General features: G+C 43.6%; 47 protein-coding genes and 2 pseudogenes (2 of these 49 cut by a window edge). 26 read left to right on the top strand and 23 right to left on the bottom strand.

The genetic code is table 11. The features are described from left to right. Window positions 1–1,127, top strand: partial view of an acyl-CoA dehydrogenase family protein gene (locus tag HY064_02485; GenBank protein MBI3509501.1) — the 3' portion only. It extends 52 nt beyond the left edge of the window; the window shows 1,127 of its 1,179 coding nt (coding positions 53–1,179); its start codon lies off the left edge, out of view; its stop codon occupies window positions 1,125–1,127. Window positions 1,128–1,261: 134 nt separating this feature from the next. On the opposite strand, the gene HY064_02480 is transcribed toward HY064_02485, so the two are convergent. Both HY064_02480 and HY064_02475 read right to left on the bottom strand, forming a co-directional pair. Beyond that, window positions 1,262–1,897, bottom strand: a complete 636-nt coding sequence (locus HY064_02480) for a hypothetical protein (protein MBI3509500.1) — start codon at window positions 1,895–1,897, stop codon at window positions 1,262–1,264. A gap of 174 nt (window positions 1,898–2,071) precedes the next feature. Beyond that, complete coding sequence (locus HY064_02475) at window positions 2,072–2,908, bottom strand: hypothetical protein (GenBank protein MBI3509499.1); 837 nt, start codon at window positions 2,906–2,908, stop codon at window positions 2,072–2,074. 337 nt (window positions 2,909–3,245) lie between these two features. On the opposite strand from HY064_02475, the gene HY064_02470 reads away from it, so the two are divergent. From HY064_02470 to HY064_02460, 3 genes are all read left to right on the top strand, one after another. Further along, window positions 3,246–3,686 (top strand): hypothetical protein, encoded by a 441-nt coding sequence (locus HY064_02470; GenBank protein ID MBI3509498.1) that lies wholly within the window; start codon window positions 3,246–3,248, stop codon window positions 3,684–3,686. Further along, a complete protein-coding gene (locus HY064_02465) occupies window positions 3,676–4,128 on the top strand; it encodes a helix-turn-helix transcriptional regulator (protein ID MBI3509497.1) in 453 nt (150 codons plus the stop codon). Before HY064_02470 ends, HY064_02465 begins: the two co-directional genes overlap by 11 nt. A 71-nt stretch (window positions 4,129–4,199) precedes the next feature. Further along, the gene (locus HY064_02460) at window positions 4,200–4,613 is read left to right on the top strand and encodes a hypothetical protein (protein MBI3509496.1); all 414 of its coding nucleotides are present in this window, start codon (window positions 4,200–4,202) and stop codon (window positions 4,611–4,613) included. A 143-nt stretch (window positions 4,614–4,756) separates the two neighbouring features. Here HY064_02460 and HY064_02455 read toward each other — a convergent pair whose 3' ends face one another. From HY064_02455 to HY064_02445, 3 genes are read right to left on the bottom strand one after another with little or no spacing between them, the layout of a single operon-like run. Continuing rightward, the gene (locus tag HY064_02455; protein ID MBI3509495.1) at window positions 4,757–5,188 is read right to left on the bottom strand and encodes a hypothetical protein; all 432 of its coding nucleotides are present in this window, start codon (window positions 5,186–5,188) and stop codon (window positions 4,757–4,759) included. Between the two features lie 4 nt (window positions 5,189–5,192). Further along, on the bottom strand, window positions 5,193–8,048 hold the full coding sequence (locus HY064_02450) for a hypothetical protein (protein MBI3509494.1): 2,856 nt from the start codon (window positions 8,046–8,048) through the stop codon (window positions 5,193–5,195). Further along, window positions 8,045–10,048 (bottom strand): fibronectin type III domain-containing protein, encoded by a 2,004-nt coding sequence (locus HY064_02445; GenBank protein MBI3509493.1) that lies wholly within the window; start codon window positions 10,046–10,048, stop codon window positions 8,045–8,047. Before HY064_02445 ends, HY064_02450 begins: the two co-directional genes overlap by 4 nt. Before the next feature lie 758 nt (window positions 10,049–10,806). Here HY064_02445 and HY064_02440 point away from each other — a divergent pair. From HY064_02440 to HY064_02405, 8 genes are all read left to right on the top strand, one after another. After that, the gene (locus HY064_02440; protein ID MBI3509492.1) at window positions 10,807–11,709 is read left to right on the top strand and encodes a T9SS type A sorting domain-containing protein; all 903 of its coding nucleotides are present in this window, start codon (window positions 10,807–10,809) and stop codon (window positions 11,707–11,709) included. 170 nt (window positions 11,710–11,879) lie between these two features. After that, on the top strand, window positions 11,880–12,224 hold the full coding sequence (locus HY064_02435) for a hypothetical protein (protein ID MBI3509491.1): 345 nt from the start codon (window positions 11,880–11,882) through the stop codon (window positions 12,222–12,224). Between the two features lie 159 nt (window positions 12,225–12,383). After that, window positions 12,384–12,971 (top strand): sigma-70 family RNA polymerase sigma factor, encoded by a 588-nt coding sequence (locus HY064_02430; GenBank protein MBI3509490.1) that lies wholly within the window; start codon window positions 12,384–12,386, stop codon window positions 12,969–12,971. Window positions 12,972–12,976: 5 nt separating this feature from the next. Beyond that, entirely contained in the window at window positions 12,977–14,557 is a 1,581-nt protein-coding gene (locus HY064_02425) for a hypothetical protein (GenBank protein ID MBI3509489.1), read from the top strand. A gap of 142 nt (window positions 14,558–14,699) precedes the next feature. Next, entirely contained in the window at window positions 14,700–15,410 is a 711-nt protein-coding gene (locus HY064_02420) for a hypothetical protein (protein ID MBI3509488.1), read from the top strand. Window positions 15,411–15,570: 160 nt separating this feature from the next. Then, a complete protein-coding gene (locus HY064_02415; protein MBI3509487.1) occupies window positions 15,571–16,110 on the top strand; it encodes an ORF6N domain-containing protein in 540 nt (179 codons plus the stop codon). A 121-nt stretch (window positions 16,111–16,231) separates the two neighbouring features. Further along, window positions 16,232–17,974, top strand: coding sequence for a single-stranded-DNA-specific exonuclease RecJ (gene recJ, locus HY064_02410; GenBank protein ID MBI3509486.1), 1,743 nt, complete (start codon window positions 16,232–16,234; stop codon window positions 17,972–17,974). Between the two features lie 390 nt (window positions 17,975–18,364). After that, window positions 18,365–18,949, top strand: a complete 585-nt coding sequence (locus tag HY064_02405) for a hypothetical protein (GenBank protein ID MBI3509485.1) — start codon at window positions 18,365–18,367, stop codon at window positions 18,947–18,949. A gap of 90 nt (window positions 18,950–19,039) precedes the next feature. Here HY064_02405 and frr read toward each other — a convergent pair whose 3' ends face one another. The 12 genes from frr to kbl form a co-directional block, all read right to left on the bottom strand. Then, window positions 19,040–19,603 (bottom strand): ribosome recycling factor, encoded by a 564-nt coding sequence (gene frr, locus HY064_02400; protein ID MBI3509484.1) that lies wholly within the window; start codon window positions 19,601–19,603, stop codon window positions 19,040–19,042. Between the two features lie 58 nt (window positions 19,604–19,661). Continuing rightward, window positions 19,662–20,369: a UMP kinase gene (locus HY064_02395; protein ID MBI3509483.1), complete on the bottom strand. Its 708-nt coding sequence runs from the start codon at window positions 20,367–20,369 to the stop codon at window positions 19,662–19,664. 57 nt (window positions 20,370–20,426) lie between these two features. Next, a complete protein-coding gene (locus HY064_02390) occupies window positions 20,427–21,248 on the bottom strand; it encodes an elongation factor Ts (protein MBI3509482.1) in 822 nt (273 codons plus the stop codon). 32 nt (window positions 21,249–21,280) lie between these two features. Next, window positions 21,281–22,171 (bottom strand): 30S ribosomal protein S2, encoded by an 891-nt coding sequence (gene rpsB / locus HY064_02385; GenBank protein MBI3509481.1) that lies wholly within the window; start codon window positions 22,169–22,171, stop codon window positions 21,281–21,283. A gap of 34 nt (window positions 22,172–22,205) precedes the next feature. Continuing rightward, entirely contained in the window at window positions 22,206–22,592 is a 387-nt protein-coding gene (gene rpsI, locus HY064_02380) for a 30S ribosomal protein S9 (protein ID MBI3509480.1), read from the bottom strand. Beyond that, window positions 22,592–23,056, bottom strand: a complete 465-nt coding sequence (rplM, locus tag HY064_02375) for a 50S ribosomal protein L13 (protein MBI3509479.1) — start codon at window positions 23,054–23,056, stop codon at window positions 22,592–22,594. Before rplM ends, rpsI begins: the two co-directional genes overlap by 1 nt. A 154-nt stretch (window positions 23,057–23,210) precedes the next feature. Further along, window positions 23,211–25,151: a tetratricopeptide repeat protein gene (locus HY064_02370; protein ID MBI3509478.1), complete on the bottom strand. Its 1,941-nt coding sequence runs from the start codon at window positions 25,149–25,151 to the stop codon at window positions 23,211–23,213. A 40-nt stretch (window positions 25,152–25,191) separates the two neighbouring features. After that, entirely contained in the window at window positions 25,192–27,516 is a 2,325-nt protein-coding gene (locus tag HY064_02365; protein MBI3509477.1) for a tetratricopeptide repeat protein, read from the bottom strand. Between the two features lie 23 nt (window positions 27,517–27,539). Continuing rightward, window positions 27,540–28,979 carry a tetratricopeptide repeat protein gene (locus HY064_02360; GenBank protein MBI3509476.1) on the bottom strand — a complete coding sequence of 480 codons (1,440 nt, stop codon included), beginning with the start codon at window positions 28,977–28,979 and terminating at the stop codon, window positions 27,540–27,542. Between the two features lie 7 nt (window positions 28,980–28,986). Further along, a complete protein-coding gene (locus tag HY064_02355; GenBank protein MBI3509475.1) occupies window positions 28,987–30,216 on the bottom strand; it encodes a tetratricopeptide repeat protein in 1,230 nt (409 codons plus the stop codon). 37 nt (window positions 30,217–30,253) lie between these two features. Continuing rightward, window positions 30,254–32,347: a SpoIIE family protein phosphatase gene (locus HY064_02350; GenBank protein MBI3509474.1), complete on the bottom strand. Its 2,094-nt coding sequence runs from the start codon at window positions 32,345–32,347 to the stop codon at window positions 30,254–30,256. Between the two features lie 7 nt (window positions 32,348–32,354). Next, entirely contained in the window at window positions 32,355–33,554 is a 1,200-nt protein-coding gene (kbl, locus tag HY064_02345; protein MBI3509473.1) for a glycine C-acetyltransferase, read from the bottom strand. A 423-nt stretch (window positions 33,555–33,977) separates the two neighbouring features. Here kbl and HY064_02340 point away from each other — a divergent pair, with 423 nt between their 5' ends. From HY064_02340 to HY064_02330, 3 genes are all read left to right on the top strand, one after another. Further along, window positions 33,978–36,632 carry a T9SS type A sorting domain-containing protein gene (locus tag HY064_02340; protein MBI3509472.1) on the top strand — a complete coding sequence of 885 codons (2,655 nt, stop codon included), beginning with the start codon at window positions 33,978–33,980 and terminating at the stop codon, window positions 36,630–36,632. A gap of 133 nt (window positions 36,633–36,765) precedes the next feature. Further along, window positions 36,766–37,947, top strand: coding sequence for a formate-dependent phosphoribosylglycinamide formyltransferase (gene purT / locus HY064_02335; protein MBI3509471.1), 1,182 nt, complete (start codon window positions 36,766–36,768; stop codon window positions 37,945–37,947). A 160-nt stretch (window positions 37,948–38,107) separates the two neighbouring features. Then, window positions 38,108–38,704 carry a hypothetical protein gene (locus HY064_02330; GenBank protein ID MBI3509470.1) on the top strand — a complete coding sequence of 199 codons (597 nt, stop codon included), beginning with the start codon at window positions 38,108–38,110 and terminating at the stop codon, window positions 38,702–38,704. A gap of 63 nt (window positions 38,705–38,767) precedes the next feature. On the opposite strand, the gene dprA is transcribed toward HY064_02330, so the two are convergent. Beyond that, complete coding sequence (dprA, locus tag HY064_02325; GenBank protein MBI3509469.1) at window positions 38,768–39,880, bottom strand: DNA-protecting protein DprA; 1,113 nt, start codon at window positions 39,878–39,880, stop codon at window positions 38,768–38,770. Window positions 39,881–39,949: 69 nt separating this feature from the next. On the opposite strand from dprA, the gene HY064_02320 reads away from it, so the two are divergent. Next, a complete protein-coding gene (locus HY064_02320; protein MBI3509468.1) occupies window positions 39,950–42,358 on the top strand; it encodes a TonB-dependent receptor in 2,409 nt (802 codons plus the stop codon). A 205-nt stretch (window positions 42,359–42,563) separates the two neighbouring features. Here HY064_02320 and HY064_02315 read toward each other — a convergent pair whose 3' ends face one another. Continuing rightward, window positions 42,564–42,722 carry a hypothetical protein gene (locus tag HY064_02315; protein ID MBI3509467.1) on the bottom strand — a complete coding sequence of 53 codons (159 nt, stop codon included), beginning with the start codon at window positions 42,720–42,722 and terminating at the stop codon, window positions 42,564–42,566. Between HY064_02315 and HY064_02310 the strand changes: the two genes are divergently transcribed. Together HY064_02310 and HY064_02305 are read left to right on the top strand one after the other, a co-directional pair. Next, window positions 42,721–42,891, top strand: a complete 171-nt coding sequence (locus HY064_02310) for a hypothetical protein (GenBank protein ID MBI3509466.1) — start codon at window positions 42,721–42,723, stop codon at window positions 42,889–42,891. The genes HY064_02315 and HY064_02310 overlap by 2 nt on opposite strands. Window positions 42,892–43,010: 119 nt before the next feature. Then, complete coding sequence (locus tag HY064_02305; protein MBI3509465.1) at window positions 43,011–43,238, top strand: hypothetical protein; 228 nt, start codon at window positions 43,011–43,013, stop codon at window positions 43,236–43,238. A 39-nt stretch (window positions 43,239–43,277) separates the two neighbouring features. On the opposite strand, the gene truB is transcribed toward HY064_02305, so the two are convergent. From truB to HY064_02285, 4 genes are all read right to left on the bottom strand, one after another. Continuing rightward, window positions 43,278–44,006 (bottom strand): tRNA pseudouridine(55) synthase TruB, encoded by a 729-nt coding sequence (gene truB, locus HY064_02300; GenBank protein ID MBI3509464.1) that lies wholly within the window; start codon window positions 44,004–44,006, stop codon window positions 43,278–43,280. After that, window positions 44,006–44,809, bottom strand: coding sequence for an undecaprenyl-diphosphate phosphatase (locus HY064_02295; protein MBI3509463.1), 804 nt, complete (start codon window positions 44,807–44,809; stop codon window positions 44,006–44,008). The genes truB and HY064_02295 overlap by 1 nt, the downstream gene beginning before the upstream one ends. 123 nt (window positions 44,810–44,932) lie before the next feature. Next, window positions 44,933–45,244 carry a DUF3098 domain-containing protein gene (locus HY064_02290; protein ID MBI3509462.1) on the bottom strand — a complete coding sequence of 104 codons (312 nt, stop codon included), beginning with the start codon at window positions 45,242–45,244 and terminating at the stop codon, window positions 44,933–44,935. Between the two features lie 12 nt (window positions 45,245–45,256). Next, window positions 45,257–46,135, bottom strand: coding sequence for a cell division protein FtsX (locus HY064_02285; protein ID MBI3509461.1), 879 nt, complete (start codon window positions 46,133–46,135; stop codon window positions 45,257–45,259). A 285-nt stretch (window positions 46,136–46,420) separates the two neighbouring features. On the opposite strand from HY064_02285, the pseudogene HY064_02280 reads away from it, so the two are divergent. The 8 genes and pseudogenes from HY064_02280 to HY064_02245 all read left to right on the top strand — a co-directional run. After that, a pseudogene (locus HY064_02280) lies at window positions 46,421–48,043 on the top strand (leucine--tRNA ligase). Window positions 48,044–48,571: 528 nt separating this feature from the next. After that, window positions 48,572–48,847: pseudogene (locus HY064_02275) on the top strand (hypothetical protein). Beyond that, window positions 48,824–49,975: a class I tRNA ligase family protein gene (locus tag HY064_02270; protein ID MBI3509460.1), complete on the top strand. Its 1,152-nt coding sequence runs from the start codon at window positions 48,824–48,826 to the stop codon at window positions 49,973–49,975. Before HY064_02275 ends, HY064_02270 begins: the two are co-directional and overlap by 24 nt. A 215-nt stretch (window positions 49,976–50,190) precedes the next feature. Further along, a complete protein-coding gene (locus tag HY064_02265) occupies window positions 50,191–51,660 on the top strand; it encodes a T9SS type A sorting domain-containing protein (protein ID MBI3509459.1) in 1,470 nt (489 codons plus the stop codon). 12 nt (window positions 51,661–51,672) lie between these two features. Then, a complete protein-coding gene (locus tag HY064_02260; protein ID MBI3509458.1) occupies window positions 51,673–53,178 on the top strand; it encodes a T9SS type A sorting domain-containing protein in 1,506 nt (501 codons plus the stop codon). A gap of 50 nt (window positions 53,179–53,228) precedes the next feature. Then, complete coding sequence (locus HY064_02255) at window positions 53,229–54,014, top strand: DUF3108 domain-containing protein (protein ID MBI3509457.1); 786 nt, start codon at window positions 53,229–53,231, stop codon at window positions 54,012–54,014. A gap of 180 nt (window positions 54,015–54,194) precedes the next feature. Then, window positions 54,195–55,118 (top strand): tryptophan 2,3-dioxygenase, encoded by a 924-nt coding sequence (locus HY064_02250; protein ID MBI3509456.1) that lies wholly within the window; start codon window positions 54,195–54,197, stop codon window positions 55,116–55,118. A gap of 132 nt (window positions 55,119–55,250) precedes the next feature. Then, a protein-coding gene (locus HY064_02245) for a carboxypeptidase-like regulatory domain-containing protein (protein ID MBI3509455.1) crosses the window boundary here: on the top strand, window positions 55,251–57,671 show its 5' portion. It continues 72 nt past the right edge of the window; 2,421 of the gene's 2,493 nt are visible here — the first part of the coding sequence; it begins with the start codon at window positions 55,251–55,253; its stop codon lies off the right edge, out of view.

Here is a 57,671-nt window from a genome sequence, read left to right as displayed (position 1 = left end):
TTTCCGATGAACACAAACTCGTGCGCGACACCACGCGTGCGTGGGTGAAAAAAGAAATTTCTCCCATCATCGAAGAGTATGCGCAGAAAGCAGAATTTCCAAAACAGATTTTAAAAGGACTCGGCGAGATCGGTGCATTCGGTCCTTACATTCCTGCAGAATACGGCGGACCTGGTCTCGATCAGATCTCCTACGGACTCATCATGCAGGAACTTGAGCGCGGCGATTCCGGAATTCGTTCTACTGCTTCTGTGCAGAGTTCATTGGTTATGTATCCCATTTTTGCTTACGGAAGCGAAGAGCAGAAAAGAAAATATTTACCCAAACTCGCAACAGGAGAACTCGTAGGATGTTTTGGATTAACAGAACCCGATTATGGAAGCAATCCTTCGGGCATGATCACGAATTACAAAACAAAAGGCGATCACGTTATTCTCAACGGTGCAAAAATGTGGATCTCGAATTCTCCATTCGCAGATATTGCTGTGGTGTGGGCGAAAGATGATGCGGGAGAAATTCACGGACTGATCGTGGAAAGAGGAATGTCCGGATTCACCACGCCCGAAACGCATGGCAAGTGGAGTTTGCGTGCGAGTGCAACCGGCGAATTGGTTTTTGATAATGTAAAAGTTCCGAATGAAAATATTTTTCCGAATGTAAAAGGATTGAAAGGCCCGCTCGGATGTTTGAATTCCGCGCGTTACGGAATTTCCTGGGGAGCGATCGGTGCAGCAATGGATTGCTACGATACAGCACTGCGGTATTCTAAAGAAAGAATTCAATTCGGAAAACCCATTGGAGGATTTCAGTTGCAGCAAAAAAAATTAGCGGAGATGATCACCGAGATCACGAAAGCGCAACTCATGTGCTGGCGACTCGGCGTTTTAAAAAATGAGAACCGCGCAACACCGGCGCAGATTTCCATGGCAAAAAGAAATTCTGTTTATACCGCGGTCACCATCGCGCGCGAAGCACGACAAATGCTTGGCGGAATGGGAATCACCGGCGAATACCCGATCATGCGCCACATGATGAACCTCGAGAGCGTACTCACGTACGAGGGCACACACGATATTCATTTGCTGATTACCGGAATGGATGTGACGGGATTGAATGCGTTTGAATAGGGGGGGCAGATATTCGGATTACGAATTAAATACGGATCTTAAAATCTGCTGCGGAACGTGGCGGATTTTTTTTTGTGATTCAATAAATAAAAAAAACGCCGGCGATCAACCAGCGCTTTTTTTTCGAAACGGCTTTATTTGCAATTCGCGTATTCATTAGCAATGCGAAGCATAATTTCCAGCTTCATATCTTTCGTGGTCATCATCCCCATCTTATAACCTTTTTCCTCATTGCGGATTTTATCGCTTGGCGCAGAACAATCGGAAACAGCATCTCCCATTTTTTCTTTGAAGGGTTTCATTTTAATATCATCGATCGATTCGGGTTTCGTTTTTCCGGGGATCACGTACATGATAGAGAAAAATCCCTGGAGTTTTCCGCCGACGATTGTTCCGCCAGAATCAAATCGCCGGTATATTTTCATCGCATTGTTTCCGTAGTTCATTAACTGATAAAATAAAGTATCAGAAGGTTCATCTTTGCGATTGAATTCGCCGACACTTTCATATTTGCGGCCACTCTTCAAAAAGAATGCATTTACTTTTCCGGCTTTAAATAATTCACCTTTGCGCGTTGCCGCCGTTTTAAAAAACCAAATTTTGGAATCGGCGCTTGGAACATAATCAATGATACCCGTTAGCGTATCGCCATTGCGCATAAACACCACACCGGAATCTTTAATTTCTATTTCTTCATAGTCGTGCGCATCGGGCACCTGCGCGTGAGCAAAAAGAGGGAAGAATAAAAGGAGAGAGAATAATTTTTTCATAATATTTTAGTTTTAAAAGTTTCCGCGAATGTGCAAATCACAAAACACACGACTCGGTTTTAAGCATTTGAAAACGAAAGGAGTTGCTAACATCATGAGGAGTGGAAATAAAAAACCCGCTGGTGAGGCGGGCGTTTTCCATCGCTGGAAGTTTTAACACAGCGATAATATTTTTTAAAAGGATCTGAACTTAATCGCTTCTTTTATTCCAACATCAAATGACAGATCCCTTGCGTTTTTTGAATCTGTATAGGTCCTGACATAAAAAACAGAATCATTTATCTGAAATGAAAAAACGGTGCTGAATCCATTAAAGAACGGCTTGACCTTCGAGGTAACCGGCACCGTGTAATCATTAAAAATGGAATTGAAATTAGAATGACTGTTATCGGAGATGAGAATATAATTATACATGATACCGCACATGAAATTTGCGTCCAGGCCTTTCGAGCTGTGATATTGCCAGCGATATTTCAGCCCTGCATTCCAATTGAAAATGCCCAGTTTATAATTGACAGAATCCTTACTGATCGATTTATTCTGAAGAGATCCATCAAAGCCAATAATAAGTCCGTGATTCGGATCTTTCGCCGTTTTATTTTTATACGCCAGATAAGAATTAAAAACATCCCATTCTAAACTACCAGCTGCGGCCGCATTTGAAACGTCGGGGAAATATAATTCGCTAATGCTAACAGAATCGGCATTTTTCGTTTCAAGTCTCGTTCCTACATTAACTGAACTGGCAAAAAATACATTGGGCCTGAAACGAAAGCCAACTGAAATTGCACCAGCAGCGGAAAACTTTTTAAAATCCAGAGCATCTGTTCCTCCAACACCATAAATAAGAACTTTGTCTTCGCTGTTTGATTCTGTATTACTGGAGTCAGTTAAAGAACTTGCTTCAGCCGTTTTTACCGGAGCTTTAGGTACAATCGGAATTATCTGTTGCGCGGAAACAAATAAAGTTGCTGATAAACTAAGCACGGTGGTCAATATTTCTTTTTTCATAATTGAGAGATTAGAATTGGTTTCGTCAAACGTAACCACTCTGCCTTCAATTAGCCGGTATTAAGGGTTTGTAAATGGATTTTGTTGATGGCAGGATTTTTTCCTGCTTTTTATAAGATGGAGGTAAAAACATCGAAGAAATAGTCGAAGCAATTGATGCAGGCGATGTTGCGGGAGGGGTTTGAGGGGGAGAAATAGCTTCTTACCAGTTTATCCGTTTACAACCGGCTATCCATTATTTCCTTCGTAGAATTGAGCGGGAAAACCCAAAATTATGCCCTTGCCTGTCAGTTATTTAGGGAAAATTAAATATATTTAAGTTATAGCTTAAAACTCAATGGCTACATTTAGCGTTGAACAGATAGAGGAGTTTGATAATACCAAACAGAAAGTATTCAAACTGTTCCGGAATGGTAAATGTCTTTATACCGAATTCACTGCAGAAATTTCAAAGGACGACAACCTGGAACCTGAACTCGATGAGTTATTTGCCAATATTGAAGATGTGGCAAACAACGAGCTCCTACCGAAAAACAAATACAGGAAGTTGCATATAAGTAGTAAACTGCAGTACACACCTTATGAAGCTAAAACTCACCACCTGCGTGCATACATGTTTCATGATAGCGAGACGGGTCAGGTAATAGTTTGCGGAGGAACGAAAGGTGAGCAGGATGAAGACCTTGAACGGGTTGAAAAAATAATAAAAGAATACAGCGCCTGGAAACTCGAATTGAAAAGAGAGAACAGAAAAAAAAGAAGAAGTCATGAGAAGTAAAGAGCAATTACTCAAACGGCCAAACTATCTGCTGGCGAGATATCAGAATGAGATCTACCGTCAGCTGGCAGATTACATGGAGAAAAACAATCTCTCTCAGCGTGATGTAGCAAAAGCGCTTGAGGTGAGTGATGCATACATCAGCCAGGTGTTGAATGGTGAATTCAATTTCACTTTGAAAAAACTTATCGAGCTTGCACTTCTCATTGATAAAGTTCCTCTTCTTGATTTTGTTGACAAGCATGAATATTGGCTTATTCGCGAGACTGGAATGAAAGGGCAAAGACGCGTAAGTTTTACACTTGATTTCTGTGTAGAAAAAGTAGAATACACAGGCAAAAAACTAAAGCGCATTGCGAATGCCGGAGGTAAGGCGAATACAGTAACATCAGTAAGTGATCAAACCGCACAAGTCAATCCTTCTGAATTATGTCTGCAGTAAAAACAAAACCCAAATCAAAAACGGCGGCAACTCCGGCGAAGCCCGTGCAGGTTACCATTGGCATTTCTGAGGTGAAATTTATTTCATTTGTGGAAGCCGAAGGTGGAATAAATCTCAAGCACACGCCTACCGCTGATCAATACGAATTCAGATTTGAAGTTGCATCTGCTATTTCTGATAAAGAAAAGAAGATGACCGTTATTATGACAACAACCGTTCTTTTAAAAACGGGCGAAAAAGCCCGCGTGGAATTAGGTCAGCTTAAAGCGCTTGTAGTTTTCAACGTTGTAAATCTGGATGAGATCACAATTGAAATTGGAGGTAAAAAAGGTGTTCCGGAGCATCTGTATATTCTCACCTATGGAATAACACTTTCAACATCACGAGGAATGCTGGCTATTCAAGTTGAAAAAACAAAATTCAATAATGCAATAATTCCGGTGATCGATCCAAAGATTCTGGTTGATGGCATCAATAAGATTTGATGGATAATATGGATTCTCTAAGGGAAGACTGGATGCTGTTCAGTATCCAAATGCTCACCACATGTTTCGGAGAAAGAGAGCAGAATTACGATGATGTTGAGTTGCTGAAAACCAACGAAGAATTTATTGGTAAAATGTAAAATTCAAAACTCTATCTCCTCCACTTCCTTCATCCCTTCCGGAAAAGGAAAACCGTATCCTGAAGGTTTTCGCTCTTCCCACATTTTTTGGATTTCTTCGCGCGGAACTTCTATGTCGTACCAGCCGCGATCAACCATATTCAAGTGAAGAGTTTTGTAAGCGTTCTCATCAGCGGTACTTAGACGATATTTCCCGTTTTGAAAACGGTCAACTTCAAAATTAAAATTCTTGTAAATTGCTTTTGTATTTAAAAAAAATGAATTTGTAATTTTTGATTTTTCTATCGGCAATACGAAAACACCGGGGTGTTCTAATATAAAATTGTTAAATCGACATTCAACGGCACGATAAATTAAATGAAATTCTCCATTTCGCATCAAAGCCAATTCGCATTCAAGGCCTTCATAATTTGTATACGTTCCAAATTTTCTCATTTCATTAATGTAACGGAACAAATTTACCAACACTGACATCATAAATTGCTAATAATGATTCTTGTCCTGCGGAATTAATCCGCCATAATTCTGCTCCATCATAAATTTCAAACGGAGCATCCATTTTCCATTCCGGCACCCCCAACCTTCCATTATTCCCCGAAGTAAATCCGTGCCCGGTAAATGGGGGTGAGTCTAAATCACTTCCACCATTTGCAGGGCTCTTTGGAATATATGCATCGCCAGCATTGGATGCGCGGAAACGAATTACACCGCATTCGCCATCGGCAAGCGAATATTTTGAATCGGTGTAATCCAGTCGAACGCCGTAGTAAATATCTTCATAAGAAGATAAATGTTTTGCGTCTGCTGCTGTGGTTACGTATCCTTTCACGCTGGTATATTGTCCCGAAAGATATTTAGATATATCCGATTCGGGAACGCATTTCTGTAAAAGTGTATTTGAATTGAGCGCCGGAATTTGATTTCGGATTGCATTTATTTTTACGCGCTCGCTCTGCGTAAGATCTGCGGCAACTTTACTTTCGAGTGTTTCGAATTCCTGGAGCGTGAGTCCTTGTTGCGCCGCAAGATTACTTACGTTATCTGAAAATCCATTGAGAGAAGAAATAAATTCCTCGCCGTATTGGCCAGTTGCAACGGCAGTACTTTCCCCCGCCTCTCCCAACTCCGTCTCCAACTTCTTCATCCCTTTAAACTCTGCGCTATTTTCTCCCAGCGCAGTTTCCAATTGCAATTCTTTTTCTGCGAATTGGCTTGTGTAGAGTTGGGCGTCGCTTGTGAATGAAACAACAAGACTTTTTAATCCCACGGCGCCGTTGATGAACATTGTGATGTTCTGGTAGGCGGCCACGAATGCTTGCCCTTGATTCGGATCGCTGAAGAGATTAATGATGCTGCTTTTTACATTATCGTTCAGCAGCAGCAGATCGGAAGCGGCAATCGTTACCTGTAATCCTGCGACGATAGTACAGGCAACCGATCCAGCCTGGATGAGTTCGCCTGCGCCCGTAGTTAGCGCGAGTGCGGCAAGTGAAACCTGTACAGCCGTGTTCACATCCGACAACATTTTTTTCTGACTGAGCCAGTCGAGAAAGATGGCAGGCACAAGTAATTTCTGTCCGGTGTTCAAAGCAAGAATATCACTGTGCCCGACCGGATCAATGAGTACAGGATCGTAAACATCCATGGGCACTACCGTTGCATTTCCATTGAGAAAACCGGAACGGAAAATGTCGGTTGCAACGATTCGGTTATTCGCCAGGTCAGCAACGAACCAGGAATTATTATTGAAATAACTTTCTTCCCACTTAAACGTATTGAAATTCACGCCGGAATTTTTACCTGCGGAAATTTTTTCAGGAAATGCTTTTTTCCAGTAGTTGCTGATCGTGACAATAAAATCGGTGTAATTATCATTGCCGAAAAATCCGAAGGTGCTGTTGTCGAGCCGCCAGGTGATGTTTGCAAGAAGGCCGGCGCTGCGCAGTTGTTCAAGAAAAGATCGTTCGTCACCGGAATTGAGGTTGTGATATAACGCAACCACGATCCGCTCACAATGATTTTCATAATTCAAATTATCGCCTCCGCCGGCGATGTCTGCGCATGAAGAGAGCGTGATGCTTTTTATCAATTGAATTTTCTGATCGACCGGAATTGTTTTTACAAAATCTGTATTGCGGTAAAGTATCCATCCGTAGTAAAGCGCCGAATCGCGATTGAGCAAAGAAGTGGAAGTGAGATAATGTTCTGCGCGTGTTGCTTTCCCAATGAGAAATGAATATTGATCCAGATCAGCATTGGTGACGGTAGGATACAGATCGTAAACAGGATCGTTGCATGCTGCTACTGCTTGCGCTTCACTCTTTATCGTGAGCACGCACCAGGCCGTGTATGCGCTCAGTGCATTCATCTGCGTGCAAACTGTGATCAGTTTCGGTTTGCTGATGCTGGTTTCATTTTTCAGGTTGTCAAAAAGAAATCGCGCCTGCGGATTTCCGAATGAAGCGGCATCGAAATAACAATGGCCATAAGCGTTGCAGTCAATGTAATTTCTCACAGCGAGTGCAACGGTGGTTATTTGTGCATCGTACTGATCATAATGAAGAATTTCACCGGTAGTAAGCAATTTCGGCAGATGTTTTAGGTCCGCATTCCATTCTGCATTTTCAAGTCCGGCCGTTTCCACATCCTGTGCAAGAAATGCAGCCACGTGCGCACTCTTCGTGTCATACTGTCCGCGCAGGTGCGCATTGCCGTACACGACCGCTTTTTTTCCGGGATACACCACGGTGTAATTCGCGGCGATCGTAGCAATGATGGTGTGAAATGCGTCGATGGAATTTTTCCAGTCTTCATCTTTGATCGCGCCAATGTCTTTTAGCGTATTGAAAGAACTTGTATTCTCATTTGAATTATAGGATGAAACATCTTTGAAAAGCTGAAAGGGAAAATCAATGAGGACGATCGTATAAAACGCCACATAATTGGTGTCATCGCGATGATGAATATTAAAAATATTGATGCTGTCTTCGAGATGATTTCCGGAAGGATTCAACGGCAGCCATGTAGTTTGTGCAGCGTTGTGAGAATAGTAAAAGGAATTGTCCTCGAAAGCCGGAACCCATTTCTGAAAATCAATGACGATGTTGAAACTTCCCTGCACTTTTCCATCGAGGGAAGATGGCTCAATTGAATTTCTTTCATTGAGCAGAAAACGGCTCAGCATTATTTTTTTTGTTCCTTCGCTCACGGCCGAATCAATGAGCGCCGCGCGCGTGATGGCAAATGAAAACGTGTTTTGAAAAACAAAAAGAAGGAAGAAAAATATTTTTTTCATTTTATTACGGGTTGGATGAAAACCTGTGAGTGCAGCATTCCATCAATGAAAACATACATGCTGTTCTTCACTGCTTCGCCAATGGTATCGTTGTTTGTTCCGGCAGCAATTTGTTCGGCGATGTACAGGTAAGAAGCTAAATTGTCAGTGAACAGGTAATTTGCAAGTAGGTCGAGGTCGGCAGTAGTAGGATTTGTTTTGGCAAATGCCAGACAGACTTTGGCGCGAAAAAAATCGTATTCGGCATTTTTCACTGCCGATTCTTTCGGAGAAATACCGGATGCCGCGGTTGTATCAACAGTCATGGCAGTGAAAGCAACATTTTCCGGAACGGTTCCAGATGAAGTCGAAAGATCAATGCCAATATTGTTTTGCAGGTAATTTGAATAATCTGTTCTTGCATGCTCAAGTTCATTTTGTTTCTGGGTAATGAGTTGTGTGGAATTCTCATCACGCAATTTCTGTAAAGCAAGTTTGTAAATGAGAATTTGCTGGTCTGTAAGCGGAATGTGGGGGACAAGCTGTTGTATTGTAACACTACCATCGGCATTGATGATGTAAGTCGTGCCATTCCCGTCCTGGATCACGTATGGGCGATCATCCGATGAAATCTGAAATTGTCCGTCGTTCGTTTGAATCGTTATGAGATCTCCATTTACAATTACTGTGTCGATCGAAGAAGTGATAGTCGTGTCAATGAATTCCATCAGGTGTGCAAGCGTGTATTGCTCCATCCACTGTGTCATACCTTCTGATATCGCTTTCACTTCTCCCGAATACACAATGTGATCATCGCCCACTTGTATTCCGCTGAACGTGCAGTTGAGCGTGAAACCAAATGGCAATACAACTTTTGCCAAACCGGAATACCATCCGCCTCCGCTCGAAGTATTATTGAGCGAAGTCACATTCATTTCAAATTGCCCGATCTGCCAGATCATCCCGGTATTTGCCTGCGTGAGCGGATGAAAATTCTGTTGCGCCGGTGGAGCAGAAGATTCACCACAATTGAGAATGGTTTGCTGCGGCGTGTGCCACGTGACGAGATTACTTACCGGCCCGTTTCCATCCGAGGAAGTTCCTGTTACTTCTGCTTCATAATCCGTATTCGGTTCGAGATCGGGAATACGAATGGCAGCGTGCTGCGTGTTTGAAGAAAACCAATTCAGTGTTCCCACTTTACGGAACTGAAAATTGTAGGAATTGTAAATAGAAAGCGAGTCCCACCAGCAGCGCGCCATGCGGTACGTGAGCGCCTGCGCGTGCAGCGTGAGTTGTGCGGAGTTACCGAGCAGGTCGAAATTGTCGCCGTAAGTGAACGTGCACCATTGGGAAATTCCGTTGTTGCGGAAATATTCCCGGTTGCCGGGATCGTGCGCAGTCACACGCCACACGTACGTGCGCCCCACCACGAGCGGGGGTTCGGTGATGCCGTAACTGATCATCGTGAGCGTGGTTGTGTTGGAATACAACGGTGCCGTGGTGGCAATGATGTTGCCCGGCGACTGGTTGGCGGGAAAAATTTCCCAGAGTTCGAAAGTGAATTCAGTGGGAGCCGTGGAATACAGCGCGAGCAGGTTCATCGACGTCCAGAAAAAAGTAATTTGCTGCGGAGTGGTGGGTGTTACAGAAGAAGTGCAGGAAGGAAGATTCAAAAAAGGAGGATCGTTTAAAACCATCCACGCCTGTGTAACGGCTTCGTTGCTCACTTGTATGGGAACAGGATTTGCAAAATCGTAAGCGGTAAGTGTGATCGTGTAAAATCCTTCGGGCAAAACTTTACGTGCGTCATATTGCGCACGCGTAATGCCGGAAAAATCAAGATGATTTTCATTGAGCAATCCGGATAGATCATTGCCGCTCATCATCAGGGGAATTCCGGGTTGCACATTCACCGGCCCCGAGAAATAATAACTCTGTGACTGAATAGTGATGCCTTGCCCTTCTAATTTTATTTTGAATTTAATATCGTACGACGGTCGCGAGAAATCAGTGAACAAAACAAATGCACGGAGATTTTCATTTCCCGGAGAAGCATAATCATTGATGTAACCTGAAAAAGGAGGAACGAGTTGGAGGTTGAGTTGAACGGGATAAGTTTGGGAGAGAAGTGAGAAGGGAAACAGGAAACAAAAGGTAGCGGCAGTTTTCAGCGGTAGTCTATAGGAAAAATTTCTACCCGTTCGGGCGTTCCTGAACTTGCTGAAGAACGAGAACCGGCGGCGGCAGTTTTTTGCTGCAGCGGTTTCAGAAAAAAAAGGAATAAAGCGAAACACGTTTTTGCTGAAAAAATTTGTGGATGGCAAATGTAATTTCAGTCAGGAGAAAGAGTAGGTATTAAATGTTTGTAATTGGAAATCTTCGTTAGAATCAGTGATTCAATCGGTGCTATAGGCCGGAATGACGTTTGTTTGTTTTACATGTGGAAATATTGCCACTGATTAGCACTGATTTTTTTTATTCAGAAGCAGTTCCAATTTGTCACCGATAAGACATCTGCCATACGCCCAACAATTTTTAACACACACCTGCGTTCTTCTATAGCAGGGCATTCCCGGCAGGGAAGAGTCGTGCATACCAGCGTATTACGTTCACATCCGGAAACTGGCACGCGAGTTGCAAAAATATTTCCGGTAAGGGACTGTAACTTTTTTGTTCCTGCACAGTTATAATAAAAAGGGCCTACGGCGGCCCAAGGAAGTTTCGTCTTTAAACCACTCTTCGCCAAATGAAAATGCGGCGAATAAAACCACACGACATGAAACAACTCCACTATTTCTCCCTTGCCGTTACTTTCCTCCCCGCTGTAATGAGCGCGCAGGATTTTGTTAACGGCTCGTTCGAACAGAACGGAAATCTTTGTCTTATCAATGCATCGACCACGGTGTTCAATGCGAACATGAAGAACGTGCATGCGTTCGGCAGTTTTCGTAAACCGGATATTGCCAGCAGCGATTGCGGCTTCGGTGATGCGAAGGACGGCAACTGGTTTGTAGGCCTTGCAACGAATGTGCAGGGCGAAGTACGTTCGGAAGCGATCACGCTCGAACTGAATGCTCCATTGGTAAAAGGAAATAATTATTCGCTGAATTTCTGGACGCGCAAGCGCGCATTCGCACCCGATATTGAAATCGGACAGAGTACAAGCGATTCTACTTCCGGAGAAATTTTCTATACTGCTTCTGCAAATTCCATTGGTACCGATTGGACGCAGATCACTTTGCGTTTCACGGCGCCGAATAATGGAAAATATATTTCGGTGCGTGCGGTGAATCCGAATACCAATTCAGGAGTGTGGCTTGATGCTTTTAAAATGAATGCGGTTTTTGTTCCGGATAATGTGGTGATGACGTCGCACAATGAGCCGTCAAAAAATACAGTTGCCGTAAATAAAAATACAGCGACAGTTGTTTCGCATTCGCCCGAACTTTATCCGAATCCGAGTGAAGGAATTTTTCGCGTGAATTCAGACACCACTGAACTGGCGAGTCTCATCGTTTACAATATGCTCGGCACAACAGTGGAAACACATCTCGCTACTTCCGATCAGCCGATCCCGGATAAGATTGATCTCACTGCCCAGGAGCCGGGAATGTATTTTGTGGAAATGGCTACGGTGGATGGAGATAAGATTACCAGGAGGATTATTGTTTCCCGGTAAAGCCTACGTGGTTGTTCGTGGTTTGATAAAACGACAGGCAACCACCAACGATCAACAAAATCACAAACAACCATTTCCGCATTCTCCCATTTCTTAATTTGCGCATTGAAATGTGGATCTGCCCCGAATGCAAACGAAAATTTCCTCATCGCACGAAGGAACATTCATGTGTGAAAATTTCTGTTGACACACATTTTAAAAATAAACTCCCGGTTCTGAGAAAGATCTATGATAAACTCGAACATGCGGTTTGTGATTTCGGAGAGGTGAGTGTAGAGCCGATCAAAGGCGGAATTTTTTTCAAGAAGGCGGGCACATTCGCCATGATCGCTTTCCGGAAGGATCATCTGAAAGTGGAATTTTTTCTGAAACAGAAATACGATGCATTCCCCGTGGAAAAAACTTTTCAGTACACGCAGAAAAAAATTGTGCACGTAGTTCCTGTTTCATCCGTGAAAGAAGTGGATAAGCAATTAGTGAAGTGGTTGAGGGAATCGTGGGAGCTCGCGAAATAGGGAACGGAATACAAAAAGTGCAGATATGCGGAAAATAAAACAAGTCCGCAATGCCCGCATTCACTTCCCATTAGCAGACGGGCATAAAAAATAATCCCATCTTCGTGTGACTTTTATTCCCCCATGGTCTTATGCTTGCGAAAGTAAAGCCAAAGGGCCATGTTCACCGCCATTATGAATATCGAATCGAAATACCACGTTAGTGAAGCTGAAATGACAGCCGAGATGGCCGAAATTGAAGCAGCACGGCGCGACCCGGCGAAATTTGCCCCGCTTTACAATCGCTATTACGCAAGAATTCTTGGATTCATTTATCAAAGAGTAAACACGAAAGACGACGCGTACGACATTGCTTCACAAACGTTCATTGCCGCGCTTGAAAATATCGGCAAATACAAATCGCAGGGCGTTCCGTTTTCAGCGTGGTTATTCCGGATTTCAATTAATGAATTAAATAGATTTTATCGCCGTTCAAAAGTTCGCCAGGCGATCAGTATCGATGACACGCAGGTGGAGGATATTCTCACGGAGCTCGGGGAAGAAAATTCTGCAGTCACCGATGCGCGGCTGATGAAAGCGATGCAGCAACTGGAACAGGATGAAATAGTGCTGCTCGAAATGCGCTTCTTTGAAAAGCGTCCGTTCAAAGAGGTGTGTGATATCCTGGAAATTTCAGAAACAGCAGCGAAAGCACGTGTCTATCGCCTGCTCGAAAAACTAAAAACAATTTACACCTCATTAGGATAAAAGTCATGGACAAGTATAACATAAACCGGAATCGCGGGAAGCTCACGCCGGAAGACGTGGAGAAGGGAAAGAATTTCGACCAGTTCATGAAAGCGTATTCGGCGCGGCCGAAACCTTTCACCGGATCGGGTAAATTCTACCTCAGTATCGCGACAGTTGGAGTAGTGGCAGTAGTTGGAACGTGGGCCGTGCTGAAGAACAATGATTCAGTAACCAATAATTCTACCAATGAAAAAAACCGTACTCAAACTAATTTTGTAACCGCACCTTTCAGTAACCTCAATGAAAAAGATACCGTGTGGACGGTGGATGCCGCGAAAGGAAATGAATTTATCTATAACACCGGGTCGCTGGTGAATGTTCCGGCGAATGCATTCACGGATGATAAAGGAAATGTGGTGAATGGGAAAGTGGAAATTCATTATCGCGAATTTCATGATCCTTCCTCCATTTTCTTCGCAGGAATTCCGATGACGTATGATTCTGCAGGCGCCCGTTATCATTTCGAATCGGCGGGAATGCTGCAGATCACGGCGTGGCAGAATGGAAAACCACTTAAAGTAAATCCTGCTGCGAATATCAATGTAGCAATGGAAAGTGATAATGACGCAGGGAAATTCAATGTCTATTATCTCGACACGGCGAAGAAGAACTGGAATTTTATTGCAAAGGATAAAGCGGTCGAAGTTGGATTTGTTGCAGATACTTCTTCTGCCGGTGCTATTGTGATCGCGAAACCGGTAATGCCTTTGCAAGCTTCCGGCCGGCCAAGCTTCGCTATCAAATTCGATCAGAAAGATTATCCCGAATTACTTCCGTTCAAAGGAATGCGTTTTGAAGTGGACACAGCGAAAACTCCGTACAAACGTTCCGATAAAAATATTGATTGGGAAGATGTGAGCATTAAGCGCGGAGCGAGTTCATCTTATCTCGTTACGTTCACTAAGGGAGAAACCACGCGCTCGTATGAAACGTATGTGGTGGTTTCAGAAAAAGATTTTGCAGGTGCAAAAGAAATGTATGACAAGCGTTATGCACAATACGAAGCAGCGCTGAAAGTAAAACAGGATCGTGAAAATAAATTGCAGCAGCAACATGAAAATAGTCTTATGACCGCCGATGCGAGAAGAATTTTTGTGAATGATTCGGTGATGGCTTGTGCAATGCGCATGTGGCGCGCGAACGTGGGCGATGAAAAAGAAAATATGGTGATGCGTGAATTCGTGATCCGCGATTTCGGTATCTGGAATTCCGATTGTCCCGCAAGTTTACCGCAAGGCCCTGCGATGATCGTGAAATTCACAGACGAGAAAACAGGAAAAGAACTTACACTTAATCATATTTTCCTCGTGGAAAAAGGGAAGAATGCGATCTTCACTTATTACGCTTCCGATTTTGTGCGATTCCAGTTCAATCCCGATGCGGAGAATCTTGGATGGGCAGTGACGTCGGATGGAAAATTAGCAGTAGTAAAATCGGATGCATTCAAAAATATCTCCGGAAAAAAATCGGGCACTTTACCAATGGAAGTTTCCGATGTGAGTCTTGTTTCGGGTGCGCAGGCGAAGGATTTTCTGGGAATATAAATTGGTTTGTTGTGTTGCTTGAATTGGTTAAGTTTGTTTGAATCGCAATAATAAAATTTATTGTTCTGGGCATTGAGTCAACAAACCTAACGAACAAAAGCAACTCAACCAACTTATTCAACCAATCCCTATCTTTAAGAACATGAAGCGCGGAATTTTTTTCTTAGCCATTTCTATTTCCCTTTTGAGTGTGCATTTGGGTGCGCAATCTACATCTACAGATACTTTCGTGGTGAAACAGGTGGTTTCGAAAATTACAGTAGCTCCCGAAAAATATTTTCTTTACCTGAATGAAGACAATTGGTTTAAAATAAAATATTCAGGAAAAAATAAAATGGGGCGTATTGAATTCCGCGGCGGAACTGTTTCGAAAAAAGATTCTTTGTATGATTTCAAAACAACAACAGGCGTAAGCGGAATTCTCGTTGTGTATGAAAAAATGAAAGACGGTTCTGAAAAGCAATTGTACACCTGGACCTACAAATTATTCTCGAGAGAAATTCCCGTTGTAACGCTCGACGGAACTCCGAACGATTCTTTCGCCGATAAAATGACGACGATCGCATTGGGAAAATTAAGAGCGAAGCAACGTTACGGAAATGATTATTACCAGGTCGTTTCATTCACCATGTATTTCCGCAATGGAAATAAACTTGACACATTGAAGTCAACTTCGGGTGAAATGACACTCGACATGAAGCAGCATGTGGATAAGATCGATGTAAAAAATAAAGGAGGCGTCCTCATTTTCGATGATATAAAAGCGATAGGGCCCGGTGGAAAAGAAATCGATCTTCCCCCATTGAGAATTTACCTGCAGGACGGCGATAGAAAAATGCAGATCGGGCTGTAAAAACAGTTCCGAAATTTATTTTTTTGTCTTTACTGCTTGCCGGTTTTTTTTCTTTCCCGGAAAAAAACTTACTAACATCCACTTTTTATCAGAAACACAATTTTACATTTGCCTCCCGATCATTATATGCAAGCTGGTTACGATTTATATTTTATGATTTATGAATTTGAAAAAACAAACAATCGTTCCTGACGAATTACTGGTAAACAAGATCTATTTCATCCGCGGACAAAAAGTAATGTTGGATAGAGATCCCGCTGAATTGTACAGGGTGGAAACAAAAGTCTTAAAGCAAACTGTCAAAAGAAATCCATTCAGATTTCCGGAAGATTTCATGTTCGAAATGAGTGTGGAAGAGTTTGAAAATTGGAGGTCACAGTTTGTGACCTCCAATTCTGATAAAATGGGATTGCGTTATCCGCCTTTCTGTTTTACGGAGCAAGGGGTGACTATGCTGTCTTCTGTTCTCAACAGCAAGCGGGCTATAGAAATGAATATCCGGGTTGTGCGTCTTTTTATCCGCCTTCGGGAAATGATGGGCACAAACAAAGAAGTACTTCACAAACTGGAACAACTGGAAAGAAGAGTTGGTAAGAACGGCGAAGAGATCAACGTTATATTTTCAGTCATCCGCAAACTACTTTCGAAACCGAAAAAGCCAATGAAGAAGATCGGTTATAAAACAAATGGAAACGCCTGAAATTTTGAAGGCACATTTTGCGGCCTCTAATTCAGGAAAGGAACACCGCAATAAATCATTGAAAAAAATATTATCAATTAAAACAACAACCAATATGAATGCTACATTAACTTTAGAAAAAATGAGAACGAACAAGAGGTGGACGATCAAAGAAAAAGGCGATGCAGGAAAAATTTCCGCACTTGCCCGTGAACTGAATGTAAAAGAATCCGTCGCTTCATTGCTTTTCCAACGCGGAATAGACGACGCTGAAAAAGCAAATCAATTTTTCTCTCCAACGCTGGATAGCCTGCACGATCCTTTCCTGATGAAGGATATGGATAAAGCAGTTTCGAGAATTCAAAAAGCGATCTTATCGGGCGAAAAAATTTTAGTCTATGGCGATTATGATGTGGACGGAACAACAGCTGTTGCATTGATTTACACATTTCTGTTATCACTTAATTCAAAGAACACTTCGCAACCCGCCAAACCGGGATTTTATATTCCGGATCGTTACTCGGAAGGATATGGCATCTCTTTCGACGGAATTGACTTTGCCGCAAGAGAAAAATATTCGCTGATCATCGCACTCGACTGCGGAATAAAAGCGAATGAAAAAGTGGACTACGCAAAAAAGAAAGGAATTGATTTTATCATCTGCGATCATCATCGTCCGGGTGAACGCCTTCCGGCAGCAGTTGCCGTGCTCGATCCGAAACGAACGGATTGCAATTATCCTTATGACGAACTCTGCGGTTGTGGAATCGGTTTCAAACTCGTGCAGGCGCTCGCGCACTCAAACGGAATTCCATTTTCAGAAATCGAACAACTGCTTGATCTTGTCGTGGTCGCCATCGCAGCAGATATTGTTCCGGTCACCGGGGAAAACCGTGTACTCGCTACGTTCGGCCTCGCACGCATGAACGCGCAACCGCGACCTGGCTTTCGCGCAATGATGAAACTTGCCAACCTGAAAAGAAAAATTTCGATCAGTGATATCGTTTTCATTTTTGCCCCGCGCATTAACGCCGCAGGAAGAATTGAACATGGGAAATTTGCAGTGGAATTACTTACAACACAAACAGAGAACGAAGCAGATCTAGCCGCAGAGAATGTGAACAGGAATAATACCGACCGCCGGGACCTCGATAAAATGATTACTTTCCAGGCACTGGAAAAAATTGCAAATCACCCCGAAGTAAATTCACTTCGCTCTACTGTGGTGTTTGATGAAAACTGGCATAAAGGTGTGGTTGGGATTGTTGCCTCGCGACTCATCGAAAAATATTATCGCCCAACTATCGTTCTTACTGAATCGAATGGGAAAGTCACAGGAAGTGCCCGATCCGTAAAAGATTTTGATGTTTACGAAGCCATTGAAGCATGCAGTGACCTGCTAATTCAGTTCGGTGGACATAAATATGCTGCTGGATTGACAATGGAAAAGAAAAATGTTCAGGCGTTCATCGAAAAATTCGAACAGGAAGTCTCAATTCGTATCACGGAAGAGCAACGCGTTCCCGAGATCGATATTGATTCTGAAATCACATTCAGCGAAATTGATCAGGCATTTCATGACGTATTGAAAAAATTCGCTCCGTTCGGTCCGGGAAATATGTCGCCGGTATTTCTCACTAAGCGTGTGTGCGATCGCGGGTGGGCGCGAGTGGTAGGCGAGAATCACCTTAAATGTGATCTCATTGAATCTAATCAACCGAACCGGATCTTTCCTGCAATTGGTTTTGGACTTGGTGAATTTTTGCCGGATACCATGAACAAAAATGAATTTGAAACTTGCTATACTATTGAGGAAAATGAATGGAATGGGAAAGTAAACTTACAATTGAATTTGAAAGATATGAGGGCATCCGGATTGAAATGAGATGAAGATTACAAACGGGGTGTCTTAAAAAATCCGGGCAATTTTTTTATAATAGAAAAAACTTTTGAAAAAAGAGAGGATCCGGAGAAAAATATCCCGAAGATCATATAGGGCAATACATATACCATGAAGAATGGAATAAGAAAACGGAAAAAGATTCCGGAGAATCCATACGTCGAAAAAATCTGTACGGAGGAATTATTTACCAACATACTCGGAAATTTATTTTATCCCCGGTACTTTTGGTAGAGACACGTTGCAACGTGTCTCTACCACCAAAAAATATAAGCTGAAAGAAATTTATGTGGCGGCGGGAAAGAAATTCATTCTTATTCTGGAATAGCATTCAACATCTGGTAACAAAAACAATCCCGATAATTATCGAACACTATGCAAACAAAAAAATTCAAAGGAAAATATCGCGACGATTCAATCCGCTTCGAAGGATATGATTATGGAACCGACGGCGCTTATTATCTTACCATCTGCAGTCATCATCAGCTCGAACTTTTCTCGAACATCAGAAACGGAAAAACTGAATTATCCGAGATAGGTGAAATTATCAAAAGGGAATGGGAGCGAACGCCGATGGTAAGAGGTTATATAACAACGGATGAATATGTGATCATGCCGAATCATTTCCATGGAATACTTTTCATTCATAAATACAGTGATGAGCCGGAACAACTTAGGACACGGGGGACTTATCTGCATTTTCCGGAAGGGTACCGGAATAAATTCGGACCGCAGTCGCACAATCTTGCTTCGATCGTGCGCGGATTCAAATCATCTGTCACTTCGATACTTCGAAAAAAAGGGTATGAGGGAAATGTATGGCAAAGAAATTATTATGAGAGGATTATCCGGAATCAGAATGAGCTTGACAAATTCAGGCGATACATCAAAGCAAATCCTTCTGATTGGGATGAAGATGAAGAAAATCCTGCGAACGAAAAGTGGAAGAAGGCAGCGTAAAATTATTCGTTCAATCGACTAAAGGAAAAAACTCACCATTATCTGTTGAGTCAATTTTTTTGCTCTGAATACTCGGGATTGAATTTTGAATCACACCGTCATGATCTCTTTTTCTTTTGCTTCAAGATGTTTATCGATCTTCGAAATATAAGAGTCCGTTATTTGCTGAATTTTTGCTTCCCCTTCTTTTCCTTCATCTTCGGGCAATCCCGATTTGGAAAGTTTTTTTATTTCTTCATTCGCATCGCGACGTGCAGTGCGCACTCCGACTTTCGCATTTTCTCCTTCTTCTTTCGCTTTTTTCACCAGCGTTTTCCGGCGTTCTTCCGTCATCGAAGGAATTGAACAAATGAGAATGGTTCCGTTATTCGTGGGATTGAATCCGAGATTCGCTGCCTGGATAGCACGCAGGATCGGATCGAGCATCGATTTTTCCCAGGGCTGGACAGAAATGGTTCGTGCGTCAGGCGTGTTCACATTCGCAACCTGCGTGAGTGGCGTATTCACTCCGTAATAATCAATACTTATTCCATCGAGCATCCCTGCATTGGCGCGCCCGCCACGAATTTTTACCAGTTCTGTTTCTAAATGCGAGACAGATTGCTGCATCGATTCTTCGGTTGTTTCTATAATGAGTTGCAGATCTTCGTTCATGATGGAAGTTGTTTTTGTAAAAATAGAAAAAGTTCCATGCCTTTTCTCTTTCCGAAAATTAAAATGCAACAAGTGTTCCTACGCGTTCGCCCAAAACAACTTTCTTCAGGTTGCCGGGTTTATTCATGTCAAAAACGATGATCGGAAGTTTATTCTCATTGCAGAGTGTGAAGGCCGTCATGTCCATCACGTTCAGATTTTTTCTATACACTTCTTCGAATGAAATGGTTTCAAATCGTGTTGCGGATTTATCTTTTTCCGGATCGGCAGAATAAATTCCGTCAACGCGTGTTCCTTTGAGTACAACATTCGCTTCGATCTCTATTGCGCGGAGTGATGCTGCGGTATCAGTCGTGAAATAAGGATTGCCGGTTCCTGCGCCGAAAATGACGACACGGTTTTTTTCGAGATGACGTACTGCGCGGCGGCGAATAAAAGGTTCGCAGATCTTATTCATTTCTATTGCCGATTGCAATCGCGATTGTACATTCAGTTTTTCGAGGGCTGCCTGTAATGCCATACTGTTGATCATGGTTGCAAGCATTCCCATATAATCTCCCTGCACACGATCCATTCCACCGTCGGTAGCTTGTATGCCGCGGAAAATATTCCCTCCGCCGATAACGATCGCGATCTGCACGCCGGCATCGTTTACTTCTTTGATCTCCTTCGCGTACACATTGAGTATGTCGTGATCGATCCCGAATTGTTTTTCGCCCATCAGGGACTCGCCACTTAATTTGAGCAGGATACGTTTGTACTTCATAGGTTCGGTTTTTGTTGAGCAAAAAAAATCCCCCCGAATTTAACGGGGGGAGGAAAATTATCCAAGAATAATTCGTTTGAATCCGGTAACTGTAAGTTCCTTGTCGGAATCCTGCAGATACTGGCGAATTGATTTTTTACTGTCCTTGATGAACTCCTGGTTCAGCAATGTTGATTCTTTATAAAATTTATTCAGTTTTCCTTGCGCTATTTTCTCCACCATGTCTTCCGGTTTTCCTTCTGCGCGCACCTGTTCTCGTGCGATCTCCAGTTCACGTTCGAGAGTAGAAGTATCCACATCTGTTTTGTCTACAGCTACGGGGGCCATTGCTGCAACTTGCATCGCCACATTTTTCGTCACCTCGTCATCAGAAGTTTTATTGAATCCAACAATGCAGGCAAGTTTATTTCCGGGGTGATTATAGGCAACCGTTTTTGAAGAGTTGATCTGCTCGTAACGGGAGAGTTCAAGTTTCTCGCCGATCTTGCCAACGAGTTCCGTAATTTTTTCCGCAATGGTCACTCCTTCGTAAGCAAGATTAAGTAATGAAGAAAGATCAGCAGGTGATTTATCGAGAGCAATGTTTGCAAATGAGTCAGCTACTTTTCCGAAATCTTCATTCTTAGCGACGAAATCAGTTTCACAATTCAGCACAACGAGAATACCGCGGGTGCCATTTGTTTTTGCAATGACCAATCCTTCTTTCGCATCGCGGTCACTACGGTTCGCAGCAACTTTTTGCCCTTTCTTGCGAAGAAGATCAATAGCCGCTTCAAAATCTCCGTTGGTTTCAGTAAGTGCCTTTTTGCAATCCATCATTCCGGCACCGGTCATGCTGCGGAGTTTGTTCACGTCAGCAGCTGTGATTGTGATTGTCATAAAAATTTTTATTAAAAATTATTTTCTGGATTCTACGCGCGCGTGGTACGGGTTCTTCCACCAGCTTTTCCTGGCTTACCTGTACCTGTAGCAGAACTTTTTGCAGCACCGCGTTTAGGTGCACCTTTGATATCGACTTTGGTTTCATCCTCATCGACGGCATAATTTTTCTGGCGATTCTCTTCGGCGAGTGCTTCCTCTTTTTCTTTCTCTTCGTCTGCTTTGTCTTTGTCAAGCTTGCGCTCTTCGAGTCCTTCCGCAATTGCTTTACAAACAATTTCTGTGATGAGTTTAATGGAAGTTGAAGCGTCATCATTCGCAGGAATAGAATAGTCCACTGAATTGGGATCAGCATTCGTATCAACAATAGCGAAAGTCGGAATGCCAAGGCGTTTTGCCTCTGCAACAGCGATGTGTTCTTTCATGATGTCGATAATGAACAAAGCTGCAGGAAGACGGGTAAGGTCGGCAATGGAGCCAAGGTTGTGCTCCAGTTTCGCACGCTCACGGCCAAGCATGAGTTTCTCTTTCTTGGAAAGATTGTCAAATGTTCCGTCAGTTGCCATTTTATCGATGCTCGACATTTTGCGCACCGCTTTACGAATGGTAGCAAAATTAGTGAGCATTCCGCCGGGCCAGCGTTCCGTTACATAAGGCATGCCCACATTTTTCACGCGTTCAGCAACAATGTCTTTTGCCTGTTTTTTTGTAGCAACAAAAAGTATTTTTTTCCCTCCGCGTGCAATCGTTTTCATAAGGGTGCAGGCCTCATCAATTTTGATCACAGTTTTATTGAGATCAATAATATGGATCCCGTTCTTTTCTGTGAAAATGTACGGAGCCATTGAAGGATTCCATTTGCGTTTGAGGTGACCGAAATGTGAGCCGGCCTCGAGGAGTTCGTTGAAAGAAGTTCTTGACATGTACTTCGAAGGATAGAATTGATTGATTTTCGGATTAACGTTTGCTGAATTGGAAACGGCGACGTGCTTTTGCACGGCCGAATTTTTTGCGCTCCACCATTCTCGGATCGCGGGTCATCAAACCCTCAGCGCGGAGTTTGCTTTTCAGTTCAGGATCAGTTTGCACGAGTGCGCGGGCGATGCCGAGACGAATCGCTTCGGCCTGGCCGGTTACCCCGCCGCCTTCTACATTCACAGTGATATCGAAATTCTCGGCATTACCCGTGAGTGTGAGTGCTTGCCTGGCTTTATTCTGGAGAATTGCCGTTGCAAAATATTCTTTCAGATCACGACCGTTGATAGTGATCGTTCCTTTTCCGCGTTCCATGTAAACGCGTGCGATTGCTGTCTTGCGACGACCGAGTGTGTTGATGACTTCCATTATTTGCGCTCTTTAATTGTCTTGAGATCTATTTTTTTTGGATTCTGCGCTTCCTGCATGTGTTCGTTTCCAGCGTAAATGAAAACATTGCGCTGGAGTTTTTCCCCGAGACGCGTTTTCGGCAACATGCGATTGATCGCGAGTTCAAGAATACGTTCAGGTTTGGATGCGAATAATTCTTTCGCAGTTGCGAATCGCTGTCCACCCGGATATCCGGTATAGCGTGTATAAACTTTTTCTGATCCTTTTTTACCGGTGAAACGAACTTTATCGGCATTGATGATCACCACATTATCTCCGCAATCCACGTGTGGTGTATAGGAAGTTTTGTGTTTTCCGCGAACGAGGTACGCCACTTTAGAAGCGAGGCGGCCTACAGTCTCATTTTCTGCATCAACAAGCAACCATCCTTTTTGCACAGTTGCTTTATTAGCAGAAATCGTTTTGTATGACAAGGTATCCACTTGGTTATCAGTTAAATATTGATTGTTTCGACTGAATTGTCCCGTTTATGGGGGTGCGAAGATAATGACAATTTATTACCTGACAAATTTTATACAACATTAATAGCTTGAAAAAGAAGCCATTTACAGCAATGGAAAATCGCCTTCCGGCACTTCAAATCCTTATTCCTACAACCAATACATCATCTACCTGTTCGAGTTCATTTTTCCAATCATGGAATTCAGTTTCAATTTTTTCGTGTTGTTCTTTTCCATTCATTTCCGAAAGATGAACAACGAGTTCTTTCATCTGCCTGTACTTATATTTTTTTCCGTCTTTGCCACCAAACTGATCTGCAAATCCATCGGTGAACATATACAGCATATCATTTTTGCAAAGTGAAACAGAATGTGAACGGAATGATTTCATTTCTCCTTCATGAACGCCCACAGGAAAATTATCCGTTTCAAATGCAGTTAGTTTTCCATCACGCACCAGCCACAACGGATTATTCGCACATGCAAAATCCACTTTTGTTTTATCGGAATTGAAAATGCACATCACCATATCCATTCCATCGCGCACCGATTTATTCTCATCGCCCTCGTGATGCAGCGCTCGAATGACTTTATCGCGCAGCGCATTCAGTATTCCGCCGGGATCCGTCACTTTTTTTTCGACGATGATCTCCGAAAGAAATGCAGCACCCATTACACTCATGAATCCACCGGGAACACCGTGCCCGGTACAATCGGCCACCGCAAGAAAAAATTTTCCTTCATTCTCCGTGAACCACCAGAAATCGCCACTCACAATATCGCGCGGTAAATAGAAAATAAATGAATCGCTAAAATTTTTGAGAAGCAGGTCGGGATCGGGCAAAACAGCTTCCTGTATCCTGCGCGCGTACGTGATGCTGTCGGTAATATTTTTATTTTTTTCACCGATGATCGCATTTTTTTCCGTGAGTTGATCATTGGTTTTCCTTCGCAGTTTATTCCGGTTGTAAAGAATGAAAAGTATGATCAGCAATAAAAATACGCCGGCAACCAAAGCAGTTACATAAGTATTCGTGAGTTTTCCATCGGCTTCCAGCTGACGGATGCGGCTCGCCGATCGTTCGCTGTCATAAAGCGCTTCGAGTTCGCGCTGATGGCGCAGCACTTTTTCATTGAGAAGTGAATCTTTCATCGCATCATATTTTTTCAAAGCATCGAGTGATCGCTGCGGATCATTCATCGCTTCATACAAATCAGAAAGACTCAGCCATGTTTCCTTTTCCTGTTCCGTCATCCCGATCATCCGGAAAAGATCCATCGCTTCCATATATTTTGTTTCTGCATCCTTGTAATGATGAAAACGGAAAAGCAGGTAACCGTGATCGTAAATTGCCTGCGCTTTATCATAATCATCCTGCATGGAATCAAGAATAGCAATACAGCGGTTGATGAGCATCTCCGAACGAACAGAATCTCCTTTCTGAATGTAAACGGAAGAAAGTCCGCTAAGCGCGTGCGCTTCATAATCGGGACGTTTTAATTCGCGCGCATAACGAAGTGAAGTTGTAAATGCATCAATGGCTTTATCAAGACTGTCAATGTCAAGATAAATTGAACCGAGATTATTATAGACAACAGCCAGCCCGCGTTTCGATTTCAATTCAAGATAAATACTGAGCGAGCGGCTCGCACAGTCGTACGCCTTTTTTTTCTCCCTGAGTGTTTTGTACACCAATGAAAGATTCATCCACGAAGTGGCCTGGTTGTAACGGTTGCCAATAGAATCGGCGATCTGCAAACAACGATTGTGTGAGTCAATGGCTTTATTGTATTCGCCCATGTCTTCGTAAATCGTTCCAAGACTATTGTAAGCAAGTATCATTCCCTTCGGAAAATTGATCTTCCGTGAAAGTTCAAGCGCTTCTTCGCAGTATTTCAAACCCACAGCAAGATTTTCATAACTCGTATCCCAGCCAATATCATTCAGCGCAACCGCACGCGTAGTATCCTCAATATTTGTTTTTATCAGTACGAGATTCCTGTGCAGCCGGTCTTTTTCCTGTGCATTCACAATGATCGGAAAGAAAAGTAAAAAAGAAAAAAATGCGATACGCATGCGTCAAAAGTAGCAAAACAAAACTGTGCGTTTCTTCCGGTCAGCAGCGGATACCGATGACAAGAATATCATCGATCTGATCCAGTCCGCCTTTCCATTCAAGAATTTCTTTTTCAAGTATCCTTTTCTGCTCGCTCATTTTTTCGCGGTGGATCTTCAGTAATAATTCTTCAAGTTGTTTGTATTTGAATTTTTTCCCCCTTGGCCCACCGAACTGATCGGCGTAACCGTCGGTGAAAATATAAATGCAATCGTTTTTCTCCAATGGGAATTCCTTATTCGAAAAAAGATTTCCGTCATTCACAAAAGCACCGACCGGAAATTTATCGCCTGCCAGTTCAATTCTTTTTCCATCGCGTATGATCCACGCAGGATTGTATGCGCCTGAAAATTCAAGGATCATTTTTTTCCGGTCAATGGAACAGAGTGCGATATCCATACCATCCTTCACGGAAGTTCCGTCGCCTGCAGTACGCAGAATTTTAGAGAGATTTTTACTCACGGCATTCAACATCAGCGAAGGTTTGTTCAACCCGAATTCGTTCAGCGCCTGGTTCATCAGGTTATATCCCAACAGCGACATGAATGCGCCGGGAACGCCATGGCCCGTGCAATCCACTGCAGCAACAAGAACCGCATCACCCCATTGTTCAATCCAATAAAAATCTCCGCTCACAATATCTTTCGGTTTATAGAGAACGAATGATTCGGGAAGCAGCCGGCTGATAATTTTTTCCGGCGGCAAAATGGCTTCCTGTATGCGCCGCGCGTACGTGATGCTGTCGGTGATGTCTTTATTTTTCTGCTGAATGATCTCTTCGTCTTTTTTTCGCTGTGTAATATCCGTATCCACGATGATCAGTCGCTGGAGCATTCCGTTTTCACCGAATACAGGAGTGAGTGTTGATGATTCCCAGATGGATCCGCCTTCCGGATTTTTATTGAGTGACTCGTACACAATCGATTTTTTTTCGCGTACTGCTTCATCCACGATAGCTCTTACCCGCGGATTATTACTGATCTCGAAAATTGTTTTCCCTTTTTTCGCTTTCAGTTCTTCGATCGTGATGCCGTTCCATCTCGCAAAACTTTCATTCGCCCATTCTATTTCTCCCTGCGCATTCATGATGAGAACGATATTCTCGGTGGAACGCGCCACGATGGACAATCGTTCGAGTTCGGTATTCTTTACTTCGATGAGTGATTTCTGTGCTGCGAGAATGGAAGCAGTTTTCCTGTTGGCACGATAACGGGTGTAAACGAAAAGGGCGATAATGAAGAGCAGGATGAGTCCGGCTGAGATGATGTAAATGGTAAGCGTACCGATTTTATTTTCTTTATTCAGTTCCGAAATTTGTTTTTTATTCTGCTCACTTTTATATTTTGCTTCGAGGTCGCGCGTGAGCTGAAGATTTTTTTCGTTCAATAATTTTTCCGAAGCGTTTGTATAATCCTGCTGTGCGCCGAACGCTTTTTCATAATCGCCTTTGAAAGCGTAGGACATGGCAAGCGACTGGTAGATATTTTTTTTAAGATCGGTAGCGTTGGCTTTTTCCGCATAGCTTTCGGCGTTCAGTGCAAACTCAATACTCTTGTCATAATTTTTCTGATCGCCGTAAACAGAAGAAAGATTTACCAGCGCCAATGCAATTCCCCTGTTGTCCGATTTTTTTTGGCTGATGTTAACCGTCTGCTGGTAATAGGAGATCGCTTTTTCAAAATCTCCTTCTGCTTTATAATAACTCCCGATATTGTTCAGTGAATTCAATTGCGCGTCGGTATTGCCGATGCGTTCACTTAAAGCCAGTGCAGCAAAATAATTTTTCAGCGCATTTGCATTATCATGAGTTGCAAACTGAACAACGCCCATGTTATTCATGACCTCGCACATGCCGGCCGAATCTGCGGTACTGGAATAAATACCGAGGGCGAGATTGAAATTGTCGGAAGAATTTTTCAGATCGCCCTGGTAATAATCGAGCAAACCGATATCCTGGTAAACAGATGCTTCCCCGTCTTTGTCATTAATGGCTCCGTAAATTTTCAACGCGTCGAGATAAAAAGAAAGCGCGCTGTCTGATTTGTTCTTCACGAGATACAGGTTTGCACGCAGGGTGGTTGCACGTGCGAGGCCTTTCTTATAATTTATTTTTTTTGAAAGTTGTCCGGCCTGCGAAAAATAATCGGCGCATTTATACTCATCCGTGTAAAGCAATTCGCGGCTGAGCTGATTCCACGCATCCACGCGCGCGGTCCCGTCGGGCATTTTTTCTGCCGCCGCTTCCAGCGAATCGGTTTTATCCTGCTGCGCCTGCAGGAACGCTGTGAACTGAAAAAATAATAGTGCCGCTAAAAAAGTTCTCATTCGCAATGAAAAAATAGAAAGGTTCAGTTCTTCCGTGAAATATTTTTCTCGATGTATTTTTCATTCGGCAATAAAGAATCCTGTATGCGTTTTGCGTAATGAATACTGTCAATAATCTCTTTGTTTTTTTCTTCCACCAGTGATTTCTGCTCTTCCACGGCGAGTTTCTGTTTTTCGATCAGCAATTTCTGCCTGCGTGAAATTCGCAGCGATCTGAAAATGATGACAGCAATGAAAGTAATGAGCAGTGCGACCGCCGCAATGAAAAGCAATAAGATTCGCTGGCGTTTGTTTTCTTCCGCAGAAATATCCTGCAGCCGTTTTGCATCTTCCTGCTGAACGGCAAGTTGTTTATCGAAATCAGATTTGGCAACAAGCCGCCCTATCTCCCGGCTTTTCTCTTCATTCACGAGCGAATCTTTAGCTGCTGAATAATTTTTGTACGCGTTGAATGCTTTTTCCCACTGACCTGTTTGCGAATATAATTCGCTGAGCATTTCATCTGTTGTTTTAATGTCTTCATTCGATCCGAGACTGTCGGCGAGATGCAGCGCAAAAAGAAAAGTTTTTTCTGCTCCCGCAAAATCTTTTTTCTTCATATAAACTTCACCGATGTTCTGTTCGATGCGCGAATAATATTCGAGTTGGCCTATAGAAATATCAATGTCACGCGCACGGAAATAGAAAGTGAGTGCGGTGTCAATATTCCCGAGATGAAAATAATTCTCGCCGAGATTTGCAAGCACTGATGCAGTAGCATTCTTATCGTCTGTTTTCTCTGCAAGCTTCAGCGCTTTTTCATTGTATGATTTCGATTGCGCGTAATCCTTCATGTCGGAATACACAATTGCAATATTGATAAGATCGGCAGTGGATCCTTCCTCATCTTTCAGCGAATCATCGAGGTGAAGCGCTTTCAGGTGATAAGCAAGTGCATTGCGTGAATCGCCCTGCCGGTGATAAATATTTCCGATGTTCCCGTAATTCACTGCAAGGCCCGAAGCATCGTGAGATTCTTCATCAATTTTCACCGATCGCAGAATATAATCGAGCGCATGGGCATAGTCGCCCTGGTCGTAGTAAACCATGCTGAGATCGGCTGTGGCGAGTGAAATCCCTTTTTTATTTTTTGCGGAATCAGCAATATGAAATGCTTTATCGAAATAAAGAAGTGCAGTCGCATTATCGCTCTGTACATAACTCACCGCGCCGATTGCGACCAGGCAACTGATCTTTCCATAAGTGTAATTTAGTTTTTGTGCGAGCGCCAGGCCTTCCTTTCCCGATCTCACTGCATTGTCTATTGCGCCAATTTCCTGTTGTTGCCAGCTCAATCGATCGAGATGCAACACTTTCATCGTGTCTTCTTTGTCGTGCGCGATCAATCGTTGAAGCGAATCGATCTTCGACTGCTGGGAGAACAGTTGAACCGGGAAAAATAAAAAAAATAAAATACGACGCATGGAGAAATTATTTTTTCAGGTTCCGCTCAATGTATTTCATATTCGGCAATAAAGAATCCTGTATGCGTTTTGCGTAATGAATGGAATCGAGAATATTTTTATTTTTTTCTTCGATCTCTTCATTCAGTTTTTTCAATTCCACATTTTTAAGGCGATGGATCTCTGCCTCCTGTTCACTTTTCTCCGTTGCATATTTCTGCTGAAGAGAACTGATACGGTTGGAAGTTGCTTCGCCCGAGATCAGCGATTCCACCTCAAAGAATTTTTCGAAATAAAAAAGAGCTTTCTCTGCATCATGTTCTTTTTTATAAACTTCATACAACATTTTATTGCAGCGGCTCTCTTTTAATTTGGCGCCGCTTTCCTCAGAAAGTTTCAGGGCAGACTCAAGCAATTTTTTCGACTCACCCGTTTTCCCATTCTGCAGGTGAAGTTCAGCAAGTTCCAATTGAGAAGTAATTATTCCCTGGATGTATTTCAATTCCATTCTCAGCTCCAGCGCTTGAGTAAGATATTTTTCTGCTTCCGAATCCTGCTTCAGTTTTTTATACAATACACCGAGGTCATTGAGCGCACGGCTCTCGCCGGTTTTGTGCCCGCATTTTTTATAATTCTCCAGCGACTCCGCGTTGATCTGGAGCGCTTCTTCAAAATTCCCCTGCTGAATTTCGATGAACGCAATTCCCGAAAGACATCGCGCAAGTGCGTAGGTATCACCCTGCGAGCGTGCGCGTAATTCGGCTTCCCTGAAATGTTGCAGCGCCACTTCATAATTTTTAAGATCGGTATAAAAAACGCCGAACTGGTAGGAAGACCACGTCAGATCGTAATTCGAATTATTTTTTTCTGCAAACTGCCGGGAATGAAATGCCTGCTTAAAAGCTTTTTCTCTTTTACCGAGGATCCAGTTATGCACAGCAAAATAACTCAGCGCAGGCCCAAAGTCTCCTTCGCTGTCCGATTCAAACAGTGCTTCTGTCTGATCGAGCAATTGGTCTGCCTCCGTAATGTTGCCGGTTTCGCGCTGGTAATACGACATGCACATGAGCATCATCGCCTGCCCGCGCGTACTTCCGATCTTCAATGCAACATCATAATATTTCTTCGCGTATGAATTACATTCTTCGAGGAGAAAATCGATAGCGTTGAAAGCAAACCCACATACGAGATCGATCTGGTCACGTTCATCCTTTGTTGCCTTCAGCTGTTCTTCCAGCCATTCAACGGAGAAATACATAACGGCAAGATAAGAAAACAAAAAATGAATTTTGGGGTCAGGAAATACGGAAACCCATCACGAGAATATCATCCACTTGCGCAAGTTCTCCTTTCCATTCGAGGTGGTTCCGTTCAAGAATTTTTTTCTGCTCTTCGAAAGGTTGTGAAGAAATTTTCAGCAGCAATTCCTGCAATGGTTTGTACTTGAATTTTTTTCCCTGCCCGAATGAACCGAATTTATTTTTATCGGTCAGGCGGGCGCGCTCACCACCGAACTGATCGGCGTAACCATCGGAAAAAAGATAGACTACATCATTTTTTTCGGGAGTCAATCGCTGGAGCCGGAAGGGCTGCGATTCACCATAATGTTTTCCCACCGGCATTTTATCTGCTTTGTATTCGATGCATTTTCCATTGCGCACGATCCACAGCGGATTATTCGCCGCAGCAAATGAAATTTCATGGGTTTGTTCGTCAATGCAGCACAGCACGGCGTCCATGCCATCACTGTTCTGCGAATTACTTTTTGTTCCGAGTGATGCTATGATGCGGTCACGCACATAACCGAATATCTCAGCGGGCGAATTGATATTTTTTTCATTCACGGCTTCATTCAGAAAAGAAATGCTCAGCAGCGACATGAAAGCGCCCGGAACGCCGTGCCCGGTACAATCGGCAGCGCAGAGAAAAATTTTATTTTCTTTTTTCGTGACCCACCAGAAATCGCCGCTCACAATATCGCGTGGAAGAAACAAAACAAAAAAATCATTGAACAGAAGTTTCATCGTCTCTTCACTGGTCAGTAATGAATTCTGAATTTTGCTTGCATAGTTGATGCTATCAGTAATGTCTTTATTTTTTTCCGCGATGATCTCATTCTGCACTTCCAGTTTTTTATTTGATTCCGATTTTACACGGTAACGGTTGTAGAGCAGGAATGCAAATGCGGCAAGCAGCACGAATCCTCCAATAGCGATCGCGAGAAAAAGATTCTGACGGCCGTTTCGCAGATCGCCGATCTCATTTTTCTGTTTCAGCTCATCGATCTGGTTCTGCTGCCGGTCGCTTTCTAATTTATTCTTGAGATCGGTTATCGTATTTGCATTCGCAGTACTGATGAGACTGAATTCAAGCGTATCGTACCGGACTGAATTCAGGTAAGCATTTTTATAATCGCCCATTCCTTCATAACAAATTGCCAGACTCTGGTAATTCGTTGCGAGCAGATCACTCAATTCAAGTTTCCGGCACACCTCAATACTTTTGTTCACGAAACCGATCGCTTTGACGAATTCGTTTTTCATTCTGTAAAATCGTCCGTAATTGGAAAAAGAATAAGCGAGATTGGAACTATCGTTCAGCGCAAGAATATATTTCATTGCAGAATCTGTGAGCGCGATCGCCGTATCGTATTTATCCATGTCGCCGTAAACAAGAGCGAGATTGTTGAGCGCGCTGATCATTCGCGAAGTATTTTTTTCTTCGACAGCAATATTTAAGTATTGCTCGTAATAATCTTTTGCTTTCGGAAGATATTCGGGATGATCATCAATCTGCATGTAATAAATGTTCCCGAGATTTCCGAGAATGACTCCTTCCTTAATGCGATTGTGCAATTTTCTCGAGAGTGTGAGTGCTTTTTCATAATACGGAGCCGCAGCAGCGAAAAGATCCTGGTGTGCGTAAAGATTACCAATGCCGTTATTCACTATGAGTAATCCCGCATCATAATGAATACTGTCGGCAAGACTCAGCGCCGGAAAAAGATCTTTCGATGCATTCACATAATCGCCTTCATTCATATAGCGGACGCCCAGTGAAAAAAGCGCTTCCGTTTTTGCGCGGGGCTCGTTCAGTTCATAAGCCAATTGCACCGACTGTTGCGAGCAACGGAATGCAACGTCATTATCGGTATGCGATTTTTCTTCTGCTATGTTAATGAGCGAACGCACGCCGGAAGTATCATGAGGAATTTTCTGAAAAAAAACGGAGAGCGTATCTGTTTTTCCTGCGTGAAGAAAAACAGGGAGGAAAAGAAAAATAAGAATGCGGCGGATCACAGGTAAAAGTAGGAAAGGTTGGTCAAGTTGTTCGTATTGGTTTTCTGTTTTCTGTTTTGTTGCGAATGCGAGCGCACTGAAAACCGACAACAGAAAACTATTTCACTTTTTCCTTGATCACCGAAAGTTCTTTCCCAACTTTCTCAAATGCAGCGATCGCTTTATCGAGATGTTCTTTCTCGTGCGCGGCGCTCAGTTGTACGCGAATGCGCGCCTGTCCTTTCGGAACCACCGGGTAGAAAAATCCGATTACGTAAATTCCTTCGTCGAGTAATTTTTCGGCGAACTGCTGCGCGAGTTTTGCATCGTACAACATGACCGGAACAATTGCTGAATCTCCTTTTCTGAATTCCAAACCTATTTTTTCCATTCCCGCTTTGAAATAATTCACGTTTCCTTCCAGTTTGTCGCGCAGTGCTGTGGTTTCACTCAGCATATCGAACACGGCAATGGATGCGCCCACAATGGAAGGTGCCAGTGAATTGGAAAATAAATACGGACGGGAACGTTGTCGCAACATTTCAATAATTTCTTTTTTCCCGGTGGTGAATCCTCCCATCGCACCGCCCAATGCTTTTCCTAAAGTTCCGGTAATGATGTCCACTCTTCCCATTGCACCACTTGCTTCGGTTGCACCACGCCCTGTTTTCCCAATGAAACCGGTCGCGTGACTTTCATCCACCATCACCAGCGCATTGTATTTGTCAGCGAGATCACAGATCTTATTTATCGGCGCCACAAATCCGTCCATGGAAAAAACGCCGTCGGTCACAATTATTTTAAAACGACAATTCGCCGCAGCTTTCAACTGCGTTTCAAGATCACTCATGTCGGAATTCTTATAACGGAAACGCTGCGATTTGCAGAGACGAACGCCGTCGATGATAGAAGCGTGATTGAGTTCATCAGAAATGATCGCGTCGTTTTCCCCGAAGAGCGGTTCGAACACTCCGCCGTTCGCATCGAAGCAAGCGGCGTAGAGAATTGTATCTTCCGTCTGATGAAACTTCGCAATTTTTTCTTCCAGCGTTTTGTGAATGTCCTGTGTTCCGCAAATGAAACGCACGCTTGACATTCCATAACCGTGTTCGTCCAGCGTTTTGTGCGCAGCAGCAATTACTTTTGGATGAGAAGAAAGTCCGAGATAATTATTCGCGCAGAAAATAATTACTTCTTTTCCGTTGACCGTGACCACAGCTCCCTGCGGAGTTGTAATCACGCGTTCGTGTTTGAAGAGCCCGGCTTCTTCGATGGATCTTAATTCTTGCCGGAGAAATTCTTTGTAGTGGCTGTACATGATAGTTTCGGGTTCAGTGTTTAAGGTTCAAAGTTAAAAATTAGGGTGATGAGGAGCGTATCGCCGGTTCTTCAAATTCACACCCTGAAAAATTTCCTGCATCACTTCAAATAATCAGGAAAAATTTTTCGACCACGCTGTTTTTTTTTGCCAGTCGATTTTTCTCTTTTATGGATCGCTATTAAAAAATTCGCTTTCAACATTCGTAAACAAAATTCAGCGACGTCCACATTTTTACTAAATTCGCTGAAACCCCAATCGCTTGAATCCCGATCCATTCTTTAACTCCGTAAAGGAGTCCGTTCCGAATATTTTTGTTCACAACATACGGAAGTTTTCCGATGAGATCATTTTCGATTGATAAGATCGGATCAGTTATTGAAAAAAATCATTTAATAAAATTTTAAACCTAACGCAATTCAAATGAAACAACCAACTACCCTTTACCAAAGAAATCTATCCGGCGGTTTAAAATTATCTGCTGTTGTAGCAGCTCATCTTTTTTATTCAAGCACTCACGCGCAAACAACTTTCAACTATACCGGTGGTGTGCAAACTTACACCGTACCAGTTGGAGTGACCAGCATCGGCATTGATGTTAATGGAGCACAAGGCGGCGCTGCCTACTACACATCGCCTGTAGGCACTGGCGGACTCGGAGGAAGAACACAAGGTGTTTTGTCTGTTACGCCAGGAGAAGTTTTACAGATCAATGTTGGCGGCGTTGGTGGCAATGCATTCAGTTCTGTTGGTGGATCAGCAGGATATAATGGCGGAGCAAACGGCGGAAATTATACCGATGGACAAGCAGGCGGCGGCGGCGGCGGTGCTTCCGATATCAGGCGCACCCCGTATGCTTTGAGTGACAGAGCAGCGGTTGCAGGCGGCGGTGGCGGCGCGGCTTCCTGTTCAGGAACTGGATATAACGGAGGAGCTGGTGGTGGATTGATTGGAGGAACTCCTGCGGTTGCATGTGGTACACCGAATAATTCTTCTACTGGTGGAACTCAATCTGCCGGTGGAATGGGTGGAAGTTATACAGGATGGTGTTCTGCAGGTTCAGGAATTTTTGGTAGCGGAGCAAGTGGATGCAGTCCTTCCGGCGGCGGCGGCGGCGGCGGCGGATATTATGGCGGCGGCGGTGGAGCGTGGATGGGTGGTGGCGGTGGTAGCAGTTTCACCAATGGAACTGTTACGAGCGTTACACTTTCACAGGGAATAAGAAACGGCAATGGGCAAATCATTATTTCCATTCTCTATTACGCGACGATCACACAAACAGCACCTATTCTCTGCAACGGACAATCTACAGGATCACTCACTGCAACTCCCAGTGGAGGCACAAGCCCTTATACTTATTCCTGGTCACCTACAGGAGGAACTTCTGCAACCGCAAGCGGATTACCAGCCGGAACTTACACCGTAACAGTTACTGATGCATCGATGAATGTCACCACTCAAACATTTGCACTCACACAACCGACCCCGGTTACAATGTCGGCTGCCTCACAAACGAATGTGAACTGCAATGGCGGAATGAATGGATCTGCCTCAGTAAATTCCGCCAGCGGTGGTATCGGCCCTTATTCTTATGACTGGACGCCCGGAACTCCGGCAGGGGATGGCACCACAGGTGTTACCGGTCTTGCAGCAGGCACCTGGACCTGCACGGTTACAGACGCCAACAGTTGTACTGCAACACAACTGTTCACGATCACCGAACCTTCGGCGCTCAGCTCCGCTTCTTCTGCTACTTCAATTGCATGCAACGGGGGAACAAGCACGGTAACAGTTACTGGTTCCGGCGGAACTGCTCCTTACACCGGCACGGGCACATTTACGGTTAGCGCTGGAACGTATTCTTATTTAGTGACGGACGCCAACGGATGTACCAGCACAACAAATATTACGGTTACTGAACCGACCTTGCTGGTAGTTTCTTCTTCTGCAACAGATGCATTGTGCAATGGAGGAAATGGAACGATCACCGTTTTTGCTTCGGGTGGAACTGCACCCTATACCGGCACTGGAGTTTTCTCAGTTACTGCCGGAACTTATTCTTATATCGTAACAGATGCGAATGGTTGTACCAGTTCCACTTCTGCAACTGTTGCAGAGCCAACTGCAATTTCTACTTCTGTTGCACAGGTGAATGTTTCTTGCAATGGTGGTTCAGATGGTTCTATTACTCTTACGGTGAGTGGGGGAACCCCTCCGTATTCATTCAATTGGAACAGCGGAACATATTTCACGCAAAATCTTTCCGGGTTAACAGCAGGAACTTATTCAGGTGTGCTTACAGATGCGAATGGTTGTACTGATGCAGGAATCGTGGTCATCACTGAACCTCCTGCCCTCGTTGCAACAATTACTTCTGCTACCAATGCATCTACATGTGGAGGAACTGATGGAGCAATCGACATTACCGTTACCGGCGGAACTCCCGGTTACATGTATCTCTGGAATACATCAGTAACAACAGAAGATATTTCCGGAGTGAGCGCAGGAACTTATTCAAATACCGTAACGGATACAAACGGCTGCACAACTTTCATCAGTGTTGATCTTACCGATCCGAATCCTCCTTCAGTTACGCTTGCACTTGCTGTTGATACGGTTTGTGCTGCTGATGGAATTTTTGCACTCAGCGGTGGTTCTCCTGCAGGCGGTTCTTATTCGGGAACGGGCGTGAGTGCCGGATCATTTGATCCTTCTGCTGCCAATGCGGGAAACAATACGATCACTTACACTTACACCGACGGTGTTACGGGTTGTACCGGAACTTCTACCGGAAATATTTTTGTGGATGCATGCACAGGAATAAATTCTGCAATTTCCGTTAATGATAATTTCAGTATTCTTCCGAATCCTAATAATGGAACATTCACATTTGTTCTTCAGTCGAATGAAAGCGCCGATGTGATGATCTATGATGCATTGGGACAATTGGTGAATGCTCAGAAAGTTCAGCCGGGAGTTCAGCAGCAACTCAATATCGCTAAGCCCGGTGTCTTTATGGTTACTGTTGTTACTGCCGATGGTCATCGAAGCTCGCAACGAGTAGTGGTAAACAAGTAGAATTATTTTTGCTGGGATGAGAAGCCGCCTTTGAAAAGAGGCGGCTTTTTTTGAAATGGATATTGTGTAAATGAATCTGCCGATTCGCAATTCGTATATTCGTCCCGAACTTGTTCGGAATAATTCGGAATCAATGAAAAAGAAAATTTTACTCCTCGGCTCCGGCGAACTCGGAAAAGAATTCGTGATTGCGGCGAAACGCCTTGGGCAATACGTGATCGCGGTCGATTCGTACAACGATGCTCCTGCACAACAGGTGGCGGATGAGCGCGAGGTCATTTCCATGCTCGACGGTAATGCGCTCGATGCGGTTGTGTTAAAACACAAACCCGATATCATTGTTCCCGAGATTGAGGCGATACGCACGGAACGTTTTTACGATTACGAGAAGCAGCACATCCAGGTGGTGCCGAGTGCTCGTGCGGCCAATTATACAATGAATCGCAAAGCAATCCGCGATCTCGCCGCGAATGAACTTGGTTTGCGCACCGCAAAATATGCGTATGCAAAATCGCTGGAAGAATTCCGCGAGGCGATTGATGCCATCGGAATTCCCTGCGTGGTGAAACCCCTCATGTCTTCGTCGGGCAAAGGACAAAGCGTCGTGAAAACAGAATCGGAAATTGACAAAGCGTGGAATTATGCCATGAGCGGATCGCGCGGTGATCTTGTGGAAGTGATCGTGGAAGAATTCATAAAATTTGAATCAGAGATAACTCTATTGACGATTACACAAAAAAATGGTAAAACACTTTTCTGTCCGCCTATCGGGCACCGGCAGGAGCGTGGCGATTATCGTGAAAGCTGGATGCCACACCCCATGGGAGAAAAGCATCTTGAAGAAGCGCAGCACATGGCCGATAAAGTAACACGCGCACTTTCCGGTTATGGAATATGGGGCGTTGAATTTTTTCTCGCGAAAGATGCCTCGACCGGGCTCGGCACAGGTTCTGTTTATTTTTCCGAATTATCACCGCGCCCGCACGACACGGGCATGGTCACGCTTGCGAACACGGTTCCCCTCAATGAATTTGAATTGCATCTGCGCGCCATTCTCGGTTTGCCCATTCCCGATCTTTCGCTACTGCGCGCAGGCGCTAGCGCGGTGGTGCTCGCCGCGAAAGAAGGAGTTCCAATGATCTCGGGGCTGGCAGAAGCGCTCGGCGAAAAAAATGCGGATGTAAAAGTATTCGGGAAACCGGTCACGCGCCCGTACAGGCGCATGGCAGTGGCGCTGGCGTGGGATGAAGTGGGTTGTGATATAACACAACTCGTGGAAAAGGCGAAGGCCATAGCGGCGAAAGTGAGTGTCTGAAAAATTACACCGACTATGAACAAATCAATTCTGGGCATCTCTAATAACTTCGAACTGCAGCGTTGGGCTACGTCCTCAAAATCCTCATTTACGAATAGTAAATCCCGCCTTGCATTTCTGTGTTTTTAGAGATGCCCTTCTATTAATAAATCATAAAAAAGTGAAACGAGTTCTTTTACCAGTATTCTTTTTTATTTTTTCAGCGACCTATTCGCAAAAAATAAAAACAAAAACGGTTGTCCGGAATGACTCCACCCGTTTTACCATTCGGATCTATCCTGCTTTGTACGATTCTTCACTTACAGATCAGCAGGTAATGAACGGTGTCGACACATTGCCGCTTCGGTTTCCCTTTGGGAAATATTATTTCACACTGTTCAAAGACGACACAACAAAATTCGCACAATCCGTATTGAAATTCCGCGGATTCGGTTTGCTGAAAGGGAAATATAATTTCGCCACCTATTATAAGAACGGCAATTTCACCTGTGTTTCTGTTTACAACCGGGAAAAAGTTCTCGACGGAGGTTATGCCGAGTATTTTGAGAATTCTCTTCCCAAGGTCACGGGACGTTATCATAACGGAAAAAAAAGAGGCCGGTGGAGATATTATGATGAAGACGGAAAATTATTGAAGATTGAAACTTACAAACGCACAGGAGAAATGACCGAAAAGAAATTCGATAAACCTTCGAAAAATCTTACTACAGGTAATTGGCCGCAACGTCCCGACGGAAGACCTTATGTGATCCGATAAATTTTCATACTGATTTCCCTTATTTTCTCAGGGAGAAAAATTCTATCCGCGAAAATCCTCGGCTTAATTCAACCTGTAAAATTTTCCCGGCAAACTTTTTATCACTCCCGAAAATTCCATTTGCAAAAGCAGCGCGGAAACTTTTCCCATCCCGAGTTCACTCGCCACGCAGATCTCATCGATGTACACATTTCCTTTGTCGCGCATCAGTTCTACAATTTTCATTTCTTCCTGTGAAAGATCCAGCGGCAAAGAAGTTTGGATTTTGGATTTTGGATTTTGATTTTTTGTTTCGTCATCCCAACCCATGAATTTCACCAGGTCGGCTGCCGAATCAATGAGTGAAGCTTTGTGATTCTTGATCAGTTTGTGGCATCCCGCAGAAAATTCATCGTTCACTCTTCCCGGGAATGCAAACACATCACGGTTATAATTATTTGCAAACTCTGCCGTGATCATTGATCCGCCGCTCGCACCGGATTCAACCACCACGATCGCATCGCACAACCCGGCAACAATACGATTCCTCATTGGGAAATTCTCCTTGTCAGGTTTTGTCCCGGTTGGAAAATCAGTGAGCAACCCGCCGCACTTCGTCATTTTACGCGCCACATTTTTATGCGCCGCCGGATAAAGTTCATCGAGTCCGTGAGCAAGAACGCCGATCGTGGGAATTTCATTTTTCAATGCGGCTTTGTGCGCAAGCACATCCACACCGTAAGCAAGCCCGCTGATGACGATCACCTCATTTGCTTTAAGATCATCCACTAATTTTTCCGTCAGCATTTTTCCATACTCCGTCACATTGCGCGTACCCACAATACCCACCGTGCGCGTGTGAGAAAGATCAGTGTTCCCTTCGAAGTAAAGCACAACGGGAGAATCGTAACATTGTTTTAAACGATTCGGGAATTTTGCATCAGCATAAAAAAGAATTTCTATTCCATTCTTTTTGCAGAATGAAATTTCTTTTTCTGCGCGGAACAGTATTGATTGGTCGCGCAGCGCTTTCACCACTGCCGGAACCACGTAAGGGATCTGCAGCAGGTTGTTTTTCTTCTCGCGGAATACAGCGGAAGCACATCCGCAACTGGCCACTAATCTTTTTGCGGTGACGGGCCCGATGCCCGGTAACATGTTTAAAGCGACCTGAAATACTCTTTCGTCGAAATCCATATTGTAACTACAAAGCTTATTATATACATTGCAAACTCTCCCGATAGCTATCGGGACTAAAAAACAAAAATGACCTTTAACAGATCAGGGCGACAAAAATACAAAAGCAGTCGGCTAAAAAAAGTTTCATTTGTTTTTTTCATCCTCTTTTCTTTCTGGGGATACCGGATTCATTCGCAACAGGCGTACATCACCGGAATGGTGAAAGATAGTTTGTCGGGCGAAGCGCTCATTGGTGTGGTTGTGCAAGCGGGAAGCACCGGGGCAATTACAGATGTGGGAGGAAATTATTCTCTGAAAGCAGATTCCGGCGAAATAAAAGTTTCTTTCCGGTACGTGAGTTATCGCAATGAAGAAAAAACGGTTCATGTGAATGCAGGAGAAACCGTAAAGCTCGATCTGCTGATGGTGAATGATTCGAAGACGATGGGCATTGTCGTCGTTTCTTCCGGGCGTTATGAGCAGAACATCGGTGAAGTTCCGGTGTCGATGGAAGTTTTAAAACCAAAACTTATCGAGAATAAAGGAACTACCACAATGGAAACGATCATGGACCAGGTGCCCGGTGTTTCCATGACTGACGGGCAGGCGAATATTCGTGGAGGAAGTGGTTACAGTTATGGTTCGGGTTCGCGCGTGTTATTGGTTGTTGATGATATGCCGCTGCTTTCCGGTGATGCGGGCGATGTGAAATGGAATTATTTACCAATAGAAAATGTTTCGCAGGTGGAAGTGATGAAAGGGGCATCATCCGCTTTGTTCGGTTCATCGGCGCTCAATGGTGTCATTCATTTCCGCACGGCCTATCCAACCGATCATCCGCAAACAACTATTTCTCTCATCAATGGATTTTACGGCGATCCCGAACGTGCAAGTTTAAAATGGTGGGGCGCGAACAATCCTGTTTTCAACGGAATAAATTTTTCGCACCTGCGACAGGTGGGGAATTTCGATCTCGTCATCGGCGGACATTTGTACAACGACCAGGGTTATCGTTATCTCGAAACAGAACAGCGCGAACGTTTGAATGTGAATACGCGTTATCGTTTTAAAAAAATCCCCGGGCTTTCCGCAGGCATCAACACGAATATGATGCGCACCACCGGCGGGCTTTTCATTATCTGGTACAACGATTCGCTTGCATACACTCCTTCAGGCAACACGCTGCAGCATTACACGAATTACCGCTGGAACGTGGATCCGTTCATTGTGTGGGCAACACCGAAAGGACATCATCACGCCTTGCGCACGCGTTATTTCGAAACAAAAAATCTGAACGACACGAAGCAGAGCGCAACAGCAGGATTCTATTACGCCGAATATCAATATCAATACAGATTCAATTGTGGCGTTACGTTCACGGCGGGCGCTGTGGGTACACGCACACTCGTGCGCGCAGAATTGTACCCGGGCGCCACTTCAGAACAAACACCCTGGTACGGAAAATTATTTCTCGGTGATTCGGTCACGCACACGTCCACGAATCTTTCCGGTTATTTCCAGGCCGATAAAAAATTCTTCGATAAATTATTTGTGACGATCGGTGTGCGCGGAGAATATTTCAAACTCGATACGGCAAAAACAAATTACGATCTGAAAATTTCGAAAAGCGATACGCTACATCTTCCGTTCCGCCCCGTGGTGCGCATCGGTGTGAATTATCAGATTGCAGAAGCAACTTATCTGCGCATTTCTTATGGACAGGGATATCGTTTTCCGTGTATCGCAGAAAAATTCATTCGCACCGAAACATCCGGACTGGAAATTTATCCGAATCTGAATCTGCAACCCGAAGACGGACAGAGTGCGGAAATAGGAGTGAAGCAGGGATTCCGCATCACGAAAAACTGGAAAGGATATGGCGATGCCGCCATTTACTGGATGCAATATCACAACATGATGGAATTTGCTTTTCACCAATGGGGAAACCCGATGACTGATCCTTTTTTCGGTTTCGGTTTTAAATCGCTCAATGTGGGAACAACCAGAATTCGCGGAGTCGATATGTCGGTGATGGGACAAGGACAGATCGGAAAATTCGGAGTTTCTCTTCTTGCAGGTTACACTTACATGGATCCAATCTCGCTTACATGGACAGCGGCGAAAGACACAAACATTGCAAATCCCGGTGCAGGAACGGCGTATTATAATATTCTCAAGTATCGTTACAAACACATTGCAAAATTCGACGGGGAAGTTTCTTATAAAAAATTCTCAGTCGGCGCCAGTATGCGTTACAATTCCTACATGGAAAATATCGACAAAATTTTTCTTGTTGCTGTTCCCGGCATTGCCGCCTACCGCGAAAAATTTCACACCGGCGATCTTGTTTTCGATACGCGCATCATGTACCAGTTGAATGATGTAACGAGAATTTCGTTCATCGCGAATAATATTTTCAATCGTGAGTACACGCAGCGCCCGGCCGACGTGCAGCCACCGCGGAATTTTGCGATGCAGGTGGTGCTGAAATTTTAATTGTCGCCTTCGACAAGCTCAGTCTGACAATCAGAATTGTTTAATGTGATTTCGCAATGAATTTATTCCCCTTCGAAAAAGTGATATTCAGGACAAAACTTCGAGAAAAGGAAGTAAAGTATAGAATTGTGAAGACTATAAATTCTAAAGATCTGAATTGGGGAAAAAGTTTTGATGGTAGAATTTCCGGTAATGAATTCCGAATTCACCGGTTGATCTGGTACAGGAATTCTTTTCTTCCGGAATTGAATGGGAAAATAATTTCAAATTCAGCTAGCATACTCATTGAGGTTGAAATGAAGATGTTCACTGCGGTAAGAGTCTTCATGATAATTTTTTGTGTTTTTGCATTCTTTGTTTTCATGGCTGGAATTTGGGCTTGCTTTGTAAACAGGGAGGTTATTTTATTTGTATTTGCCATTCCACTGATAATGGCTCTGATGATATTTGTTTCGAGAATTTCCTTTAAACTGGAAGTGAAAAAAGCCAAACAATCGTTTGCCGAATTGATTGAAGCAGAAATAATAAATTAGAAATCGCCATGTTCAACACTTTAGATCATTCAGATTCCGAATTCATGCATGGTCTATGGCCATACTGGATCGGCATTTATCTTTTTCTCTTTGGATGGAGTTTCTGTTGCTATCTCTTAATGAAAAAAACAAAAAAGGGAAGGAAGCTTGCTAAGATACTGGCAGCATTTTTTTTGGTTGGCAACTTCATTCACTTTCTGATCGCATTTAATTGGAGACCGATCCCATACGCCCCGAATTTTGGCCCGGGAGCGGGTTATATGATACTTTCTTTCTTTGAATTACTTCTGCTGCTTCTTGTTGCGATCATCTGGAGAATTTTAAACCGTAGAGTTCAGAAAGACTGAAAATTGAAATGCATTGCCAATTGGTAATTGACACATTGGTCATTGATCCGAGTTTGCCAATATCGTTTCAAAGTCAACCACCGTCATCGCGTCACTCACTTTATATTCCCCGATTGCCGTTCTTCTCAACGCAGTCAGATGCGCACCTGAATTCAATGCAACACCAAAATCTCGTGCGAGCGCGCGGATATAAGTGCCCTTGCTGCACACGACACGGAAATTTACGTCAATGAATTTACCTGGTCTTTTAATTTCAGAAATTTCAAATTTCCGTATTTCCACTTTTCTGGTTGGTAAAATCGTCTCGTCTCCTTTGCGCGCAAGTTTGTAAGCGCGTTTTCCATTTACATTGATCGCAGAAAATAACGGTGGACTCTGATCGATGACGCCGATAAATTTTTTTGTTGCATCACGGATCATTTCGTCTGAAATATGTTCTGTCGGGAAATACTGATCAATTTCCTTTTCAAGATCGGCCGATGCAGTAGTGGCGCCAATGCAGAATGTTCCGGTGTATTCTTTTTCCTGTTGCTGGAATTCTTCAATTCGCTTCGTGAATTTTCCTGTGCAGATGATGAGCAATCCTGTTGCGAGCGGATCGAGCGTTCCCGCGTGCCCGACTTTTATTTTCCCGCCATCGCGGGTAAGTAGTTTCAGATTATTTTTTATAAGCCAGCGGATCTTGTTCACCACATCGAAAGAAGTCCACTTTAGAGGTTTATCGATGAGCAGAATTTCTCCTTCGGCAAAATCGAATTTGCGCTGCATCAGAGAACAGTGAGCTTGAAGAAAAAGTAATTGATCACGATCACCGCTGTTCCGAGAACAATGCGGTACATTCCCCACATGCGGAAACCATAACGTTTCACGAGCCCGATGAAAATTTTTATCGCGAAGAGCGCAACAAGGAATGCAACAATATTTCCCACCGCAAGTAGTTTGATCTGGTCATGCGTGAACATTCCGTTCAGCTTTACATATTTATAAAGTTTGTAAACCGTTGCAGCCAGCATAGTGGGCACTGCAAGAAAAAAAGAAAATTCTGCCGCCGCACTGCGCGTGAGTTTCTGCTGCATTCCGCCAATGATACTCGCCGCACTTCTGCTCGTGCCCGGGAGCGCGATCGCGAGCACCTGCCAGCACCCGATGATGATTGCTTTTACAAATGAAATTTCTTTTTCTTCTTTGATCACCGGATTTTTAAACCAATTGTCGACGAAGAGCAGAATAATTCCTCCGCCGATGAGCGATCCTGCAATGAAAACAGGATTGCCGAGTTTTTCGTCAATGAAATCATTCAGTAATTTTCCGAAAACAAGAGCGGGAATAACGGCGAGAACAAGTTTTAAATAAAATCTGTAATCATTCAGTTTGATAAATTTTCTCCAATAGAGAACGACCACCGAAAGAATAGCGCCGAGCTGAATGGCAACCGTAAATGTTTTTGTGAATTCCTGTGTGGCAATTCCCATTCCCGAAGAAGCGATCACAAGATGACCTGTAGAAGAAACGGGAATGAATTCTGTAACGCCTTCAATGATGCCGAGTAAAATGGATTGAAAAAAATTCACTGGGGAGGATTACAGATTTTACGGATATACAGATTACTGATGAGGGTGTTGCGTAAGAAGAACAAATTGAGAATTTGAATCCGCGACGCGTATGCCTGCGGACAATTCTTAATCAGTACCCGCTTATTCCTGCTCCTTTGGTTTTTTCATGATGCCATACAGCACGATCGCGAAACCTGCCAATAGGGTTACCGGTGCGATGGTGATTCTGCGCGCAGAAAATATTTCGGGATTGAAATTTTCGGGTTTGTCAGCGCCGCCACCTATCATCAGCAGGTAACCGATCACGAGCACGACAATGCCGGCGAGAATGATCATGTAATTTTCTTTTCCGAATGCGAAAGAAGCTTCTGTGATCTCTTTTCTGCTTTCAGAAGCAACAGCTTTTTTCGGCTGCACTTTTTCTTTTTCCTTAACGATTGGTTTTTTAGCCATGATGGTGCAAAGTTAATTACTGTACAATGCGTCCGTACTCTGACGCAGAAATTTTCTTACGGCGAGCGCTGTGCTCAGCCAGGTGATGAGAACGCCGAGCGCGATCTGGAATGAACAGAGAATTGCGAGCGTTTTTATATCGTCAAACCGGATCAGATCGAGATCCTTGAAATTCCGGTCGAGCGCGATCACAATACCGGTGGTGATGAGAATGGCAATGAATGCGCCGATAATTCCGTTGATGATCCCTTTCATCACAAACGGTTTACGGATGAACGACTGTGTGGCGCCAACAAGATCCATAGTGCGGATCAGAAATCGCTGCGAATAAATGGAAAGGCGAATGGTGTTGAAGATGAGTCCGACTGCGACGAATAATAATGCGCCGCTGAAAATGAGGATCACGAGACTGATCGACCCCATCCTGTCGTGCACTTCACTCACAAGATCTTTTTGATAATAAACATCTTTCACTCTTGAATCCTGCCGCAGTTGTTTTTCAATATTCGCCATGCTCGCGCTATCGGCATATTCTGCTTTGATGCGGATTTCGATGGATGGCTGCAGCGGATTATAACCGAGCGTCTGGATAAAATTTTCACCGAGATCTTTTTCCAACCGATGTGCTGCCTCATCCTTCGAAACAAATTCTGTAGTCTTGCGCCATTTTTCCACGTCAATCGATTTCTGCAATGCGTCCTTATCTTCTTTGCCGATATTCTGATCGAGGAAAACAGTGATCTTGATATTCTCTTTCACCCAATTCGAAACATCTCTCGCTTTCAGCACGAGCACACTCAACAGTCCGAGCATGACCAGCACCAGTGCTATGCTGATGATGATGGTAACGGAAGAAGTGCGGAAACGGCGTTTTACAGAAACATCTGTCATTGCGAGCGAAAGTACGAATTTAGAAATGAGCCATGCGCTTTGCCCAATGGGGATTTGAACAATTTAACAATGAAAAAGTGAAGTCCAATGTCGAAAGACAGAAGCTGGAGAGAAAAGATTTTCTGCCCGCGATAGAAGCGGTAGCCCACAGGCCGCCACTGCTCTTCGACTCGCGCTCAGGATGACAGTGGCGGGCGAGGACTACAAGCGGATAGCGCGAAAAGGCAGCCAAAAAAGCGCCATGATTTTCCGTAATTTCGTTCCTCATTTTCATTGGCAAAAATTATGGAATACAATTTCCGCGATATTGAAAAAAAGTGGCAACAGCTATGGAAAGAACGGAAAACGTATTGCGTGGAAAATAATTCTGCGAAACCGAAATATTATGCGCTCGACATGTTTCCTTATCCCTCGGGTGCGGGATTGCATGTGGGACATCCGCTCGGATATATTGCGAGTGATATTGTTTCGCGCTACAAAAGATTGTGCGGATACAATGTGCTTCACCCAATGGGATTCGATTCGTTCGGATTGCCGGCAGAACAATACGCGATACAAACCGGGCAGCATCCGGATAAAACCACGAGAGAAAATATTAAACGATACAAAGAGCAGATGGATAAGATCGGTTTCTCGTTCGACTGGGACCGTGAAGTGTGGACGAGTAATCCTGATTATTACAAATGGACGCAGTGGATATTCCTGCAGATATTCAAATCGTGGTACAATAAAAAAACGGATCGCGCAGAAAATATTGAAACACTCATTTCCATTTTTGAGAAAGAAGGGTTCTCGACTTCGCTCGAACTGACAAATGTTGATATTGAAAATGATCTGAAATCTTTCACAGCAGATCAGTGGAAAAATTTTTCTGAAAAAGAAAAGTCGGATGTGCTGATGAATTTCCGTTTGGCTTATCTCGGTGAAGCGTGGGTGAACTGGTGTCCGGCAATGGGAACAGTGCTGGCGAATGATGAAGTGAAAGACGGAGTTTCCGAGCGGGGCGGATATCCTGTGGAAAGAAAACGAATGCCGCAATGGAGTATGCGCATCACTTCTTACGCCGATCGATTACTGAAAGATCTTGATGCACTCGACTGGACGGAATCGATGAAAGAAGCGCAGCGGAACTGGATTGGACGAAGCGAAGGAACTTCGCTTCGATTCAAGATTCAAGATTCAAGATTTGATATTGAGGTTTTCACTACGCGTCCTGATACAATTTTCGGTGTGACTTTCGTTACGCTTGCGCCGGAACATGAATTGGTTTCGCAGATCACAACGCCTGAAAATAAAAAAACCGTTGATGAATATGTTACGATGGCCAAGAACCGCAGTGAACGCGAGCGCATGGCCGATGTGAAAAAAGTAACCGGAGTTTTTACGGGCGCTTACGTCATTCATCCTTTCTCCAATGAAAAAGTTCCCGTGTGGATAGGCGACTACGTGCTTGCGGGATACGGAACAGGCGCGGTGATGGGGGTTCCCGCGCACGACTCGCGCGATTTTTCTTTTGCAAAACATTTCGGTTTGAAGATCGCACAAGTGATCGAAGGTCCTGCTGGATGGGATTTCTCGAAAGAGAGTTACGATTCGAAAGACACGAAATGCATCAATTCCGATTTTCTGAATGGGATGGAAGTGAAAGATGCGATGAAAAAAATAATTACTGAAATTGAAAAAAGAAATATCGGGAAAGGAAAAGTGAATTATCGTTTGCGCGATGCCGCTTTCGGAAGACAACGCTATTGGGGAGAACCTATTCCGATCTATTATGAAAATGGAATTCCGAAGCCGGTGGATGAAAAAGATCTTCCGCTTGTGCTTCCGCAAGTAGATAAATATTTGCCGACAGAAAGTGGGGAACCGCCGTTGGCACGAGCGGAGGATTGGGTGTATTCACCTCAACCCCGGCCCTTCTCCCCTTCGACAGGCTCAGGGCAAGCTGGAGAGGGGGGTACGCTGGCGCGTGAAGGAACTGTGAAGAAAACAGTGACTGAGAATCGCTATCGCGAAATTTTTACTGCTTCGCCCGAAAAATGGAAGTTGCTGAAGGAACGAGCCCGTGACCTGAGAAAGAATCAAACCGAGGCAGAAAATATTTTGTGGCAAGAATTACGCAATAAGAATACTGGATTTAAAATAAGGAGACAACACGCTATTGAAACCTTCATTGTTGATTTTGTTTGTCTTGATAAAAAACTTGTGATTGAAGTTGATGGCGGTTATCATGATTCTCCAGAGCAGAAGGAATATGACGACGTTCGAACTTTTGTTCTGAATCAATTGGGCTACGAAGTAATTCGTTTTCAGAACGACGAAGTCACAAAAAATTCTTCCGCTGTAGTAGAAAAGGTAATCAAGGCCTTGGCCACGAGGGAAGTCCTCCCCACCGGGGAGGATTTAGGTGGGGTCAGCATACAAGCCGAAAAACTCCCGCTGGAAACCACCACCATGCCCGGATGGGCCGGCAGCAGCTGGTATTTTCTCCGCTACATGGATCCGCACAATGAAAAAGAACTCGTTTCGAAAGATGCCGTGAACTACTGGAAGAATGTGGATCTCTACATAGGCGGAACAGAACACGCAACCGGACATTTACTCTATGTGCGCTTCTGGACGAAGTTTTTATTCGACCGCGGAATTATTCCGTTCGAAGAGCCGGCGCAGAAGCTAATCAACCAGGGGATGATTCAGGGGGTCAGTGCATTTACTCAGATTTGGGCTCCATTTATTTGGGTTAAGCCACTTGGCAAAACAGTGTTACCCAAATTTAATTCAAAGACAGTGTTCATTATTTCGAAACAAAAAGCAGAACGCTTCCTAAACGGTGATGAACAAGTTAGGGCACAAATGCTACATATTTATGATTTGGTTTTTTTGAAGAAGCAAAGTTCAGAATGGAGTTCACTAATTAGAAACGTACATTATGAATTGATTTACGATGCAAATAATTTCGAGAATTCAATATTGTTTCGACACGTCGATATAAAATTTATTTTGGAAAAGGATGAACTTAATACGGAGGAATACACAAAGTGGAGAAGTAGTTGGCCTTCACTTCAAGGTATTAATGAAGTGTTAGAGTATATTCTTGAGGAAGATGGAAAATATATTTGTTCACGTGAAGTCGAAAAAATGTCGAAGTCTAAGTATAATGTTGTCACACCCGATTCTATTTGCGATTCCTACGGCGCCGACACCCTCCGCATGTATGAAATGTTTCTCGGTCCGCTTGAACAATCGAAACCCTGGAACACCAATGGAATTACCGGCGTGCATGGATTCCTGAAACGTTTCTGGAGAATGTTCTACGAAGAAAACAGGCAGGATGAAATTCAAAATTCAAAATTCAAAGTTCAAAATTCGGATCCCACCGAAGCTGAACTAAAAGTTTTGCATCGCACGTTGAAGAAAATCCGCGAAGACATCGAACGATATTCATTCAACACTTGCGTGAGCCAGTTCATGATCTGCGTGAATGAGTTGATGGAACTGAAATGCAGCAAGCGTGGAATTCTTGAGCCGCTTGTCATCGCTCTTTCTCCATTCGCGCCGCATATCGCTGAAGAATTGTGGGAACAACTTGGAAACAAAACAAGCGTGACGATCGCGGCATTCCCGAAGATCGATGAAAAATATCTCGTGGATGATTCGTTCAATTATCCTGTACAGATCAACGGAAAAGTGCGTTTCAATTTCAGTATTTCTCTTGCGCTCGCGCCTGCGGAAATTGAAAAAGAAATTCTCTCGAGCGAAGAAGCGAAGAAATGGCTCGAAGGAAAAACACCGAAAAAAGTTATTGTGGTACCGAAGAGGATCGTGAATATAGTTCTATAGGGAAAGGAATGCGGAAGGTGCGGATCTGCTGAAGAAACCTTCCCGCAAGATTGCTTCTCCCGAATAAATTCCGGCTCGCAATAACCAACGCACTATTAGAATTTCGCATGTCCGCACTTTCCGCATTCCGCTCCCCTAATCTGAACACGTAAGAGCTTTTTCGTTTACCTTTCTGTTTCACTTACCAGTTGTTACTTTTATTCTGATCAAACCCTATGAGAAAAAGTTTCGCCCTGTTATTTATTTTTTTCTGCGTACATCTTTCTGCACAGAATTATTCTCCTTTTGTTTTTTCGCAGACGAGCGTTTACCAGCGGGGGATCATTTACAATTTCAATTCCACACCTACGTATTACCACATGTTCCGGGCAGATACGATGTACACGCAGGGAACAGATACCATTTACCGGAATTACCGCACGTTTGATTACACGAATATGTATTGCGCGAGTACGCACGACACGAATGTCGTTGCAGATAAAGTGGTTTTGCGGAACAATGGAGATCTTCTCTTTTTCAATGCGGGGAATGATACGATACTGGTTAAAAGAAATGCATCGGTCGGCGACGCCTGGCATCTTTTCAATTTTCCAAATGGAGATTACCTGGAGGCGACACTGAGTTCTATTTCTTTTCAGAATGTGGTCACCGCGATGGACAGTGTAAAAATTATTTCCCTGCAGGCAAAGAATTCATCGGGAAACAACATCAATAATATTTTCAATGGGAACGAAATATGGCTGAGTAAAGATCACGGGCTGGCAAAATTCTACACCACGCTCGATTTCCCCAATGACGTTACAGAATTCACGCTCGCGGGTATGAACGCAGCGGGCACGCCGGCACTCACGCACGATTTCATTTACAATTTCAATGTTGGTGATGATTTTCAGTGGACCGGCGGATGGAACCAGATGATGTCGGGTTCCTTCAACGATTACAAAGAGTGGAAAGTGATCTCAAAATACATCAGTGCAAATTCCGATACCACCATTTACAAATTTGATGAAATGCACCTTGAGAAATTTTACCAGTACACGCCCAATTACGACAGCACCATTACTTTCATTCACGATACCGTTACACAATATGTAATCGTTTCGCTAAAGGATTACATCGATTCACTCACGTATTCTCCGTTGTTCACTCCATTCTCCGGCGCCGGTTATGCGCTGCAATACATTGACACCACTTATCATTCGAGATTGAAAAAAAGAGTTGATCCGTATTATTTCGGAAATTCCACTGACACGTGCGTTTATTATCCGGTTGGATTGTGCGTTTCCGAAGAGAGCACCTACGCTGCCGGACTTGGCCTCATTAAAATAACGAATGATGATCCAACGTGGTGTTATCACGAAGACATGAACTGGTTTCAGAAAAATCCTGAACAATGGGGAACACCTTTCGACTGGAGCGTGCTGCTCGGAACCAATGAAATTTCAATTCATAAAAATAATATTCATGTATATCCTGTTCCTGCAACCGGTGTGATCAATATTTCTTTCGACGGAAGTACAACAAATTCTATTTATGAACTTGAAAATGTTTTCGGTGAAAGAGTAGCAACAGGAATTGTTCCGGGAAATAATTTTCCGCTTGATATTTCTACACTGGCAAATGGAACTTATTTTATTACGATCATCAACTCGCAGGGAAAAACAACGCTTCGTTTTGTGAAATGAAAATTCATTCGCATGAAAAAAAATTTACTCTTCATTTTCCTGTTCGTTTCCATCTGCATTTCTGCGCAGAATTACAATGCTTATGTTCCCGGTAGAACTGCATTCTTTCTCCTGCATGATTATTCCACGCAATATCATGTTCAGTCCATTCGGCCCGATACCTCTTTCACACTGGGAAATTTTACCTGCTACACCGATTACCGGCGCGATATTGCCAATTTTCTTTCCATGGGTTGTCTTTACATAAGCGACACCGGCTGGGCAGGAAAAAATATTTTTCAGTTGAGCAACGGAAAAACCTGTTTTGTAAGTTCAGCCGGCGACAGCATCTGGTTTTTTCCTTCGGCGGCCAATGGACAGGACGGATTCATTGTTCCATTCCAGAATGGCGACACGCTTCACGGAAATATTATTTCTGTTGCGCAGCAGAATATTATCGGCGTTCCCGATTCTGTAAAAACAATGCAACTGCAATTGCGTGATGCTGCCGGAAATCCGATCGCATCGCTCTTCAACGGAAAATATATTCAGTCGGCAAAAGATCATGGAATGATCCTCGGTTACAACTGGCGCGATTTTCCCAATGACACAAATGCGTATCGTCTCGCAGGAATGACCAATCCGCAGGAAGGAATTAGAATTGTGACGGCTGCGGATATTTTTAATTTCAACATCGGCGACCAGTTTGATTTTCTTATCGCAAGTAATACAGATGCTACACAATTTCCGAATTTGGATCAATGGTACACGCGAGTTGTTATTGCAAAAAATATTTCTGCCAACAACGATACGATCACTTACACATTCAATGAAAATTATTGCAGGAAGATGGGGAACGTCATCCAGGGCCAGCACATGAATCAAGCGGTGAATGTCACTTACATTTTATCGCAGCTCGACAGCCTGAATTATTTTCCTGATCAACCCATCGAATTGGTGAACCCGCCGGATACTGCTGCCGGATTTTTCGAATGGAAATATCCTGATTTTCCTTACAATAATTCTTTGTACAACGGCCGGATGCAAAAAGAATTCGCGGACCGCGCGTGGGGATGGGGATATAATTCTGCCGATCATTGTTTTGATTTTACTGTGTATCCTGATATGTGTGACGGGATCGATATGACATTTGCAGATGGTGTAGGACAAGTGGCAGGGCACGATGGATCTGCAACTTGTTTTCTCGATTATTATTTACTTTATTTTTCAAAAGGAACAGAAACATGGGGAACTCCCAACGACTGGTCGGTGATCCTGGGTGAAAAAGAAATTAATTTTATTCATGCTAAAGCGTGGCCCGATCCGGCGATTGACATTCTGAATATCGATTTTGGTTTTCCTGTGAATGCGGCGATATCGTACCAGATAACTGATTTAAGCGGCCGCTTATTAAACGAAGGTATTTTTTCTGCCAATGGGAACGTTATACAAGTGCCTGTAAACGAACTCCCGGCAGGATTGTATATCTTTAAAGGAGTGATAAACGGGCAGCAAATTGTTCTGAAATTCGCCCATTGAAAACACGATGGCACAGGGTTTGAAGTTATACCATCAAACGCTATTGAATCATGAAACGCATCCTCATTTTCCCGCTACTCTTCGGATTGTTTCCCTGCATTTCAAATGCACAGGACGCAACTACGTATCGTAAAATTTCCAACATCGCTTTCAAGCGCGGTGAAGAATTGAAATATCGCGTGCATTACGGCGCAGTAAATGCCGGTGAAGCGATACTCAATGTGAATTACGATGATAAAGTCATCAACGATCGTCATACACTTCACGTTGTCGGAACGGGTGAATCCAAAGGCGGATTCGATTGGTTTTTCAAAGTGCGTGATCGTTATGAATCGTATATGGATGAAGATGCGCTCATGCCGTGGCTTTTTCTGCGCAATGTGGATGAAGGCGGATTCAAGATCAAACAGAATCAAACCTATGATCACAACGGCGGAAAAGTAAATTCCAATGGGAAATCGCTCACCGTTCCGAAATATATCCAGGATATGCTTTCTGCATTTTATTATGCGCGTACTATGGATTTTTCAAAAGCGAAAAAAGGAGATCTCTTCGAAGTGAAAACTTTTATTGACGATGAAATTTGGGATCTCAAAATAAAATATCTCGGCAAAGAATCCATCGACTCCGATCTCGGCCAGATCAATTGTCTTAAATTTTGTCCGGTCGTTCAGAAGGGGCGCGTGTTTAAAAGCGAAGACGATCTCCGGCTCTGGATCAGCGACGACAGCGATCATGTTCCCGTGCGCGCAGAAGGAGAAATTCTCGTTGGCTCCATCAAACTTGATCTGATGTCCACCAGCGGATTGTATTCCTCGCTGAACATGGTGAAATAAGAGTACGAAATACGAAAATGCTACTAAAAGTTACGTAATACAGATGAATACAAAATCTGTGTTCCCCAATAGATTTTTTCCCGAATTAATTCAGGATTTCGTATTTCGTACTCCCTGATAATTATCATTTGCCATTGACCATCTTATTTCCGTATTTTGAAATCGTTTAATAAAATTCCAATGACCGATTTCAAGAAAGAACACCTCGACACGTTAAAGAAAATTGAAGAGAAGTACGAAGCACTCGGACAGGATGCGGGATCTTTCCTGAAAGGATTTTCTTATCAGAAACCCGTTACGTACTGGGATTACGTTCAGCTCGAAACTTTATTGTCGCTGCAGCGCCCGCGCACGGATTATCCCGATGAAACTATTTTCATCATGTATCACCAGGTGACGGAACTTATTTTAAAACTCATTGTGCATGAGCTCGAGCAGGTGGTGAATGCAGAGGAGATCACAATGGATTTTTTTCAGACGAAGATCGAACGTGTGAATCGTTATGCCGGAATTCTAACTGCTTCTTTCAGCGTGATGCGTGAAGGAATGGATTACGATCAGTACAATGAATTCCGTCTCGCACTCGCGCCCGCAAGCGGATTCCAGAGTGTACAGTTCCGTTTCATAGAACTGATGTGTACCGATATTTTATTGTTGTTGAATCATCGTGTGAAGAATAAAATAGAGAATGATTCTGATCTTGATAAAATTTTTGGAGAATTGTATTGGAAAGACGCAGGACTCGACCGGAAAACCGGCGAAAAAACACAGACGCTGATTCTCTTCGAAGAAAAATATGAAAATGCGCTCAAGTTCACGGCAGAGAAAATGAAGAACCGGAATGTGTACCGGAAATTTCTTGCGATGAATGGAGAAAAGAAATCGCTCGAAAAAGCGTTACGCGATTTCGATCATACTTACAACGTGGTGTGGCCGCTGGCTCATTTGAAAACTGCCGAGCATTACCTCGAATCAGGCGGGCTCGTGAAACCGGCAACCGGTGGAAGTGAATGGAAAAAATACCTGCATCCTTCGCATCAACGCCGAATATTTTTCCCGGAATTGTGGACTACTGATGAGCTGAAGAACTGGGGAAATTTCTGAAAAGATTTTTTCTTTTCATAGCCCATTATCATTGTGCGAGGCCGCTTTTCATTTCCTACATTTGTAAGAGTACCTCGTTGTGCAAAGCAACTGCCCCGCTTACGCAACGTCTTTCATTCACACACTCTTCCCATGTTGCGCTGTATTTTCTGCATTTTTATTTTTCTGTTTTTTCTTCCGGGAAATATTTTTGCATTCACACTCAGCGGAAAACTCACCGATACAAAAGGAGAACCGCTGCCCTACGGAGCCATTTATGTGAAGGGAACTTCCAAAGGAACCACCAGCAACGACAAAGGATTTTATTCACTCGATCTTGATCCGGGAAAATATACCGTCATCTTCCAGGTCATCGGTTACAACCAGAAACAATTTGATGTCGATCTCACGACTGCAAATAAATCACTCGACGTGCAACTCAGTGCGAATTCTGTTACGCTGAAAGAAGCCGTGGTTACTGATGGAGAAGATCCCGCTTACGCAGTGATCCGGAATGCGATTAAAAAAAGAAAATATTATCTCGAACAAGTGGATGCTTTTTCCTGTGATGTTTACATCAAAGGGTTGCAACGTGTGACTGAACATCCCGATAAAATTATGGGAATGGAAGTGGATGTGGATGGCGATATCGATTCTGTTTCGGGAATAGTTTATCTCTCGGAATCGGTTTCGAAATTCAATTTCAAACGCACTGATCACATTAAAGAAGAAATGATCTCATCGAAAGTGAGTGGCGATAATAAAGCATTCAGCTACAACCGCGCTTCCGATATGCTTTTTAATTTTTACGAAAATCTCATCGAGATTGAAGATCTCAGCGAACGAGGTTTTGTTTCTCCTATTGCCGCTGATGCGATGCTGTTTTATAAATACCGGATGGTGGGAACGATCATTGAAAATGATTCCATCATCAATAAAATAGAAGTGATCCCTAAAAGAAAAACAGATCCCTGTTTCCGCGGATACATTTACATCGCCGAAAATTCCTGGCGCATTTATGAAACGGAATTATTTCTCACGAAAGATGCGCAGATCGATTTCGTGGATACACTCATGATCAACCAGACCTTCGTTCCCATTGAGAAAGATGTGTGGATGGTGTTCATGAATAAATTCACTTTCAATTTCGGATTCATGGGATTGAAAGGAAATGGATTTTTCGTGGGCGTGAACAGCAACTACATCATTGATCCCGATTTTCCGAAAAAATATTTCAGTAACGAAGAGATGCATGTGGATGATGAAGCGAATAAAAAAGATTCCGCTTATTGGGTACAAACACGCCCGGTTCCGCTTACGGATGAGGAGGCGCGTGATTATCACAAGCGCGATTCGCTCTTCAATATCCGGAATTCAAAAGCGTATCTCGATTCGGTGGACCGCAAACAGAATCGCCCGAAGGTGACGGATATTCTTTTTGCCGGTTATGCTTTTTCGAAACGCTACCATCACTACAGCTTAAGTGTTTCTCCTCTCGTACGCGCAGTGAGCTACAACACCGTGCAGGGCGTGCGCATTGGAACAGACATGAATTTTTTCAAGGATTGGGATAATAATAAATGGCTAAACATTGATCCTTCTTTTTCCTACGGCTGCGCCGATAAAAAAATTTACGCGGATGCGGAATGCTCGTACCTGTACAAGCCCGTGCGTTTCGCGCGCATCACGCTCGCGGGTGGAAGCGCCGCTACACAATTCAGCACGAAAGATCCGATACCTGTTTTTGTGAATACACTTTACACTTTACTCGAAAAAGAAAATTACATGAAGCTGTATTCGAAAGATTATGTGAATGTGAACTGGCATACGGAAGTAACCAATGGAGTGATGCTCACTTCCGAAATTGAATACGCCGATCGCAAACCGCTTTACAATACTTCGTATGATTACTGGGATCCGTATTCACTGATGAAAAATCCGTGGAAGGAAGAAAATGTGCTGGCGAATCGTCATTTCACTTCCAACGATCCGCTTCATCCCGACAATGAACTTTCTTCCGCATTCGATGCGCATCGCTCCTGCGATATTAATATCCAGATGACATTCCGATACAAACAGAAGTATTACACACGGCCGAATGAAAAAATAATTCTCGGTTCGAAGTATCCTACCTTCGGCATCCAGTACAAACGCGGAATTCCCGGCGTGTTCGGAAGTAAAACCGATTATGATTTTGTGAAAGTGAGTGTGCGCGACGAAGTGAACCTTAAACTTTTCGGAAAATTCAATTACTACATTGGCGCAGGAAAATTTCTTACAAAAAAATATTTACCCTTCATGGATTACTATCATTTCGTTGGCAACAGAACGATCTGGTCCACATTTCCGCAACAAAGTTTCCAGTTGCTCGATTATTATACTTATTCCACCAGCAACTGGTACCTCGAAGCGCATGCTGAAAATCATTTCGGTGGATTCATCTTCGACAAAATTCCATTTGTGAAGCGCCTTCATCTTTCTGAAGTGATCGGCGTGAATTATCTTGTTACCGATAAAGTTCCTTCGTATTATGAATTATATTTCGGTGCCGATAAACTCGGGCTCATCCGCGTC

The organism is Bacteroidota bacterium (genome assembly GCA_016194975.1).
Lineage (GTDB): Bacteria > Bacteroidota > Bacteroidia > Palsa-965 > Palsa-965.
The sequence above is the reverse complement of the archived record's forward strand: the minus strand, read 5'-3'. Positions and strand labels throughout refer to the sequence as shown.

Bases quoted from the DNA above. Each gene is read 5' to 3' on its own strand.
- truB (MBI3509464.1), bottom strand. From the start codon at position 44,006: ATGCAGCGCAAATTCGATTTTGCCGAAGGAGAAATTCTGCTCATCGAT.
- HY064_02360 (MBI3509476.1), bottom strand. From the start codon at position 28,979: ATGCGTCGTATTTTATTTTTTTTATTTTTCCCGGTTCAACTGTTCTCC.
- HY064_02265 (MBI3509459.1), top strand. From the start codon at position 50,191: ATGAGAAAAAGTTTCGCCCTGTTATTTATTTTTTTCTGCGTACATCTT.
- HY064_02450 (MBI3509494.1), bottom strand. From the start codon at position 8,048: ATGAAAAAAATATTTTTCTTCCTTCTTTTTGTTTTTCAAAACACGTTT.
- HY064_02420 (MBI3509488.1), top strand. From the start codon at position 14,700: ATGAAGCGCGGAATTTTTTTCTTAGCCATTTCTATTTCCCTTTTGAGT.
- HY064_02255 (MBI3509457.1), top strand. From the start codon at position 53,229: ATGAAACGCATCCTCATTTTCCCGCTACTCTTCGGATTGTTTCCCTGC.
- HY064_02455 (MBI3509495.1), bottom strand. From the start codon at position 5,188: ATGAGAAAATTTGGAACGTATACAAATTATGAAGGCCTTGAATGCGAA.
- HY064_02465 (MBI3509497.1), top strand. From the start codon at position 3,676: ATGAGAAGTAAAGAGCAATTACTCAAACGGCCAAACTATCTGCTGGCG.
- dprA (MBI3509469.1), bottom strand. From the start codon at position 39,880: ATGGATTTCGACGAAAGAGTATTTCAGGTCGCTTTAAACATGTTACCG.
- HY064_02250 (MBI3509456.1), top strand. From the start codon at position 54,195: ATGACCGATTTCAAGAAAGAACACCTCGACACGTTAAAGAAAATTGAA.
- recJ (MBI3509486.1), top strand. From the start codon at position 16,232: ATGAGAACGAACAAGAGGTGGACGATCAAAGAAAAAGGCGATGCAGGA.
- HY064_02270 (MBI3509460.1), top strand. From the start codon at position 48,824: ATGATTCAGGGGGTCAGTGCATTTACTCAGATTTGGGCTCCATTTATT.
- HY064_02340 (MBI3509472.1), top strand. From the start codon at position 33,978: ATGAAACAACCAACTACCCTTTACCAAAGAAATCTATCCGGCGGTTTA.
- HY064_02480 (MBI3509500.1), bottom strand. From the start codon at position 1,897: ATGAAAAAATTATTCTCTCTCCTTTTATTCTTCCCTCTTTTTGCTCAC.
- HY064_02260 (MBI3509458.1), top strand. From the start codon at position 51,673: ATGAAAAAAAATTTACTCTTCATTTTCCTGTTCGTTTCCATCTGCATT.
- HY064_02310 (MBI3509466.1), top strand. From the start codon at position 42,721: ATGGCTGGAATTTGGGCTTGCTTTGTAAACAGGGAGGTTATTTTATTT.
- HY064_02290 (MBI3509462.1), bottom strand. From the start codon at position 45,244: ATGGCTAAAAAACCAATCGTTAAGGAAAAAGAAAAAGTGCAGCCGAAA.
- HY064_02315 (MBI3509467.1), bottom strand. From the start codon at position 42,722: ATGAAAACAAAGAATGCAAAAACACAAAAAATTATCATGAAGACTCTT.
- HY064_02365 (MBI3509477.1), bottom strand. From the start codon at position 27,516: ATGAGAACTTTTTTAGCGGCACTATTATTTTTTCAGTTCACAGCGTTC.
- rpsB (MBI3509481.1), bottom strand. From the start codon at position 22,171: ATGTCAAGAACTTCTTTCAACGAACTCCTCGAGGCCGGCTCACATTTC.
- frr (MBI3509484.1), bottom strand. From the start codon at position 19,603: ATGAACGAAGATCTGCAACTCATTATAGAAACAACCGAAGAATCGATG.
- HY064_02320 (MBI3509468.1), top strand. From the start codon at position 39,950: ATGACCTTTAACAGATCAGGGCGACAAAAATACAAAAGCAGTCGGCTA.
- HY064_02370 (MBI3509478.1), bottom strand. From the start codon at position 25,151: ATGCGTATCGCATTTTTTTCTTTTTTACTTTTCTTTCCGATCATTGTG.
- HY064_02285 (MBI3509461.1), bottom strand. From the start codon at position 46,135: ATGACAGATGTTTCTGTAAAACGCCGTTTCCGCACTTCTTCCGTTACC.
- HY064_02355 (MBI3509475.1), bottom strand. From the start codon at position 30,216: ATGTATTTCTCCGTTGAATGGCTGGAAGAACAGCTGAAGGCAACAAAG.
- HY064_02430 (MBI3509490.1), top strand. From the start codon at position 12,384: ATGTTCACCGCCATTATGAATATCGAATCGAAATACCACGTTAGTGAA.
- HY064_02470 (MBI3509498.1), top strand. From the start codon at position 3,246: ATGGCTACATTTAGCGTTGAACAGATAGAGGAGTTTGATAATACCAAA.
- HY064_02475 (MBI3509499.1), bottom strand. From the start codon at position 2,908: ATGAAAAAAGAAATATTGACCACCGTGCTTAGTTTATCAGCAACTTTA.
- purT (MBI3509471.1), top strand. From the start codon at position 36,766: ATGAAAAAGAAAATTTTACTCCTCGGCTCCGGCGAACTCGGAAAAGAA.
- HY064_02440 (MBI3509492.1), top strand. From the start codon at position 10,807: ATGAAACAACTCCACTATTTCTCCCTTGCCGTTACTTTCCTCCCCGCT.
- rpsI (MBI3509480.1), bottom strand. From the start codon at position 22,592: ATGGAAGTCATCAACACACTCGGTCGTCGCAAGACAGCAATCGCACGC.
- kbl (MBI3509473.1), bottom strand. From the start codon at position 33,554: ATGTACAGCCACTACAAAGAATTTCTCCGGCAAGAATTAAGATCCATC.
- HY064_02425 (MBI3509489.1), top strand. From the start codon at position 12,977: ATGGACAAGTATAACATAAACCGGAATCGCGGGAAGCTCACGCCGGAA.
- HY064_02415 (MBI3509487.1), top strand. From the start codon at position 15,571: ATGAATTTGAAAAAACAAACAATCGTTCCTGACGAATTACTGGTAAAC.
- HY064_02395 (MBI3509483.1), bottom strand. From the start codon at position 20,369: ATGAAGTACAAACGTATCCTGCTCAAATTAAGTGGCGAGTCCCTGATG.
- HY064_02405 (MBI3509485.1), top strand. From the start codon at position 18,365: ATGCAAACAAAAAAATTCAAAGGAAAATATCGCGACGATTCAATCCGC.
- HY064_02305 (MBI3509465.1), top strand. From the start codon at position 43,011: ATGAAAAAAACAAAAAAGGGAAGGAAGCTTGCTAAGATACTGGCAGCA.
- HY064_02390 (MBI3509482.1), bottom strand. From the start codon at position 21,248: ATGACAATCACAATCACAGCTGCTGACGTGAACAAACTCCGCAGCATG.